Raw genomic sequence first — 55,524 nt, forward strand, 5'->3', positions numbered from 1 at the left:
GTAGCCATCCCCCATTGAATCAGGAGCACCTTATGCGCAAAGCCTCTGTCCTTGTGTTTGCCCTTGCCACTTTGTTCTCTGGCATCACTTGGGCTTCATCCGATCAGTCCTGCACTGCGGTCGCCACGGAGAAAAAGCTTGCCGGCGCGGCAAAGACCGCTTTCCTCAAAAAGTGTGAAAAAGACGCCAAAGCGGCCTGTGAGGTGACTGCCGCCGACAAGAAGCTGGCGGGCGCTGCCAAGTCCAGCTTCACCAAGAAATGCGTCAAAGACGCTGTGGGCAGCTGACTGTCTGCCCCTGAGCCGCTTCGCCTGGCTGGCTGAGGCTCGGCCTTGGGGGGGCACAGCCCGCAGGTGGCGTGCCACTGCAAGATGGACATCAACGCGCAGGGCTTGGGGACGCAACCCAGCCCAGCCTGAATCAACGCTGGCCGCCCGCAGCCCACCATGGTTTGTGGGCGGTCTCCATCAACATCATGTCTTCGGCTGAACTGCAGCCTTGCCAGAGCGCATGGGGGCGGCGGAGAACATGCTGCGATAGTCCCTTGGCGCCAGTCCCAGTCTGGCGCGAAAGTGATGCCGCAGGACCTGCACGCTGCCAAACCCCACCCGGGCGGCGATGTCCTCGACCGGCATTGCGCTGTTCTCGAGCAGGCGCTGGGCCTCTGCGACCCGCTCGGCGATCAGCCATTGCCCCGGCGGGACACCCGTGGCCTCGATGAAGCGACGCAGAAAGGTCCGGGGGCTCATGAGCACGCTCTGGGCCATGCGCTCCACCGTCCAGTCGCTGTGCAGCTCCGTCCGCATGCGCTCCAGCACGTCCGAGAGCCGATGCAGGCGGTCCGGCTGCACCGGCCGCTCGATGAACTGGGCCTGGCCACCGCTGCGATGGGGCGGCATCACCAAGCGCCGGGCCACGCTGTTCGCGGCCTTGACGCCAAAATCCTTGCGCACCAGGTGCAGCATCAGGTCGATGCCGGCAGCGCTGCCGGCGGATGTCAGGATGCGGTCTTCCTCGGCATACAGCACATCGGCATCGACCTGGATCGCCGGATGCCGCTGGCGCAGTGCCTCAGCGTAGCGCCAGTGCGTGGCGGCACGCCGCCCGTCCAGCAGCCCTGTGGCAGCCAGCACGAAGGCCCCGGAGCAGATCGACGCGAGGCGGGCGCCGCGCTCCCAGGCCTGGCGCAGGCGTTGCGCCAGTGCCTCGGGGACCGGTACATGCGCACCTTTCCAGCCGGCCACCACAATCAGATCGGCCTGCTCCAGCAAATCGGCGGGACCATCGGCCATGACGCGCAGGCCACCATGGGCGCGCAGCCAGCCGGGTTCCACCGCGGCACTGGCAAAGCGGTACCAGTGGGGGCCCATTTCCGGTCGCGACAGGCCAAAAATCTCGGCCACGATGGAGAACTCAAAGGTACACAGGCCATCGTAGATCGGCGCCACCACCAGGGGACCGGAGGTGGTGGAAGGGATTGGCGTAATTTGGTCGATGGATGTCATTGGTGCCAATTGTGAGGCTGCGCAAGCACCGACAAGATCAGCGGCATTGCCCACCACACCATCTGAATTGCCATGACTTCCCCTCGCACCCATGTGACCGCGATTCCTGCCGCACCCGCTGCCGACGCCGAGGCGCATTTTGCCGCCGCATTCCGTTTCGAAACGGATTGCTGGGATGTGCATGATGGGCTCTCCAAGGGCCCGGATTTCGTGCTGCTCGACGTGCGCTCGCCGCAGTTGTTCGCTCAGGGCCATGTGCCAGGTGCCATCAACCTGCCACACGGCAAGATCGTTGCCAGCAAGCTGACCGCTTGGCCGGCGGACACGCTGTTTGTGACCTACTGCGCCGGGCCGCATTGCAATGGCGCAGCACGCGGGGCGCTGCGTCTGGCGAGGCTGGGTCGGCCCGTGAAACTGATGGCCGGCGGTGTGACCGGCTGGCTGGATGAGGGCTTTGAGCTGCACAGAACCAGTGTGCAGGCGGCCCATGCCTGCAGTGTGCCTGTGCAAGACGGAAGCGACGGAGCCTAGACGCTGGCCACAGGACCTCATGCCCAGTGCCTTGCAGTCGCCTGCAGCCCATGTGTTGCCGGCGCCAACATCCGCCATAGGCGCTGCCAAACAGCCTTGTCCTTGCCACAGGCAAGCACCAGTGGCGGCTGGGGGCGTGTGCTTGGCTGCACTGCGGTGGTGGCCACCGTGCCAGAAGGCACGGCAGAGCAGTGTCCGGACCACAGGACCGCTACCGGTCAACACCCGGCGAGTGTCACTGCGGCGGCCCAGGAGACCACGGGGCCAGCTCCATCCGGTCGCGACCCTTGCGCTTGGATGCGTAGAGGGCGTCGTCCGCCCGCTTGAGCCAGTGCGACAGTTCCGTGTCGGGCTGGTCGAACATGGTGGCACCAATGCTCAGGGCCACGGGCTCGGGCGTCGTGAACAGCGTGCGTGCTTGCTGCGCGAACGCCTCGCGCAGTGTCTCGCACAGCGCCTGCACAGCGGCGCTGGAGGTGTTGGGCAGCAGGATCACGAATTCGTCCCCGCCCAGCCGCGCGGCCAGCGCGCCGTCGGGCAGGGTGCTGCGCAGGAGGTCGGCGAAGGTCACCAGCAGGCGATCGCCGGCATCGTGGCCGTGCAGGTCGTTGACCTGCTTGAAGTGGTCGATGTCGATCAGCAGCAGGGCGCCGGGGCTGGCCGGCGAGGCCTGCTGCAGTAGCGGCGGTGCGCGCAGATAGAGTGCACGGCGGTTGTCCAGGGCGGTCAGCGGGTCGCGGGCGGCGATCTGCGCGATGCGTTCCTCGCGGCGGTGGCGCTCTGTGCCGGTCATGGACATGGCCAACAGCATGATCGCCATCACGCCTTCGACCAGCGAGACCAGGATCACCGTGCCGCGGAAACTGGCCAGGTTGATGAAGGCGTCCGGCACCAGGGTCGAGCTGGCCTTGGCAAGGTAGAACAGACCATGCACGAGCAGCACGAAGCGCAACTGCGCCGCGCCCACGCTCAAGGTCAAGGCGCCGCCCTGCGGGCGCAGCAGCAGGCCGGCACGCAAGCTGATGACGGCGATCAGCAGCGACTGGATGCCCAGCATTGCCTTGGACCACCAGGGGCCGCCGGGCGGTGCCAGCATGGCCAGCCAGACGGCGACCAGCAGCCACCAGGCGCGCGGCAACCGGGTGCGCGTGAATGCGGCGACACCGGACAGGAACATCCAGTGGGCCACGATCAGCATCCCGTTCGGAAACCAGATGCCGAACAGCACATAGCCACGCGAGCGCAGCAGGGCCAGCACGCAGCCCACGGCAATGATGGCGAAGCCCGTGCTCCACAGCAGCAGCGAGCGTTCGCGCACGCTGCGCCATTCGGCGGCCAGGTACAGCGCAGAGGCTGCGGCCATGGCCGAGGTGAGGACGAGCAGGGTGAAGGGATCGAGGGCCATGGACGATGGATGTATCAGCGCGGGTGGGCCCGGCGGCGCGCGCGCGGCGCGATTGTCGCAGGGTGCAGATGTCCCGGTTGCCGTTGGGGGCCTGTGCCGGGCTTGCGTGCATGCCCCAGGGCACGGGACAGCAAACGCAGCGCTGCAGCACCCCAGCTTCGCGCGAGCGAATCCAGGCAGCGCCGAGATCGTTTGAGATCAAAATGGCCTCTAGCCTTCATGCAGTAAGCGCATCAAGCTACCAAGTTGATAGCGTGTAAGGGTTGCCGTAAGCTCAGCACCATGCATACATGCTCGATAGGTCCTTTTTCCGTCTCAGCCGTAGGGCTGGGGTGCATGAATTTCTGCCATGGCTACGGCAGCGGGGCCACGCCCCAGCAGGCACAGGCCGTACTGCACGCGGCGCTGGAGGCCGGGGTGACGCTGTTTGACACGGCGGCCCTGTATGGCTTCGGGGCCAGCGAATCGCTGGTGGGGCCAATCCTGCAGCCCCACCGTGACCACATCGTGTTGGCCAGCAAGGGGGGGATGGCCGGGGTGTGCGGTGCGGATGGCGTGCTGCGCCGCGTGATCGATGGCAGCCCCCAGGCGCTGCGCCAAAACTGTGAGGACAGCCTGCGCCGCCTGGGCACAGATGTGATCGACCTGTACTACCTGCACCGCTGGGACCCGCGCGTGCCGATCGAGGAGTCGGTGGGGGCGATGGCGCGCCTGGTGCAAGAGGGCAAGGTGCGGGCCCTGGGCCTGTCCGAGGTGGGGGTGGACACCCTGCGCCGCGCCCACCGCGAGCACCCGATTGCGGCCTTGCAAAGCGAGTATTCGCTGTGGACGCGCAATGCCGAATTGGGCACCCTGGCGGCCTGCCGCGAGCTGGGCATTGCCTATGTGGCCTTCAGCCCCCTGGGGCGTGGTTTTCTGCCCGGGCAGCTGCAGGACGTGACGCAGCTGCTGCCCAGCGACATGCGCAGCAGCATGCCGCGCTTTGCGCCCGAGACCTATGCGCGCAATCTGCAGCTGCTGGCCCCCATGCAGGTGCTGGCCGCCCAGGCGGGCTGCAGCCTGGCCGAACTGGCCATCGCCTGGGTGCTGCACCAGGGCGAGCACGTGGTGGCCCTGCCCGGCACCACCCGTGTGGACCATCTGCTGGAAGACGTGCGGGGCGGCAGCATCCAACTCAGCCCCACGGTGCTGGCCGGGCTGGATGCCCTGTTCCAGCCCCAGGCGATTGCCGGTGACCGCTATGGCCTGCAGGCCCAGCGCGAGGTGGACACCGAGAAATACGCCTTCGAGCAGACCGGCCGCTGAGCGGGCTGTGGGCCGCCAAGGTATGCCGTGGGCGCATAGCTGCTAGCACGTCCACCGCCACCAGGGCGGCGCAGGGCGCTGGCACACTGGCTTGCATAACTATCCGAGGAGATCACTATGCAAGGCCGTCGCCCATCGGGCTGGGGGGCACGCTGGACGCGTGCGTGGATGAGTCTGGTGCTGGCGTTGCTGCCCGCCGTGGCGCCGCAGGCCCAGCCTCTGTCGGGCAAGCCGCTGCGCATCGTCGTGCCGTTTGGCGCAGGGGGCGTGGCCGATGTGACCTCGCGCGTGGTGGCGCAGCAGCTGTCCACCCAGCTGGGGCAGGCGGTGACCATTGAGAACAAGCCCAGCGCCGGAGGCATTGTGGCGGCGGACACGGTGGTCAAGTCTGCGCCCGACGGCCACACCCTGTTTCTGCTGTCCAACGGCAGCGCGGTCACGGTGAACCTGTTTCGGCAGCTGCCGTTCGACCTGGTGCAGGACCTGACGCCCATCTCCACCCTGGGTTACTTCGACATCGGTGTGATCACCGATGGTCGGGCCCGTTTCCAGAGCCTGAACGAGGTGGTGGCCTATGCCAAGGCGCACCCGGGGCAGCTCAACATCGGCAGCATCAATGTGGGCAGCACCCAGCACCTGGCGGCCGAGCTGTTCAAGTCGGCGGCCGGCATCGACGCGCAGATCGTGCCCTTCAATGGCACGCCCGCGGTGGTGACGGCGCTGCGCGGCCGGCAGATCGATGTGGCGGTGGAAATCCTGGCGCCCCTGACGGGGCAGATCCAGTCCCAGGCCGTCAAGTTGCTGGCGGTGGCGGGCGCGCAGCGCTCGGCCCTGCTGCCCGCAGTGCCCACGGCGCAGGAGGCCGGGGTGCCGGGCTTTGTCGCTGCCTCCTGGAATGCGCTGGCTGTGCCGTCGCGCACGCCACCTGCCGTGGTCCAGCGCCTGCACCAGGAAATTGCTGCCGCCGTGCGCCACCCGGACGTGGTGCAGAAGCTGCGTGCGCTCCACGTGCAGGCCCAGGACAGCACGCCCGCACAGACGGCGCAGCTGCTGCAGTCCGAAATCCAGCGTTGGGGCGTGGTGATCGAAAAGGCCCATATCCTCAAGCAGTGAGCGCGCAGTTTGCTATGAAAAACGAGGTCGCCTGTCCCCTGGCGTGTCTGGCGGAAGATGGGTGTTGGGCGGCGCTGAGCAGGGGCATGACCCAACCCCCGCAGGGCAGGCGCCGGACCGGGCGTGCAGCCGCAGGTTGTGCCAGGGCAGCTGCCGTGTGACAGCGCGCCAACGCGGCGTATCCGGCGGCGTGGGGGGCGTGTCCGCTGCGCTCAATACAGCTTGCGCTTGCCCGGCTGCAGCAACACCACCAGGGCGCCGGCACCGCCCTCGGCCGGGCGGGCCTGCACAAAGGCCAGCACTTCCTTTTTCTGCACCAGCCAGCGCTGGACCTTGGATTTGAGCACCGGCGTCTTGCCGGGCGAACCCAGGCCCTTGCCGTGCACCACGCGCACGCAGCGCAGGCCGGTGCGGTGGGCCAGGCGGATGAACTGGCCCAGTGCCTCGCGTGCCTCGTCGGAGCGCAGGCCATGCAGGTCCAGCTGGCGCTGGATGCTCCAGTGCCCGGCGCGCAGCTTGTGTGTCACGTCCAGGCCGATGCCGGGGCGGCGAAAGCTGAGCTGGTCGTCCACGTCCAGCAGGGTGCTGACGTCGAACTCGTCGCTCATGGCCTCGTGCAGCACCCGCTCTTCATCCAGCTCATGCTGCAGGCGGCGCGGCGTGGGCGGGGCCTGCTCGAACGCAAAGCGGTCGGTGTGCGGCAGCGGCGTGACGGCCCCCACGAAGTGGGTGAACAGGTTGCGCTCGCGCTCGGCGGCGGCTTCGGCCTGGCGGCGCGCCAGTTCGGCGGCTTCCTGGCGCTCGCGCTGCAGCTTCAGCTCGCGCGAGATGCCGCCCAGCGCGTGCAGGCCGTGGTGGCGGAAGGCCTGGCTCATAGCTGCCCCGCCTCGGCCATGGAGTGATTGGCGCCCTGCGCCACGATGATGTGGTCCAGCACGCGCACATCCAGCAGGCCCAGGGCCTGCTTCAGGGTGGCGGTCAGCGCGTGGTCGGCCGGGCTGGGCAGCACGCTGCCGCTGGGGTGGTTGTGCGTTAGGATCACGCTGGCAGCGTGGTGGTGCAAGGCGCGCAAGGCCACCTCGCGGGGGTAGACCGAAGTCTGGCTCAGCGTGCCCCGGAACATTTCTTCCATGGCAATCAATCGGTTCTGGCTGTCCAGGAACAGCACGGCAAAAATCTCGTGGGGGCGGTGGCCCAGGTGCATTTGCAGGTAGTGCTTCACGGCCCCGGGGTGGTCGAAGACCTCGCGCTCGCGCAATTGCTGGGCCGTGGCGCGTTTGGCCAATTCCATCACTGCCAGCATTTCCGCACGCTTGGCAGGGCCGAGCCCCTTGACGCTGTGCAGCGCCTGGTCGTCGGTGTTGAGCAGCCCGGCCAGCCCGCCGAAGCGGTCCAGCAGGCCCTGGGCCATCTGCAGCACGCTGCAGCCGGCCAGGCCTGTGCGCAGCAGGATGGCCAGCAGCTCGGCGTCGGACAGGGCGCTGGCGCCCCGTGCCAGCAGCTTTTCGCGGGGCAGGGTGTCGGTCGGCAGGTCTTTGAAGGCCATGGTCCTGGGGCTGAAAGTGGGATAAACAGACGCCAAGGGCGCAGGGGCATGCCCGGCTTTCTACAATGGCGGCCAGTTTATCGGGACTTCCATGACCAATTCCGCGCCTTCGACCACGACTTCTGTGCCCACCGTACAAGCGGGCTCCTTCCTGACGCTGCACTACCGTCTGGCCGGCCCGGCCGGTGATGTGATCAACACCTTCCTGGAAAAGCCCGGCACGCTGTCGCTGGGCACGGGCGAGCTGTCGCCGGCCATCGAGGAGCAACTGATCGGTCTGCCCGAAGGCACGCACACCACGTTCGAGCTGCCCGCTGGCGTGGCCTTTGGCGAGCGCAACCCCGACATGCTGCAGTGGGTGGCGCGCAAGCTGCTGAACGAGCTGGGCGATCCGCACGAGCAGTACGCCGCGGGCGACGTGGTGCAGTTCCCCACGCCCGACGGGCTGGGCAGCTACGCCGGCTCGGTGGTGCAGGTGCGCGAGGACGGTGCCGTGCTGTTCGACTTCAGCCACCCGCTGGCGGGCCAGCCCGTGACCTTCGAAGTGCAGATCATCGGGGTGCTCTGAGGTGGTCGACGCCAAGGAAATCCTGCTGGCCGAGCCCCGGGGCTTTTGCGCCGGCGTGGACCGCGCCATCGAGATCGTCGAGCGGGCGCTGCAGAAGTTCGGCCGCCCGATCTATGTGCGCCACGAGATCGTGCACAACACTTTCGTGGTCAACGACCTGAAGGACAAGGGCGCAATCTTCATCGAAGAGCTGTCGGACGTGCCCCCGGGCGCCACCCTGGTGTTCAGTGCCCACGGCGTGAGCAAGGCGGTGCAGGAAGAAGCCCAGGCGCGCGGCTTCAGCATCTTCGATGCGACCTGTCCGCTGGTGACCAAGGTGCACGTCGAGGTCGCCAAGCTGGCCAAGGAGGGCTATGAGTTCCTCATGATCGGCCACAAGGGCCACCCCGAGGTGGAAGGTACCATGGGCCAGCTGTCCGAAGGCATCCACCTGGTGGAAGACGAAGCCGATGTGGCCAAGGTCCAGCCCAGGCAGACCGAGCTGCTGGCCGTGGTGACGCAGACCACGCTGAGCGTGGACGATGCCGCCGGCATCAAGGCCGCCATCAAGGCGCGCTTTCCGCATGTGCGCGAGCCCAAGCAGCAGGACATCTGCTACGCCACGCAGAACCGCCAGGATGCGGTCAAGGTGCTGGCGCCGCAGGTGGACGTGGTGATCGTGGTGGGCAGCCCCACCAGCTCCAACAGCAACCGCCTGCGCGAGCTGGCACAGCGCCTGGGCACGCCCGCCTACATGGTGGACAATGCGGATGAGCTGCAGCAGGCGTGGTTCGAATCGGCCAGCCGCGTGGGCCTGACGGCCGGGGCCTCTGCCCCCGAGGTGCTGGTCAACGGCGTCATCGCCCGCATCAAGGCGCTGGGCGCGGTCTCCGTGCGCAAGATGGACGGCGTGGAGGAAACCATGAAGTTCCCGCTGCCCAAGGGCCTGAAGATGATCGATCCAGCCACGGGCCTTGAGATCGAGGTGCGCAAGGCGCCCGAAACCGGCGCCTGAGGCACCTGGGTTTTACGCACAGGTAACTCCTGTAAAAAGAGCGCCTGGCGCTGGTATTGCAAGCACTTCAGCCTGTTTTGATGCTGAAGACCGCGAACAACCAGCGCCAGGCGCTCTTTTTATCTGCGTTGCGTGCCCGCGGCGCTCAGCCCCACAGGTCCAGCGGTGGATCGCTGGCCACGGCCCGCAGGATGTCGGTGCGGCTGATGAAGCCGCTCAGGTGGCCCAGGTTGTCGGTCACGGGCAGGCCGGGCAGGTCGGTGTCCAGCAGCACATGGGCCACGCGGCGCAGGTCGGTGTCCTCGGCCACGGCGGGCACGGGCGACAGCATGGCCTCGGTGACCGGGCGCTTGGCCAGGGCGATGGCATCGCGCAGTGCGCCGGGCTCGGGCAGCAGCGCCAGCGGTGCCATGTCCGCGCGCAGCAGCAGGCCCACCACGCGCTGCTGGGCATCCAGCACCGGGGCCTGGGCAATCTTCTTGCTGGCCAGCACCTGCCAGGCCTGTTCCACCGTCAGCTCGGGCGTCACGGTGACCGCGCCGCGCGTCATCACGTCGCGCACCAGGTACAGGCGCTTGCGCTCTTCCTTGGGGCCTTGCTCGGTGCCCAGGTAGGCCGACACGGCCCCCTGGGCGCGGACCGTCAGGTGGTGCAGCAGGTCCGGGTTGCGTGCCTGGGCTTCCTGCGACTCGATCCCGCTGCTGCTGGCGCGCAGGCCGCTGGGGCGTTGCACACCGCGCACGGCTGCAATCTGGCTGAGGCGATCGGGCCCTCCCTGGTACATGGAGCCATGGATGCCGAAAACATAAAACATCTGCCAATCTCCTTGGATGTGTGCGTGGGCCTTTCCTCTCTATCGGCACACCAGCCTGCAACTGAACAGCAACTGCCGCACAATGGCGGATGCACTGCGGCGCTGGCGTCCCGATCCGGCCCGCCCCACTAAAATTGCCACCATGCTAGACATTCTTCTTCTCCGTAAAGACCTCGACTCCGCGATTGCGCGCCTGGAAACCCGTAAGAAGCCGCAAGCCTTCCTGAATGTGGAAGCCTTCCAGGCTCTGGAGTCCGAGCGCAAGACCTTGCAAACCCGCACGGAGGAGCTGCAGGCCCAGCGCAACCAGCTGTCCAAGCAGATCGGCATGCTGATGGGCAAGGGCGACAAGGACGGCGCCGAAGCCGCCAAGGCCCAGGTGGCCGCCTCCAAGACCGAGCTGGAGCAATCCGACGCACGCCTGGAACAGATCAAGACCGAGCTGGAAACCATGCTCCAGGCCGTGCCCAACCTGCCGCACGAGAGCGTGCCGGTGGGCGCTGGCGAGGAAGACAACGTGGTCGTGCGCACCTGGGGCACCCCCAAGGCCTTCGACTTCGAGGTCAAGGACCACGTGGACGTGGGCACGCCCCTGGGCCTGGACTTTGACATGGGCGTGAAGCTGTCGGGCTCGCGCTTCACCGTCATGAAGGGCGGCATCGCCCGCCTGCACCGTGCGCTGGCGCAGTTCATGCTGGACGTGCAGACCGGCGAGCACGGCTACACCGAGTGCTACGTGCCCTACGCCGTCAACGCCGATTCGCTGCGTGGCACCGGCCAGTTGCCCAAGTTCGAAGGCGACCTGTTCGCCGCCAAGAAGGGCGGCCAGGAGGGTGAGCCCGTGCCGGACAACCAGGCGCTGTATCTGATCCCCACCTCGGAAGTGCCCCTGACCAACTTCCTGCGCGACGTGGTCGTGCAGGAGGCGGAGCTGCCCATCAAGCTGACGGCGCACACCCCGTGCTTCCGCTCGGAAGCCGGCAGCTACGGCCGTGACACGCGCGGCATGATCCGCCAGCACCAGTTCGACAAGGTCGAGATGGTGCAGATCGTGCACCCCGAAAAGAGCTACGAAGTGCTGGAAGAGATGACCGGCCACGCCGAGGCCATCCTGCAGAAGCTGGGCCTGCCGTACCGCGTGATGAGCCTGTGCACTGGCGACATGGGTTTTGGCGCCACCAAGACCTATGACCTGGAAGTGTGGCTGCCCGGCCAGGGCAAGTACCGTGAGATCAGCTCGATCTCCAACTGCGAGGCCTTCCAGGCCCGCCGCATGCAGGCGCGCTTCAAGAACGCCAAGGGCAAGAACGAGCTGGTGCACACGCTCAATGGCTCCGGCCTGGCCGTGGGACGCTGCCTGGTCGCCGTGCTGGAGAACTACCAGCAGGCCGATGGCTCGGTGGTCATCCCCGAGGTGCTGCGCCCCTACATGGGTGGCCTGGAACGCCTGCAGGCCTAAAAAACTCCGGGTTTGCCGGTAGCGGTCAAAAACGCTGCTACAATAGCAGCTTCGACACGCAGGAGAGGTGGCAGAGTGGTCGAATGTACCTGACTCGAAATCAGGCGTAGCAGCAATGCTACCGTGGGTTCGAATCCCACCCTCTCCGCCAATGCGGCTGTAGCTCAGCTGGATAGAGTACTTGGCTACGAACCAAGGGGTCGTGGGTTCGATTCCTGCCAGCCGCACCAGATTGAAGCCCTAGAACGCAAGTTCTAGGGCTTTTCTCTTTTTATGAAAGCCTTGCTTTTTGATTGAGCAACAGCAAGGTCTGCACCCAAGCAATTGGATGCAGTCAGCAGCTTCGGTTGTTGATGGCTTAGCGGCTGTAGCTCAGCTGGATAGAGTACTTGGCTACGAACCAAGGGGTCGTGGGTTCGATTCCTGCCAGCCGCACCAGATTCAAGCCTCAGAGATGCATATCTCTGAGGCTTTTGTCTTTCTGGGTGTCTCCGGGGTTGATGTGGGGGATGAAAAGATTTTTTCATCGTTTTGAGAATTAAGGGTAATTGCTAGGCTTATAATAGATGGCTTAGCGGCTGTAGCTCAGCTGGATAGAGTACTTGGCTACGAACCAAGGGGTCGTGGGTTCGATTCCTGCCAGCCGCACCAATTGGAAGTCCTGATACCGCAAGGTGTCAGGACTTTTTGGTTTGTGCCCTGCATCCCGCCGGGGCGCCACGGGTTTTGTGTGAAGATGCGGCCCATGAACAAGGCTTTCACCAAGGAAACCGATGGGCAGGACGACGACGATGACCTGCCCAGCCTGCCCGCCATTCCCAAGGGCAGCAAGAACTACATGACGCCCCGTGGCTACCAGACGCTCAAGGCCGAGCTGCTGGAGCTGATCGACAACGAGCGTCCCAAGATCGTGGAGACCGTGCACTGGGCGGCCAGCAATGGCGACCGCTCGGAAAACGGCGACTACCTGTACGGCAAGAAGCGCCTGCGCGAGATCGATCGCCGCATCCGCTTTCTGACCAAGCGGCTGGAAGCGGCCGAGGTGGTCGACCCGTCGGTACACCACGGCAGCGAGCAGGTGTTCTTCGGCGCGCGCGTGACCTATGCCGATGACGAAGGCGTGGAGCGCACCATCACCATCATGGGCATCGATGAGGCCGACAGTGCCCAGGGGCAGGTGAGCTGGATTGCACCGGTGTCACGGGCACTGCTGAAGGCCAAAATCGGCGACGAGGTGCCGCTGCCCACCCCGGCCGGCGTGCGCATGCTGGAGGTGCTGGACGTGGAGTACCCGCCGCCAGCCGCCTGAGCGGGATATGCCGCTCAGGCGGCAGTTTGGCGAGAACGGGCGCCTTGGCAGCTTATTCCTGAACCTGAACCTGCACCTTGTGTGCACGTGTCTGTGCTGGCGCGCGCTGCCTCGGCGGCAGGCGCAGGAAGCAGTGCAGGGGCCTGGTCTGGCGGATTGGGCAAGCTCAGGAAAAAAGGAGCTGTCTACGCGCGTCTACGTTGCATTTCAGGATCAAAACCACCTGAAACGTCCGCATCACCTGCGCGTGCAGCTCTTGTTTTGATCAAGATGCATAAAAAATGCGGCCCCAAGGGCCGCATGCGGTCACCAGCGTGCGCGGCTTTATTCCAGCGGCAGGATGCGGGCGGCGCGCACCACGGTGGGCACGCGGCGCAGGCTGCGCAGCGCGGCCTCCACCTGCTGCTGGTCGTGCACGGAGACGATGAAGCGCAGCTCGGTGGTCTGCATGGCGGCTTCGTCGTCCATCTCCAGGCGGCGGATGTCGACGTTGGCGTTGCTCAGTTCGGTGGCCACGCGGGCCAGCACGCCCTTCTGGTTGTGGATGGTGACGCGGATGCCGCTGTCATACAGCTTTTGCCGGCTTTCTTCGGCCCATTCCACGGGCACGAAGCGTTCGCTGTCGGTGTGCTGCAGGCGCTTGGCATTGACGCACTGGGCGTTGTGCACGTGCAGGCCGTCGCCACGGCCCAGATAGGCCACGACCGGATCGCCGGGCACGGGCCGGCAGCAGCTGGCATAGCGCACGGAGCTGTTGCTGTTGCCGTCCAGTGCCACCGTGCTGTGGCTGCGCAGGCTCTGGCTGCCGAAGCGTTCCTGTGTCAGCAGCAGGGCGTCGGGGCGCTGGCCCTGGCTGGACAGCTCGGCCATGAAGTGGCGTGCCACCCAGCCGGCTGCCTGGCGGCCCATGCCGATGTCGGTGAGCAGGTCTTCGCGGCTGGGGCTGTTGGCCTTGAGCAGCACGGCCGTCCACAGCGCCTTGTTGGCCTCGTCGTCACCGGGCACGGTGGCAATGCCTTCTTCGCGCAGGGCCTGGGCCAGCAGGGTCTCGCCCAGCACCATGGACTCGCTGTGCGCCGCGGTCTTGAGGTAGTTACGGATCTTGGAGCGGGCGCGGCCGGTCTTCACAAAGCCCAGCCACGCCGGGTTGGGGTTGGCGCTGTCGTCGGTGATGATCTGCACCACGTCGCCGCTCTTGAGCTCGGAGCGCAGCGAGGCGGGCTCGCCGTTGATCAGGGCGGAGACGGTGTGGTGGCCGATGTTGCTGTGGATGGCGTAGGCGAAGTCCACCACCGTGGCGCCCCGCGGCATGGCCATGATTTTGCTCTTGGGGGTGAAGACGTAGATGGAGTCCGGGAACAGGTCCACCTTGACGTTGTCCCAGAACTCCGTGGCGTCGTTGGTCTCGGTCTGGATGTCCAGCAGCGACTGCAGCCACTTGGTGTTCAGCACCTCCTGCTTGCCCTGCGACTTGTACAGCCAGTGGGCGGCAATGCCGGCCTCGGCCACGATGTGCATGGGCTCGGTGCGGATCTGGAACTCGATGTTCACGCCCGAGGGGCCGACCAGCATGGTGTGTAGCGACTGGTAGCCATTGGCCTTGGCAATCGCAATGTGGTCCTTGAACTTGCCCGGCACGGGCTTGTACATCTGGTGCAGGATGCCCAGCGCCGTGTAGCAGTCGGTCACCGTGGGCACGATGATGCGAAAGCCGTAGATGTCGGTCACCTGCGCAAAGGTCAGGTGGTGGCGCAGCATCTTCTGGTAGAGCGAGTACAGCGTGCTTTCCCGGCCGGCCAGGCGGGCGGGCAGGTTGACGCGGTCGAACTCGGCGGCAATCTCGTTTTGCACGCGCAGCACCAGGTCGTGGCGGCGGGCGCGCGACTTGGTGATAGCCTTTTCCAGCGTCTCGTAGCGCCAGGGACGCTGGTAGCGGAAGGACAGGTCCTGCAGCTCGCGGTAGGTCTGGTTCAGCCCCAGGCGGTGGGCAATCGGGGCGTAGATCTCCAGGGTCTCGGAGGCGATGCGGTTCCACTTGCTGCGCGGCATGTCGCCCATGGTGCGCATGTTGTGGGTGCGGTCGGCCAGCTTGATCAGGATGACGCGCACGTCCTTGGCCATGGCCAGCAGCATCTTGCGGAAGGACTCGGCCTGGTTCTCTTCGCGCGTGTTGAAGTGCAGCTTGTCCAGCTTGGTCAGGCCGTCCACCAGATCGGCCACCACGGGGCCGAAGCGCTCGTCCAGATCCTGCTTGGTGATGCCGCAGTCTTCCATGGCATCGTGCAGCAGCGCGGCCATCAGCGCCGGGGCATCCAGCTTCCAGTGCGCGCAAATGGTGGCGACGGCAATTGGGTGGGTGATGTAGGGGTCGCCGCTGCTGCGCCACTGGTTGGTGTGGGCCTTGTCGGCGTAGCGCCAGGATTGGCGCACCAGTTCAATGTCAGCGGGCGGCAGATAGGACAGATAGTCCAGCATGCGCTCGAAATGCGCAGCAGAAACGCGGGCCGCAACTTCCAGACGTGCATCAAGTGACACGTCGGGCGAGGTTCGGGGGATGTCGTCTGTTTTGGAATTGAAAGCCGCGTTCATGCCCTAAATGTATCGCGGGAAAGCGGGGATAGACATAGTAAAAAAAAAGCACCGCGATACGGTGCTTTTATTGTCTGCCGATTTGCACAGACTTGAAAACAGCGAACAGGCTTAACCTGGCACTTTTTTCAGCATTTCCAGGCCCACCTTGCCTTCTGCGATTTCACGCAGGGCGGTCACGCCGGGCTTGTTCTGGCATTCCACCTTGGGGGTGTGGCCTTGGCTCAGCATGCGGGCGCGGTAGGTCGCGGCCAGCACAAGCTGGAAGCGGTTGGGGATTTGCTCCAGGCAATCTTCAACGGTGATGCGTGCCATCAGGGTACTCCGGGGGAATTCAGGATAGGTTGAGCGAATCAAACACGTCGCCACGCAGGCGGCGTTGCGACACGTACTTCAGGCGCTGGGCGTGAATGATCGCTTTCAGGTCAAAGAGCGCGCTCTCGAACAACTCGTTGATTATAACGAAGTCGAATTTTCCGACCTGGGCCATCTCTTCTTCCGCATTCTTCATGCGCAGTTCGATGACTTCCGGGGCGTCTTCGCCACGGTTTTCCAGGCGCGAGCGCAGCTCTTCCCAGCTGGGGGGCAGGATGAAGATCAGCACCGCCTGGGGAAAGGACTCGCGCACTTGCAGGGCGCCCTGGTAGTCGATCTCCAGCAGCACGTCCTCGCCATTGGCCAGGCGGTCCTGGATGCCTTTTTTCGAGGTGCCATAGCGCTTGCCATGCACGTTCGCCCATTCGACGAAGGCATTGTTGGCAACCATGGCGTCGAACTCCTGCTCGGAGGCAAAGAAGTACTCGCGGCCATGCTTTTCCTGTCCGCGCGGCGCACGTGTGGTGTGCGACACGGACGGGTAGACGCGCGCATCGAACGAGCGCAATGCCTTGACCAGGCTGGATTTACCGGCTCCGCTGGGAGCTGCGACGACAAAGAGGTTTCCGGGGTGTTCCATAAACAGCGGTGGTGCTTGTGGCGACCTTGCAAAAAGGGCGCTTGCGCGCCCTGAGGTTTTTAACGGTGGTTATTCAATGTTTTGGACTTGCTCGCGCATCTGCTCGATCAGCACCTTCATGTCCACGCTGATGCGTGTCAGGTCCAGGGCGGCCGACTTGGAGCCCAGGGTGTTGGCTTCGCGGTGCATTTCCTGGATCAGGAAGTCCAGGCGCTTGCCGATTTCGCCGCCCTTTTTCAGCAGGCGCTCGACTTCGTCCAGGTGCGAGTCCAGGCGGGTGATCTCTTCGGCCACATCGATGCGGATGGCAAAGGCCGTGGCTTCGGACAGGGCACGCTCGCGTGCGGCTTCGGGGGCCACCTGGCCTTCGGTCAGGCCCATGGCTTCCTGCCAGCGGTCCAGGAAACGCTGGCGTTGCTGCTCGACCAGCTGCGGCACCAGGGGGCCGGCCTGGCTGGCCAGTGTGCGCAGTTGCTGCACGCGGTCCTGCAGCATCTCGGCCAGGCGCTCGCCTTCGCGGGCGCGGGCTTCGACCAGGGCCTGCACGGCGCTGTCGGCCACCTGCGGCACGATGTCCTGCCAGTCCACGCAGACGGCGTTGCCGCTGCCGGCCAGGCGCAGCGCATCGGCCACGGACAGGCCCTTGGCGTCGGGCAGCCAGGCCTGCACCAGGTCCTGCACGCTTTGCATGCGCTGCAGCAGGGCGGGCGTGGGCTGGGGCAGCGAGGCGGAGGTGTCCACATCGATGGCGGCGCGCACTTCCACCTTGCCGCGCTTGAGGCGCTGGGTCAGCAGGGTGCGCAGGGCGGGTTCCTGGCTGCGCAGCTCATCGGGCAGGCGGAAGGTCAGATCCAGAAAGCGGCTGTTGACGGCGCGGATTTCAAGCCCCAGACGCACATTGGGCGCAGAGGTGTTGTCCTCGATGGACGCCGGCGTGTGCTGGACGCTGGCGTATCCGGTCATGCTGTAAACTGCCATTGGACGTTTCTTTTGGTTGCTTGCAATCCCCTGATTATCCGGTTTCCGCTCCGACCTTGAGGTTTACCTGAACAAAATGTCTTCCCGGATCAAGCCAGCGCCCTTGCCACCCGATACCGTGATTGGCGACTACCGCGTGGTGCGCAAGGTGGCCTCGGGGGGCTTCGGGGTGGTCTATCTGGCACAGGACCGGCAGGGGCAGGACGTGGCCATCAAGGAATATTTGCCTGCGGTCCTGGCCATGCGCGCGCCGGGCGAGCTGGTGCCCAAGGTGGCGCAGGACAAGCTGTCGCTGTACCGGCTGGGCCTGAAAAGTTTCTTTGAAGAAGGCCGCGCGCTGACGCAAATCTCCCACGCCTCGGTGGTGAGCGTGCTCAACTTCTTCCGCGAGAACGAAACCGTCTACATGGTCATGAACTTCCTGCGTGGCGCCTCGTTGCAGGAATACATCGTGACGGCGCGGGCCCAGCAGCACGCCAAGGTGCTGCGCGAATCGTCCATCCGCTCGCTGTTTGACGAGGTGCTGCGCGGTCTGCGCATCGTGCACCAGCACAAGATGCTGCACCTGGACATCAAACCGGCCAATATCTTTGTCACCGACGATGACCGCGCGGTGATGATCGACTTCGGCGCGGCCCGCGAGGTACTGAACAAAGAGGGCAACTTCATCCGCCCGATGTACACCCCCGGCTTCGCGGCCCCCGAGATGTACCGGCGCAACGGCAGCATGGGCCCGTGGACGGACATTTACGCCATCGGCGCCTGCATGTTCGCCTGCATGACCGGCCAGCCGCCGGCCGATGTGCCCAGCCGCCGCGAGAAGGACCGCCTGCTGGTGGCCCTGGCGCGCTTGCGCGGTGTGTACTCCGACAACCTGCTGGAGCTGGTGCAGTGGGCCATGGCCCTGGACCCGCTGGACCGGCCGCAGTCGGTATTTGCATTCCACAAGGCCCTGAGCCAAGACACCGAACGCCGTTACACCCCGCTGAGCGTGTCGGAAAAGGTGCGGCTGCAACTGGACTCGCTGATCGGCGAGGGGCGCAAGACACAGTCGCCGGGTGAAACCTCGGTCCGCATCAAGGCACCATGAAATTCTCCGTCTTCCAGCTCAGCCGCCGCGGCGGGCGCGCCGTCAACGAAGACCGCATGGGCTACTGCTACACGCGCGATGCGGCGCTGTTCCTGCTGGCCGACGGCATGGGTGGCCATGCCGAGGGCGAGGTGGCCGCGCAGCTGGCCCTACAGAGCATTGCGGCGCAGTTCCAGCGCGAGGCCACGCCGGCGCTGGCCGATCCCACGGACTTCCTGAACCGTGCCGTCATCACGGCGCACCAGCACATCCAGCGCTATGCCAAGCTCAAGAAGATGGCGGACTCGCCGCGCACCACGGTGGTGGCAGCGGTGGTGCAGGGGGGGCAGGCGACCTGGCTGCACTGCGGTGACTCACGCCTGTACTGGGTGCGCGATGGCAAGCTGCTGGCGCGCACGCGCGACCACTCGTACCTGGAGATGGAGCGCGGCGCGGCCACGCCGCTGCTGCTGGCGCACCGGCTGCTGAATCGCAACGTGCTGTTCACCTGCCTGGGGGCCTCCGGCATGCCCATCTTCGATGTCAGCGGCCCGCACCCGCTGCGCAGCGGCGACCGGCTGCTGCTGTGCTCCGACGGCCTGTGGGGCGTGCTCAAAGAGCCGGCCCTGCTACACGGCCTGTCGATCCTGCCGGTGGACCACGCCATCCCGGCGCTGGTGGATTCGGCCTTGCAGATTGCCGGCAACAAGAGCGACAACGTCACGGCCCTGGCCATGGAGTGGGAAGTGCCCGAGGACGTGCACAGCCAGCACGGGGTGGAGACCGATACCGCCACGACCACGCAGTGGTTCGCCTCCACCATCCAGTCCTCGCACGAGCTGGACACGCTGGACGATCCCCTGGACGAGGACGAGATTGAGCGTAACATCGCCGAGATCAACGCCGCTATCCGCCGCTCGGCCGCGCGCAAGTCCTGAGCCGGCCTGACCACTCCAGTGGCCCACATGGGCTTGCAGTTTGTCGCACACTGGGCGCTGGCCGTCCCTGAGCGGACGCGCCGGCCTTGTCATTAACATCAAAATAGATAGCTATGGGCGCTTACCATGTCTGCGTGAGTGCCTGATTAGACCCATGAAAATTGTTCTCGCCTCCAACAGCCGCGGCAAGCTGGCCGAATTGCAGTCCATGTTCGCCCCGCTGGGCGTGGAGCTGATCTGCCAGGGCGATCTGTTTGAGGGCGAAGCCCCTGAGCCCTTTGGCACCTTTGTGGAAAACGCTCTGAGCAAGGCGCGCTTTGCTGCCGAGCGCACCGGCCTGCCGGCGATTGCCGACGATGCTGGCCTGTGCGTGGACGCCTTCGACGGCCAGCCCGGCGTGGACACGGCCTACTACTGCACGCACTACGGCTACGAGAAAAGCGACGCCAACAATGTCACCTGCCTGCTGGAAAACCTGGCGCCGCACGCCAACCGCCAGGCCGCCATGGTCAGCACCCTGGTGGGCGTGCGCCACCCCAAGGACCCCGAACCGCTTATCGCCGTGGGCCGCGTGCACGTGGAGATTGCCACCGCGCGCCGCGGCAGCAGCGGCTTCGGCTTTGACCCGGTGCTGATCATTCCCGAGATCGGCAAGACCTTTGCCGAGATGGCGCCCGAGTTCAAGAACGACCACAGCCACCGCGGCCGCAGCACGCGCGCCATGATGGAGTTGCTGCGCACCACATGGCTGGCCACGGCCTGAGGCAGAGGCAGCCTCCACCTGCGGGCGTGGGGGCTGTGCCGCCACAGCGGGTGGCCTGCCGCGCAGGCCTGAGTACCGATTGACGTTTGAATGCGATGAATATTCCTATTAATCCGGCAGAGACCGCGACCCTGGGCCAGCCGCCCAAGGACGTGCAGCACTACATGCGCGCCGGCACGCTGGGCCTGCCGGCGCTGCCGCCGCTGTCGCTGTACATCCACCTGCCCTGGTGTTTGAAGAAGTGCCCGTACTGCGACTTCAACTCGCACGAGCAGCGCAGCCAGGCCGACGGTGGTGTGCCGGAGCAGCGCTACATCGACGCCCTGATGGCCGATCTGGAGGCCAGCCTGCCCCTGATCTGGGGGCGCACCGTGCACAGCGTGTTCATCGGGGGCGGCACGCCCAGCCTGTTCAGCCCGGACAGCATCGACCGCCTGATCAGCGGCCTGCGCGCGCGCCTGCGCATGGAGCCGGACTGCGAAATCACCATGGAGGCCAACCCCGGCACCTTCGAGAAGGAACGCTTTCGCGCCTACCGGCATGCCGGGGTGACGCGCCTGTCGATCGGCGTGCAAAGCTTTGACGACCGCTTCCTGCAGGCCCTGGGCCGGGTGCACGACGGCGCCCAGGCGCGTGCGGCGGTGCAGGAGGCGGCCGAGGCTTTCGAGACCTTCAACCTCGACATCATGTACGCCCTGCCGGGGCAGACCGAGGCCGACCTGGTGCGCGACCTGGAGACGGCGCTGGGCTTCCACCCCCCGCACATCTCCATCTACCACTTGACCATCGAGCCCAACACCTACTTCGCCAAGTTCCCGCCCGTGGTGCCCGAGGAGGACACGGCCTACGACATGCTGGATCGCATCACCGCCATGACCGGTGCGGTCGGCATGCAGCGCTACGAGATCTCGGCCTATGCGCGCGAAGGCCACCAGTGCTTCCACAACACCAACTACTGGCAGTTCGGCGACTACCTGGGCATTGGCGCGGGAGCGCACGGCAAGCTCAGCTTTGCGCACCGCGTGGTGCGCCAGGTGAAGCTGCGCGATCCGCAGCGCTACATGGACGCCGCCCTGGCCGGGCGTGCCCTGGCCAGCGATGAGGATGTGCGCCGCAAGGACCTGCCGTTCGAGTACATGCTGAACGCGCTGCGCCTGCGCGGTGGCTTTGCCATCCAGGACTACCTGGACCGCACCGGCCTGCCCATCAGCACCATCAGCGCGGCCCTGGACGAGGCCGAGCGCAAGGGGCTGGTGCTGCGCCAGCACGGGCGCGTGACCCCGACGGAGCGCGGCTTTGATTTCCTCAGCGATCTGCAGGCGCTGTTCCTGGGCGATGCCTGAGCGACTGGGTGCCCGGGGCCTTGCGGTCCGGGTCTGTGCAACTCCCAAAAAGAAAGCACCTCGCGCAGGTGCTTGCTGGTTTTCAGGTCGTTAGGTGCTGAAAGCAGCCGTGCCTGCTGCGTGACCTGCTATCAAAAGCGTCAGCCGCAGCGTGCCGCGACAATGCGACCGGTGGCGTCCACTTCCAGGTTCAGGCGCTCGGCGTTGAACTCCATGGTCACGGCCTGGCCGGGGCGCAGCACGCGCACCATGTAGGCGCCGGCCTTTTTGCGCGCCTCGGACACGTTGTGCTCGGTGTTGGTCTTGCCCACGGCCCATTGCGCCTTGTCCGGGTTGCAGTTCTGCACGGTGCGGGGGGGCTGCTGGGGGTCGGCCCCACCGGCGCGGGGCGGCGTCAGCGTACAGCCAGCGGCCAGGGCGACCACCGCGGTCATGACCAGTGCGTGCAATCCAACGTGCATGGGACGGGCTCCTTCTTGAACATGCTGGGACCATACCAGTCCACGTCGGCCATTTTGCGCTTCATGTGTGACGGTTTGTGTCGATCTGCAAGCCGGTGTGGCGGGCCTGGCCACCATGGCCCCGCCACGGTAAAGCGCGCCTAGCCGCGCGGATGCTGGAACACGGTGGCATTGATGCGCAGCTGCTTTGCCTTGGCGGCGGCCTGCTCGGCCTGCTGGCGCGTGTCGAACGGACCGATGCGCAGGCGCGTGAGATCGCCCTTGCTGCTGCTGACGGTCTGGCGCAGGGCATTCAGCTTGGCGCCCTGCAATTGCTGGACGGCCTTGTCGACATTCGCGGCCTGGGCGTAGACACCGGCGTTCAGGTAGAACTTGCCGGGTACCAGGCGCCCGTTGGTGGCGGCGGGCGCTGGCTTGGGTTCGGGGGCGCTCTTGGGGACCTTGTCGGCTTTTTCGGCCTTGGCGGTCTTGCTGCCCTTGTCGGTTTTTTCGGCTTTGTCGGGCTTGGCCGGTGCGGGGGCCTTGGCGGCTGGCGCGGGCGGTGTCACGGCCTTCTTGGCCGGGGCTGGCGGTGGCGCCGCCGGGGGCGATGCCGCGGCCAGGGCTGGTGCCGGCACAGGCACAGCGGCCGGTGCTGCTGCAGGGGCTGGCGTTGGGGCTGGCGCTGGCGCTGGCGCAATCGCCGGTGCCGGCTCGGCGACCAGGGCAGTTGGGGGGGCGGCTTCGGGCGTGGCGGGCACGGTCTGGGCCAGTGTGACGAGGGACAGCGCGGGCGCGGTGTCGGCGGGAGGGGCGGCCGCGGGTGTGGGGGTGAAGGCCACAGGCTGCGCCGGTGCCAGGCTGGACACCTGGGGAATGACGAGGTCGGGCGGGCCGGACGGGGCCGGCGCCTCGCTCGGTCCACCTTGCTTGACCTGGTGCAGCACCAGGCCGGTCAGGGCGGCCAGCAGCAGGGCTTGGATGGCGGCGATGGTGTGCAGGCGGTCCTTGGTCACGGCCTGCTTCGCCAGCTGCGCGCGCGCCTGTGACAGCGAGCTGGCGCGGGTCAGCGTCTGCAGCGTGTGCTGGCGCACATGCTGGTAGTACAAGGCGTTGCCCAGGGTGCCCGGCACCACACACAGCAGCATGCCGACCAGCAGGCACAGGGCCAGCTCCAGCGGCAGTGGCAGCCGCCCGTGCACGCCGCCCCACCACACCAGCAGCAGCGCGGCCAGCAGGCACAGGTACAGGGCGGCCGGGCGCCACAGCTTGCGCAGCACCAGCCAGGCCAGCGTGCAGAAGGCGGCGCCGTGGTTCCAGGTGGGAATGGCCTTGCCCAGGGCCTCGAAACGGTTGAAGTGCTGCTGGTAGTAGGCTGCGTTGACGGGGCCGACGCTCAGCCGGTACAGGTCGGGCATGATGCCCATGTCCCCGGAGGAGGGGGCAGGTGTGAAGGCGTTGGAGCGGGAAGGCGTCGCAGGCATGCGGGCGATTGTGGCATGGCCGGTGTGCGGCCCTGAATTGTCAAACAATGTTTGTCACACCCGGCCCACACGGCGGGCACAGGTAGTCGCGCCTTGCCTTTTGGGCGCACACCCTTGCGTGGGCTTTTACACTGGCGGCTTTGTTTTCGCGGCGCGGCCCCTGCTTGGGGGCCGTGCCCACCGTGGCGGCTGTACAGGCCGCCGTGCTACCGAGTCAGTGAGTCATGCAACCACAACACGAATGGCAGTTTTTCCGGGCGGGCGGGGTGGACCAGGTCACCATCCGCACCGGTGCAGATATCGCAAACATTGGACAACTGGATCAGAAGCTGTGGGTGGCCCTGGCCTGCCCCACACGCGGCATTGAATTCGACAGCGCCACGCTGGACATGATCGACCTGGATGCCGACGGTCGCATCCGCGCGCCGGAACTGGTGCAGGCCTGCGAATGGGCGGTCTCCATGGTCCAGGACCCGGAGGTGCTGACCACCGGGTCGGACGTGCTGCAGCTGTCGTCGCTGCGCGGGGATTCCGACGAGGCGCGGGCCCTGCTGGATGAAGCCCGGCGCATCCTGGCGCTGCAAGGGCGCAGCGGCACCGACAGCGTCTCGCTGGCCGAGGTGCAGCAGCGGCTGACGACGCTCAACAGCATGCCCTTCAACGGCGACGGCATCCTGAACCCCGTGACCCTGGCTGATCACCCCGCGCTGGCCGCCCTGGTGGAGCGCATCATGGCCGCCTATGGCAGCGCCCAGGGGTGTGACGGCCAGCCGGGCCTGGGCCGCGCGCAGCTGGACAACTTCTTCACCGACGTGCAGGCGATTGCCGACTGGCATGCGCGCGCCCAGTCCAACACCTGTGCCCTGCCCACGCAGGAGCAGGCCATGGCCGCCGCGCAGGCGCTGAATGCCGTGCAGGCCAAGGTCGAGGACTTTTTTGCGCGCACGCGCCTGGCGGCTTTCGACGCCAGCGCCCTGGTGCCGCTGAGCCCGTCCGTCGAAGGCTACGCCGCCCTGGGCAAGCAGCTGCTGAGCCAGGAGGATGCTGCGATTGCCGCCCTGCCCGTGGCCACCGTGGTGGCCGGGGGCGAGCTGCCGCTGACGCAGGGCATCAACCCCGCCTGGGCCGAGGCGATGGCCACCCTGCGCACCACGGCCGTCGAGCCGCTGCTGGGCCCGCTGGACAGCCTGAGCGCCGCGCAGTGGGCGCAGCTCAAGGCGCAGCTGGCGCCGTGCCAGGCCTGGCTGGCGGACTACCCGGCGACCCCGCTGGGTACGGTGGCGCAGGCCGAGGCACTGGCGCTGCTGGACAGCGGCATGCAGCAGCAGTTGCAGGATTTCATCCAGCACGATGAGGACGAAAAGCAGCACAGCGTGCACGCGATCGCGCTGGAGAAGCTGATCCGCTACCAGCGCGACCTGCTGGCGCTGCTGAACAACTTCGTGGCGTTCTCGCAGTTCTACAGCCGCCAGGGCGCGGCCTTTCAGGCCGGCACCCTGTTCCTGGACGGCCGCAGCTGCGACCTGACGGTGGATGTGGCCAACCCCGCTGCGCACGCCACGCTGGCCGGCATGGCCAAGGTATTCCTGGCGTATTGCGAGTGCCAGCGCAATGGCCAGAAGCGCCACATCGTGGCCGCCTTCACGGCCGGGGATGTGGACTTCCTGTTCGTCGGGCGCAACGGCATCTTCTACGACCGTGCCGGCCAGGACTGGGATGCCACCATCACCAAGCTGATCGAGAACCCCACCAGCATCGGCCAGGCCTTCTTCTCGCCCTACAAGAAGTTTGTGCGCATGGTCGAGGAGCAGGTGGCCAAGCGCGCCGCCGCCAAGGATGCCTCGGTCACCGCCAGCCTGGACGCCCAGGCCAGCAAGCTGGTCGACGTGAGCAAGAGCGCAGCCGCCGCACCGGCCCCCGCTGCCGCGGCGGGCAAGAAGACCGACGTCGGCACGGTGGCCGCCATCGGTGTGGCGCTGGGCTCCATCAGCACGGTGCTGGTCGGCATCTTCGGCAAGTTCGTGGAGCTGGGGCCCTGGATCCCCGTGGCCTTGCTGGGCATCATCCTGGCCATCTCCGGCCCCAGCATGCTGATTGCCTGGCTGAAGCTGCGCGAGCGCAGCCTGGGCCCCATCCTGGACGCCAGCGGCTGGGCCATCAATGGCCGCATGAAGATCAACCTGCAGCTGGGCAACTCGCTGTCGCAGGCGGCCAAGGTGCCGCTGAGCGCCAAGCGCATCACCCACGACCCGTTTGCCGACAAGCACACCGCCCGCTGGGTCTGGGGCGTGGTGGCCGTGCTGGTGCTGGCCGCGCTGGCCTGGCGTTGCGGCTGGCTGGACCGCGTGCTGCCCCAGCCCTGGCAGTACGACGCGGTGATGGCCGAGGTGGCACCGCCGTCGGCGGCCACGCCTGCATCCGCTCCTTCGCCTGCGCCTTGAGCGGCGTCCTAAAGCCCCCCACAAGCCAGCAGCCTGCTGGCTTTTTTCATAGCGGCAGGCGCACGATGGATAAGGGCTAGAGGCCGTTTTGGCCTGAAATTGCGGGAGGCCGGCCCGTGCCGGTCTCCGCAACGGTCGATCGTGCCGGCACGGTGCGCCCCGAGCACGCAGTCCCCAAAGGCCTGGGTGCGCCGCGGCAGGCGCTTGCCATGCCAGTGTCGCCAGCGGCCGCAGCGCGGGTTATGGGAGGGGGGCGGCGGGCTTACCAGCCCTTGGCGGCCAGCGCCTTGGCGATTTTGTTGCGCGGCACGGTGGGCTTGGGCACCTTGAAGTCGAACCAGTTGCGCACATCCTCTTCCACGCCGATGCCGTGCATGAAGTTGTAGATGGCTTTCTTCAGCCCCACGCCCAGGGCGTCGTGGTCCACGCCGGTGGGGTCGATGAAGGGGATGTCGTTGCGCGCAAACGTGGCGGGCGGCAGCGCGGGCAGGGTCACGCCGTAGGCTTGCGGGTTCTGGCCCACGGGCGAGTGGATGGTGCAGGCAAAGCGGTGAAAGAATCCGCTCTGGATGCAGCCGTTCTCGAACAGCTGGCGCACATACTCCAGCGCATCCACCGTGTCCTGCACCGTCTGCGTGGGAAAGCCGTACATCAGGTAGGCGTGCACCAGGATGCCGGCGTCGGTCAGCGCCTTGGTCACGCGCGCCACCTGTTCCACGCTGACACCCTTTTTCATCAGGTCCAGCAGGCGGTCCGAGGCCACTTCCAGCCCGCCGGAGACGGCGATGCAGCCGCTGTCGGCCATCAGCTGGGCCAGCTCGGGGTTGAAGGTTTTCTCGAAGCGGATGTTGCCCCACCAGCTGATGTCGGTGCCGCGCGCGATCAGCTCCTGGGACAGGGCCTTGAGCGCCTTGGGCGGCGCGGCCTCGTCCACGAAGTGAAAGCCGGTCTGGCCGGTCTCGGCCACGATGGCGTCGATGCGGTTGGCCAGCTCGGTGGCGCTGGCGCCTTCGTAGCGGCCGATGTAGTCCAGGCCCACGTCGCAGAAGCTGCACTTCTTCCAGTAGCAGCCGTGGGCAATCGTCAGCTTGTTCCAGCGGCCGTCGCTCCACATGCGGTGCATGGGGTTGAGCATGTCCAGCAGCGACAGGTAGTCGTGGATGGGCAGGCCGTCCCAGGTGGGCGTGCCCACCTCGGCAAAGGCGATGTCGGCTTCCATCAGGTTGATGTACTGCACCGCGCCTTCGTCGTTGCGCACGAAGGTGCGCACCAGGCGCGAGCGGCCACGCTCGCCGCGCAGGTGTTCCAGCAGCGCCAGCAGCGGGCGTTCGCCCGCGTCCAGCGTGATGAAGTCGAAGTAGTCGAACACGCGCGGCTCGGCCAGCGTGCGCAACTCGGTGTTCACAAAGCCGCCGCCCAGCACCAACGTGATGTGGGGGAATTCGGCCTTGATGGTCTGGGCGATGCGGAAGGCCGCGTAGACCGAACCCGGGAAGGGCGTGGACAGCAGCACCACCGTGGGCCGGTGGCGCCAGACGGCCTTGCGCGTCAGCTCGGCCAGCGCGTCATCGACCAGGGTGGGGGCGGCGGCCAGGGCCTCGGCCAGCGGATCGAAGGTGGGCTGGTTGCCCGACAGCGACTCGGCATAGCGCACAAATTCAAAGCGCGGGTCGGCCGCGTCGCGGATCACGTCGGCCAGGTCGTTCAGGTACAGCGTGGCGTAGTGCTTGGCACGGTCCTGCTGGCCCAGGGCGCCGAAGGCCCAGCCCACGGGGTCGCCCGAGCCATCGTCCATGTAGTGCTCCAGCGCATCGAAGCGCGGGCCCTCGGGCAGCCAGGCGCGGCTGACGATGCGGTGGCTCAGCGTGCTGTCCTTGCCCTGCAGGAAGGCGATGACGCGGTTCACCGTGGCCAGGTACTGGTCGCGCTGGCCCATGAAGCTTTGCACGGCGGGGCTGAACAGGCGGCCCGGGTCGGCGTCGTACTGCGCCTGCACCAGGTCGATGATCTGCGACAGGCCGTCGCGCGACAGCAGCTTGAGCACCAGGGCCAGGGCCAGGTCTTCCTGCACCGCATCCACCCCGCGCGAACGCAGAAAGCCCGTCAGATAGGGCGCAGAAGGGTAGGGCGTGTTGAGCTGCGTCATCGGCGGGATGAGCGACAGCACGCGGGTGTCAGGAGCAGTCATGAAGGTTTAGCAGGCCGGCGGGGCGGCACGCAGGGCCGCACAACAAAAGCCCGGCTGGGCAGCAGGGCGGGGCGATATTGTCGCTGGCTTGGCGAAAAAGCGCCGGCACCAGGTTTCTGGCGGCCCGGCCCCAGGGCCTGCGCGGGCCCAAAAAAAAGCCACCCGCAGGTGGCTGTCAAGGAAGGAGGCGGGGGTGTGCCTCAGTTGGCAGAGAGCTTGCGCTCTTTCACCACGCGGCCCCACTGCTCATATTCTTTTTTCATGAACGCCGCCAGTTCCTGGCGCGTGGTGGGCTGCGGGGTCAGACCATGGTCGTTCAAGGCCTTTTTCACGCCTTCGTCGTTCAGGGCCTTGACGATTTCCACGTTCCAGCGGTCCAGGATGGCCGTGGGGGTTTTGCTGGGGGCCACGAAGGCGTACCAGTTCAGGGCCTCAAAGCCGGGGTAGCCGGCTTCGGCCACGGTGGGAATGTCCGGCATGTAGGCCGGGCGTGTCAGGCCGGTGGTGGCCAGGGGGATCAGCTTGCCGGCCTGCACGTGTGGCAGGGCGGTGGGGGGCGCGGCGAAGTAGCTGGTCACGCGTTCGCCCAGCAGGTCCTGCAGGGCCGGGGCGCCGCCCTTGTAGGGTACGTGCACCATTTCCACGCCGGCGCGCTGGTTGAACAGCTCACCCGCCAGGTGCGAGGCCGAGCCGGCGCCGGTGGAGGCGTAGTCCACCTTGCCGGGCGACTTCTTGGCCAGCGCCACGAACTCCTGCAGGTTCTTCACCCCTGCGCCCTTGTGCACCACCAGCACGTTCGGGAAGTTGACGCCCCCGGACAGCGGCGCCAGGTCCTTGAACGGGTCGTAGGTCAGCTTCATCAGGTGCGGGGCGATGGTCAGCGGGCCGACCGAGCCGAACAGGATCACCGATCCGTCGGTGGCGGCATTCGCCACCTGGCCGTGGGCGATGTTGCCGCCCGCGCCGCCCTTGTTCTCCACCACCACGGACTGGCCGATGTTCTCGCTCAGCTTCTTGGCGATCAGGCGCGCGGCGGCGTCGGCCGCGCCACCGGCGGCAAAGCCCACCACCATGGTCACGGGTTTCTTGGGCGGGAAATCCTGGGCCAGGGCCGGCAGACCGCCCAGCAAGCCGGCGCTGAGCAGCGCGGCCGAGGATTGGATGAGGGTGCGTCGTTGCATGGGGTATCTCCTGAATGGGGTGTTATCTTTTTGGTGTGGGGGAGTTCAGCGCCGCGGGGCTTGTGGCCCCGCACGCCTCAATCGGCCCCCAGGCCGATGGGGTTGGGTTGGCGTTTTTCGGTGGCATGGCGCAGCAAGGCCGCGGTGCGGAACACGCCATGGGCAAACTTGCCGTAGGGCAGGGTGGCGAACAAGGCCATCACCGCGCCCAGGTGCAGGCACAGCAGCAGGGCCAGGGCGGGGGTGGCCCGGGCCCACCACAGCGCCAGGCCGCTGGTGGCCACCAGGAACAGCAGGGCGATGAAGCCCAGGTCCATGGGTTTTTGCTGGGCATCGCCATGCAGCGGGTGGCGGCGGCGGTTCAGGCGCCACAGGCCGGCCGTGCCCAGGGCCAGCATCACGCCGCCCGTGCTACCCAGCAGCTTGGGCAGGCTGGGCAGGTCGTAGGGCGCGGCCCAGCCCAGCAGGTAGTGGTAGAGCGTGGCCACGCCGGTGGCGGCAAAGCACAGCAGGAAGCCGTAGAAGGTCAGGTGGTGGCAGCGGCGGCGCTGCAGGGTGTAGGCATCGTCCTCGTTGTGGCAGCCATCGCCGTGACCGCCATCCAGGTACTTCAGGCGCAGCACGTCGCCGGTGGCTTCGGCGGCTGCGGGCCGGCTGACGTCGGCGCCGCTGGTGGCGGGTTTGATGTCCTTCCAGAAGCGGCGCACGCCCATGGACAGCGCCAGCACCACGAACAGGAACACCGGCGCGAACAGGCTCACCAGCAGGTTGTGCGGGAACAGGTTGTAGAAATTGGCGCCCAGGTCGGCCCCCCACAGCGCGCCCAGGCCGCCACCTTGCAGCATGGCGCCCAGCACCAGGAACAGGCTCAGCGCGGCCACCAGGGCCAGCGACAGCGTCAGGCCGTTGCGCTGGTACAGCTGGCCCAGCGCCGGGGGCCAGGCGTAGTCGGCATAGGTCTGGCCACGCACCTCGGCCATGGCCTTGGGGATGTTGATGCCGAACTCGTGCGGCGGGGCGTACTGGCAGGCGTGCAGGCAGGCGCCGCAGTTGTGGCACAGGTTGGCCAGGTAGTTCACATCGGCCTTGCCAAACTCCAGGCGGCGTGTCATGGCTGGGAACACGGCGCAAAAGCCCTCGCAGTAGCGGCAGGCGTTGCAGATCTGCATGACGCGGGCTACTTCGTCTTCGGCCGCGCTCAGGGGCAGGATGGGAATGACCTTGCCGCTGTGGCCAGAGGCCAGGGCCTGGGCTTCCTGGCCCAGCGTTTCAAAGGATTGCATGCTCATGGTGGCTTACACCTCGTCTTTCACGGCGCCGTGTTCGGCGCCTTTACCCGCAGCGGCCAGCGCCGCGTTGCGTCCGGCGATGCGGCCAAAGGCCGTGCCGATGGACATGCCCACGCCCGCGGTGTAGCCCTTGCCCAGCACGTTGCCGGCCATCATTTCGCCGGCCACAAACAGGTTGTGGCTGGGCTGGCCCGCAAAGCGCACGGCGGCGGAGTCATCGGTCTCAAGACCCAGGTAGGTGAAGGTCACGCCGGGGCGCAGGGCGTAGCCGTAGAACGGGCCGGTGTCGATGGGGCGGGCCCAGTGCGTCTTGGCGGGGGTCACGCCTTCGGTGTGGCAGTCATCCAGCGCCGTGTGGTCGAACTGGCCCACCTGGCAGGCGCTGTTGTAGGCGTTGAGCGTGCGCATGAAGGTGTCCACGTTCAGGCCCAGCTTTTGCGCCAGCTCGGGCAGGCTGTCAGCCTTGACGCCGGGGAATACGGGCGGCATGAAGCGCCCGATGGCCTTGCTGTCGATGATGGAGTAGGCAATCTGTCCGGGCTGCTGGGCCACCAGGCGACCCCAGATGGCGTAGCGCTTGGGCCAGAAGTCCTCGCCCTCGTCGTAGAAGCGCTCGGCCTCGCGGTTGACCACCACGCCCAGGGACACGCAGTCGATGCGGGTGCAGATGCCGCCGTCGTACAGCGGCGCGCGCGCGTCGATGGCCACCATGTGGGCCTGGGTGGGGTCGCCAATGCCGTCGACCTGGTGGTCCTCCAGCAGGTGCTTGAGCAGCACCCCCTTGTTGAAGGCGGTGCCACGGATGATGAAGTTGTCGGCCGGCCATTCGCCGCGCGCGTTCTGGCCCCAAGCCTCGCGCAGCCATTCGCGGTTCGATTCGAAGCCGCCGGCGGCCAGCACGCAGCTGCGGGCGGTGATGCGCTGGCCGTTCACATAGGCTGCTTTGAAGATGCCGTGGTCGATGTCGATGCGATCCACCGGCGACTCGTAGCGAATCTCCACACCCAGTGCCTCGGCACTGCGGTAGTAGGCGTTGACCAGTGCCTTGCCGCCGCCCATGAAGAAGGCATTGGTGCGGGCCACGTGCAGCGCACCCGACAGTGGGGGTTGAAAGTGCACGCCGTGCTGGCGCATCCAGTGGCGGCAGGTGGAGGAGGCACGGATCACCATGCGCGCCAGGTGCTCGTTGGTGATGCCCCCTGTCACCTTCAGCAGGTCTTGCCAGTATTCCTCTTCGGGGTAGGCCTCGACCAGCACATCCTGCGGCGCATCGTGCATGCAGCGCAGGTTGCGGGTGTGGGCGGAGTTGCCGCCGCGCCAGGCGCGCGGTGCGGACTCCAGCAGCAGCACGCGGGCACCTGCTTCGCGCGCCATTAGCGCGGCGCACAGGGCGGCATTGCCACCACCGATGACCAGAACATCGGTGTCCATGAATCTCTCTCCTTGCAGTCTCACTCGTGGGGAAGATCGACTGTAGGGAGCGCGCCCGGCCCTGGGCAGGGGGTCCAGGGAATGGGGGTATCAGTTTTTGTGATGGCTCAGCGTGGCGCCGGCCCAGGCGCCACTGGTCACCAGGTGCTCGGCGCAATCGCGCAGCACCACGCGGGCGGCCAGTGCGGCGGGCGACAGCTCATCCTCCGACAGACCGCACAGCATGGCCGGGCGGCGCACCTGGCCGTCCACGATCTCCGACCACAGGAATTCGCCCTGCGTGGCGTGGTGCAGCTTGACGGCCGACCAGGGCTGTACCGTGGCGCCCATGCCGGCCATCACGGCCTCCATCAGCAGCGGCAGGCCGTCAATCTCCAGCGCCATGTTCAAGGGCAGGCCCGCATGCGCGAAGGCGGTGACGATGGCATTGCGCAGCCCGTGGCTGCCCGAGGGCAGGATCAGCGGCACGCCGCCCATCTGCGCCATGGTGGTGGTGGCCGTGTGCGGGCACACCGGGCGGCGCTTGGACTGGATCAGGTAGAGTTTCTCCTCCAGCAGCGGCTGCACGCTCCAGCGGCGGGCGCCCTGTGCATCGAACAGGATGGCCAGATCCAGCTGGCGCGCATTCAGCAGGCTGGTCAGGTGGCCCGACAGCGCCGACACCATGTGCAGGCGCACCTCGGGGTAGCGCTGGCGCAGGGCCTGCATCAGCGGCAGGCCCAGCACCGAGGCAATCGTCGGTGACAGCCCGATGCTCACGGCCCCCGACAGCCGCGCCTGTTGCGCCGCGTGGATGGCCTGCTCGGCATGCCGCAGCGTCAGCTGGGCCTCGTGGAAAAAGGCCAGCCCGGCCTCGGTCGGGACCGTGCCCTTGCTGGAGCGCTGCAGCAGGCGGGTGCTGAGTTCGCTCTCCAGGCGGCTGATTTGCTGGCTCAGGGCGGACTGCACCATGTCCAGGTCCATGGCGGCGCGGCTCATGGAGCCCAGTTCCACCACACGCACGAAGTAGCGCAGTTGGCGCAGTTCCATATGTGGCTCACAGTGAAGACAGAAAACGGGGGCGCGATGCCCCCGCACCAGCCGGCATGGTAGCGGCCCCGCAGGGGCGACGCCGTGCACGGCCCGCATGGCGTGGCATTGCACTTGCTTATCTGCGGGCATGTCTGACCTGATCCTGACCCCCGAACCCCTGACGCCTGCGCGCTTTGCCCCTTTTGGCCAAGTGGTGGCCGTGCAGGGGCAATCGCCCGCGCTGCCCGCCTGGCCCATCAACGGTGGCAACGCCGTGCGGCATGAACTGCTGGCCGACCTGCAGCTGACGGCCGAGGGCGGCGTGCCCATGCTGGCGCTGTTCAGCGCCCAGGCGCGGCGGTTTCCGCTGGACGTGACCGAGCTGGAGCGCCATGCCCTGGGCAGCCAGACCTTTGTGCCACTGGGCACGCAGCGCTTTGTGGTCGTGGTGGCCCGCCCCGGGCCGGCCCCCCAGGCGGATGATCTGCAGGCCTTTATCACCGACGGCCGCCAGGGTGTGGTGCTGGCACCGGGGACCTGGCACCACACCCTGCTGGCGGTGGAGGGCGGAGATTTTGTGGTGGTGGAGCGGCGCGCGGCGGCGGTGGATTGCGAGGTCTGCTGCCTGGACCCAGGCGTGCAACTGCGACTCTAGCGCCCCGGCTCCCATGAAAAAGCGCCCGCAGGGGGCGCTGGTGGGGGCGGCGGTGCCTAGGGCTTGAAGTCCAAACCCTGCTGCACGGCATCGCGCATGCGCTGGTCACGCTCGTCGCCGTGCATGGGCTTGCGGTTGCGGTCCTCGATCTGGGCGCCCGACTCACCAAACACCGGCGGGGGCGAGCGCGTGATCTCGCCTTTGGGCAGGTAGGAGGGCTGGGCCAGGAAGTACAGCAGCAACGCGGCGCAGGTGGCGGCGGCGATCCAGCGGTTTTTGCGCTTCCAGCTCAGACCGAAGCCGATGGCGGCGATCAAAAAGGGCAGGAGGTTGAGCAGCAGGATCATTTGGCGATGCTCACCATGGGCACGCTGTCGCCCAGGGTGGTGGTGGGCAGCTGGCCGTTCCACTTCTCGATCCAGGCGCGGTCATTTTCCAGCTTGCGCAACTGCAGCACGCGGGCATCGACGGACTGGGCCAGCACCGATTGCGACATGGCTTCGGTTTCGGCCTTTTCCTTGTCGATGGCGCGCTGCAGCCGGGCTTCCTGCAGTTCACGCTCCAGCTGGGCCTTGGAAATCGTCAACTGGGCCTCTTCCTTCTGGATGGCTTCCCGGCGCTCGGCCGCTGACTCCTGCGCGTCGGTGATGATCTTGGGGTATTTCAGGTTGGTGATGCCGACAAAGCGCACCGAGAACGGCGTCAGCGACTCGATGGCCTTGCCCAGCTGCAGGCGCAGGTCGGCGTTGATCTTTTCATTGCTGGAGGCGATCTCGCTGATCGAGAGCTTGCTCAGGTACTCGCGCACCTCGGCCTGGATGATCTGGCTGGCATAGGTGCGGTACACCTGCTCGTTGGCAATCGTCGAGACATGCTCCGACATCTCGGTGGGGGCGATCGCATTGAACAGCTCCGCCGTCTTCTTGGGGTTGATGCTCAGCGTCGCGCGGATGGTCACTTCCAGGTTTAGCTTGTCTTCGGGGATGAAGATGCTCATGGCCTCCTGGTAGGCCTTGTCGGAGACATCCAGCAGCACCAGGCGGTCGCAGTAGGCCCAGCACTTGCCCAGCGGCCTGTGGGCGCAGCGCACGCCGGTGCCAGCCCATGACGAAACAGCCCATGACGCCACAGCCCCGCGGCCATGGCCTGCGGGGCTGTGGTGCAGGGCGGGGCCTCAGGCTGTGGCGGCCAGCTGCTGCGCCATGGCGATCAGGCTGCGGTCGCTGCCGGCGGGGCCCAGCAGCGACAGGCCCAGTGGCGCCCCCTGGCGCCCGGCCAGGGGCAGCGAGATCTGCGGAAAGCCCGACAGCCCGGCGATGCACAGCATCTGCACGGCCTGGTTGCGGTAGTGCTCCAGCGCGGCCTCGTCGGTGCTGCGCAGCGGGGCGATGTCGGGCATGGAGGGCATGACCAGCACGCCGTCGTGGCCCAGCAACTGGCGCAGGTGGGCGCTGAAGCGGGTGCGGAAGGCCTGGGCCTGTTCGACCTGGGCGTCGGTGACATCCCGGGACCAGGCAAAGCGTTCCTTCACACCGGGGCCCAGCACGGGGGCGTAGCGTTCGATGAAGGCGCCGTCGGTCATCCAGGCTTCGCGGCCCTGGAGGTAGCGGAAGCTCCAGTACATGGCCTCGAAACTGTCCAGCGCCACGCTGGTGGGCGCGGCTTCGCCGTACACGGCCTGGACCTGGGCCCGCGCGCCGTCCCAGGCGGGCCGCACGTCGGCGGCGATCAGGCCCCAGACGTCGGTGGGAGCCAGCAGGCGCGGCCGGGCGGGCAGCGGGGCGGGGTCGGCACCCAGCAGCACGTCGCCGACGCGGGCGAAGGTGGTGGCGTCGCGGGCGAACCAGCCGCAGGTGTCATAGCTGTGGCACAGCGCCAGGGCCGATTGCAGGCTGACGCGGCCGTGCGTGGGGCGGATGCCGTACAGGCCGCAGTGGCTGGCGGGCGCGCGCACCGAGCCACCGGTGTCGGTGCCCAGGGCAAAGTCGCACAGCCGGCTGGACACGGCCGAGGCCGAACCCGAGGACGAGCCGCCGGTGATGCGCTCCGGCGCCGCGCCGTTGAGCGGTGCGCCGAAGTGGGCGTTGTTGCCATTCATGGAAAAGGCCAGTTCGTCGGTGACGGTCTTGCCGGCGAAGGCGGCACCGGCGTCCAGCAGCTTTTGCACGGTGGGCGCGGTGTGGGTCTTGGTGCCCGACAGGGCCAGCACCAGCGGGTTGCCGCCGCCCGTGGGGTAGCCGGCCACGTCGAACAGGTCCTTGACGCCGAAGTACAGGCCGCTGAGCGGGCCGGTGCTGGCGTGGGGCACGGGCACGTCGGGATAGGGCACGAAGGCGTGGGCAGGATCGTTCAAGGGCATGGCAGGCTTTCCAGAGGACAGGGATACAGACAACGAGCGCGTGAAAACAGGAGCGCATGGCGCGCGCCCATTCGGCATTTCTAGGCGAAAAGGCTTGGAAAGTGCCGTTGGATGAGCGCCAGCTGCTCTTTTTTTATGCAGGGGCGCCACGCAGGCGTTCAGGCCGCCAGCGGTTGCGCAGCGGGCCGCGCGGCTTCGTCGGTGCGCACGCAGCGCGCCAGGTGGCCGGGGGCGATCTCCCGCGCGGCGGGCACGGCCTGCAGGCAGGCGTCGGTGGCCCAACGGCAGCGTGGGGCAAAGGCGCAGCCGGGGGGGATGGCGGTCAGGTCGGGTGGCGCACCGGGGATGGTCTGCAGCGGCTGGCCGCGCTCCATGGCGCCGTGCGAGCGGCTTTGCAGCAGGGCCATGGTGTAGGGGTGGCGCGGGTGGCGGATCAGCTGCTCGGCCGTGCCTTCCTCGACGATGCGCCCGGCGTACATCACGGCGATGCGGTCGGCCACCTCCACGGCGGCGCCGATGTCGTGCGTGACGAAGATGATGCCCAGGCCCAGGTCGCGCTGCAGCTCGCGCAGCAGCAGCAGGATCTGGATCTGCACCGTGGCGTCCAGTGCGGTGGTGGGCTCGTCGGCCAGCAGCACCTGCGGGTTGCAGGCCAGGGCCAGGGCGATCATGGCGCGCTGGCGCATGCCGCCCGACATTTCGTGCGGATAGGCCTTGAGGCGCTGCGCCGGGCTGGGGATGCTGACGCGCTCGAACAGCTGCAGCGCGCGCGCTTCGGCCTCGGCCTTGCTGGTCTGGGGTTCGTGGCGGCGGATGGCCTCGACGATCTGCGCGCCCACGGGGTAGACGGGGTCCAGGGCCAGCAGCGGGTCCTGGAAGATCATGGCGCAGGTCTTGCCGCGAAAGCCGGGCAGCTCGCGCTCGCGCAGGGCCAGCACATCGTGGCCGGCGACCTGCACCTGGCCTTGCATGGTGGTCTTGCGCTCGGGGTGCAGGCGCAGCAGGGTGCGCAGGGTGACGCTTTTGCCTGAGCCGGACTCGCCGATCAGCGCCACGGCTTCGCCCGGGCGCACGGACAGGCTCACGCCGCTGACGGCCTGCACCGGTTTCTTGCCGCCGGTGAACTGGATGTTCAGGTCTTCGATCTGTACCAAGGGGGTCATGGTCGTCTCCGGGGGTCAAGCCGCCAGGGCGGGCTGATCGGCCGTGGCCAGGGGGTGGCCACTGCTGAATTCGTGCACCAGGCAGCGCGCGTGGTGGTGCAGCTGCACGTCCGAAATCGTGGGCACGCGCTCGGCGCACACCGCGGCGGCCTGCGGGCAGCGCGGGTGAAAGCGGCAGCCCGTGGGCGGGTTGATGGGGTTGGGCGGGTCGCCCGCCAGCGGCGCGCGCTGGGTGCGGTGGGCGGGGTCCATGGACGGCACGGACGACAGCAGCGCCTTGGTGTAGGGGTGGGCGGGCTGGGCGAACAGGCTGTCCGAAGGCCCGATCTCTGCCACCTGGCCCAGGTACATCACCATCACCCGGTCGCTGATGTAGTGCACCACGCCCAGGTCGTGGCTGATGAAGACATAAGTCAGGCCGAACTCGCGCTTGAGGTCAGACAGCAGGTTCAGCACCTGGGCCTCGACCGACTTGTCCAGGGCAGAGACGGCCTCGTCCAGGATCACCATGCGCGGCTGCAGCGCCAGGGCGCGGGCGATGTTGATGCGCTGGCGCTGGCCGCCGGACAGCTCGTGCGGGTAGCGTTCGGCGAAGCGGCTGGGGGCCAGGCCCACGCGGTCCATCAGGTGGTGGGTGCGGGCGATGGCTTCCTTTTTGGATACGCCGTGCACCTGGGGGCCGAAGGCGATGGAGTCCTCGATGGTCAGGCGCGGGTTCAGCGAGGCATAGCTGTCCTGGAACACCATCTGCACCTGGCGGCGGAATTCCTTGAGCGGCAGGTCGCGCGAACCCACGCTGCGGCCGTCGAAGATCAGCTCGCCTGCCGTGGGGTCCATCAGGTGCATCAGCAGGCGGGCCGTGGTGGATTTGCCGCAGCCGGATTCGCCGACCACGCCCAGGGTTTCGCCCTTGAGCACTTCGAAGTCCACGCCATCGACGGCGCGCACGGTGGCGCCGTTCTTCAGCGGAAAGTGCTTGGTCAGCCCACGGATGGTGAGCAGCGGCTGGGCGGGGCCGCCCACGTCGGGAAGGGTGGTGTGCAAGCGCATGGTTTACCCCTTGTTGTCCATGGCCGAACGCAGGCCGTCCGACAGCAGGTTGAACGAGATCGAGGTGATGAAGATCATCACGCCGGGCAGGGCGGCCACCCAGGGCTGGGTGTAGATGGCGGTGCGCAGGGTGTTGAGCATCAGGCCCCATTCCGGCTCGGGTGGCTTGACGCCCAGGCCCAGGAAGGACAGGCCCGAGGCCAGGATCATGGACACCGCGATCAGGCTGGTGGCGTAGACAAAGATGGGCCCCAGCACATTGCCCAGCACGTGCACGCGCACGATGGTGAAGGCGCTGGCGCCGGTGGCACGCGCCGCTTCCACATAGTCGCGGTTGCGCGCCTGGGCGGTCACGCTTTCGGCCACGCGGGCGATCTGCGGGATGAAGACAATGGTCAGCGACACCAGGGAGTTGACGATGCCCGCGCCCAGGGCGCCCGACAGGGCGATGGCCAGCAGCACCGAGGGGAAGGCGTAGAACACGTCGATGGTGCGCATGATCACGGTGTTGGTGCGCCCGCCGGCGTAGCCGGCCAGGATGCCGATGCCGGTGCCGATCACAAAGGCCATTAGCACGGGCGTGATGCCCATGAACAGCGACAACCGCGCGCCCACCATCAGGCGCGACAGCAGGTCGCGCCCCAGCTCGTCGCTGCCCAGGGGCAGGCTTTCGGTGCCGATGGGTTTGAGGCGCTTGATGATGGACGTGGCATAGGGGTCGGCCGGGGCCAGCCAGGGGGCCAGCAGGGCCATCAGAATCAGCAGGGCCACCACGGCGGCGGCGCCCATGGCCACGGGGTCGCGCGCCAGGCGCTGCAGCACCGAGGCCCAGTAGCCGCGCGAACGGTGCTCCGGCAGCGGCTGGACCGCGGCGGCCGCATCGGGGGAGAGGGACAGGCTGGACATGGAGAGGGGCTCCTTCAAGGGTCAGCGCGCAATGCGGGGGTCAAGCAGGGTCTGCACCACGTCGACCAGCAGGTTGAGCAGCACGAAGAACACCGCCAGCACGAGGATGGAACCCTGCAGCAGGGGCAGGTCGCGCTGGAAGATGGCCTGGTTCAGCAGGAAGCCGGTGCCGGGCCAGGAGAACACGGTCTCGATCAGGATGGAGCCGCCCAGCAGGTAGCCCAGTTGCAGGCCCATCACGGCCAGGGCCGTGGGCGCGGCGTTCTTCAGCACGTGGCGGAAGATGCCCAGGTGGGTCAGGCCCTTGGCCTTGAGGCCGACGATGAACTCCTGGTCCAGCAGCTCGGCCACCAGGGCGCGCACCGTGCGCGCGATGATGCCCATGGGGATGACCGACATGGTGATGGCCGGCAGGATCATGAACTGCACGTGCTCCCAGTCCCAGACCCAGTCGCCCGAGCCACCAGGCCCTGCGCCCGTGGCGGGCAGCCACATCAGCTGGGACGAGAAGATGATGACCATCACCATGCCCAGCCAGTAGTGGGGCACGCTGACGCCCAGCACCGACAGCACGGAGCACAGGCGGTCCATCACGGAGTTGCGGAAGTAGCCCGCCACAAAGCCGAACAGGCTGCCCAGCACAAAGCCGATCAGCGTGGCCACCACGGCCAGGCGCAGGGTGTTGACCACGGCGGTCATCACCTCGGTGGCGACGGGGCGGCTGGTGGCGATGGACTGGCCCAGGTCACCCTGCAGCGCGCGCCAGACCCAGCGCAGGAACTGTTCGGGCAGGGGCTGGTTGAAGCCATACAGCTCGCGCATCTGCGCCTGCAGTTCGGCCGAGGCGTCGGCCGGCAGGATGGACACCAGGGGATCGCCCGGCGCGATGTGGACCAGGGCAAAGCACAGCAGGGCCACGCCCAGCATGATGGGCAGGGTGTAGAGAACGCGTCGCAACAGGTAGTTCAGCATGGGGTGTGGCGTGGTGGGGGTTCAGGAAGGTCCACGTCCGTGCGCAGGGCGCAACGCGGGGCGGACCGGGCCGGACCTGGGGTCCGGCCCGGCGGCGGCTTACTTCAAGGTCATGGTGGCGATGTCGATGAACCAACTTTGCGGCTGGACCACGTTGCCCACCTTGGCCGACATGGCGCGCGGGCCCACGTCGTGCGCCACGAACAGGAAGGGCGACTCATCCACGACCAGGGTGTGCAGCTCGGCCAAGGCCTTGTCACGTTCCTTGGCGTCGAAGGTGGTGCGCGCCTTGTCCACTACGGCATCCACCTTGGGGTTGCTGTAGAAGCCCCAGTTGTTGGACAGCGGCGGGAAGGACTTGGTGCTGACGAAGCGCACCATGGCAAAGAACGGGTCCATGGTGGCGGCCGTCACGTTGGTGGCGCTGGCCTTGTTGGCGCCGGGGTCCTTGGCGCCCAGGCGCCAGCCCGAGAACAGGGTGTTCCACTCGACCACGTCGAACTGCACATCGAAGTGGCATTGCTTGAGGGTTTCCTGGATGAACTCGTTCATCGGCAGCGGCTGCATCTGGCCCGAGCCGGAGGCCGAGGTCTGGATCTTGACCTTCAGCGGCTTGGCGGCCGTGTGCCCGGCCTGCTCCATCAGGGCCTTGCCGGCGGCCACGTCGTACTTGATCTGGAAGCTGGGGTTGCCGCGCCAGGGGTGGCCGGGTTCGAAGATGCCGGTGGCCGGCTCCATCATGCCGCCCAGCAGCTGCTTCATGCTGGCGCGGTCCACGCACAGGTTGGCGGCGTGGCGCACGCGCTTGTCCAGCCAGGGCGAGCCTTCGACGAAGGAGAACTGCCAGGGCCAGATGTGGGGCTGCAGGTTGGAGTAGACCTTGAAACCGCGGCCCTTGAGGGCGTCCAGCGCGTCGGGCGCGGGGGCTTCGATCCAGTCCACCTGGCCGCTCATCAGCGCGGCGGTGCGCGAGTTGGCCTCTGGCAGGGGCAGCAGCACCACGCGGTCGATGGTGGGGGTGCGCTTGGGGTCCCAATAGGCGCTGTTCTTCACCATTTCAAAGCGCTCGCGCGCCACAAAGCGTGCGGCCTTGAACGGGCCGGAGCCGGCCGGGTCGGCGGCAAACGCGGTCCACGCGGCCTTGCTGCGTTCGGCCTTGCCGCTCACCGTGGCGGGCACGGCCGCCAGCTTCTTGGCCCAGTGTGCGGGCGAGGCCATGAACAGGTTGGTCAGGTTGATGGGCAGGAAGGCATCGGGCTCGGAGGTGGTCAGCTCCACCGTCAGGTCGTCGATCTTCTTGGCCGAGCGCAGCGTGGGCATGCGCGAGGCGGTCACCCCCACTTGGGCGGGGTCGTACTGTTCGGCCTCCTTGTCCAGCACCTTGCCCACGTTCCAGACCACGGCGTCGGCGTTGAAGGCGCTGCCGTCGTGGAACTTCACGCCGGGGCGCAGCTTGAACACCCACTTGGTCTTGTCCTTGTCGTTCACCGCCCAGGACAGGGCCAGGCCGGGGATCAGTTCGCTGGGCTTGTCGGCCTTGCTCAGGTCCCAGTGGGTCAGTGCGTCGTACAGCGGAATGCCGGTGAAGCGGTTGCCTTCAAAGCCCTGGTCCGGCTGGCCCGAGGTGCGGGGGATGTCGCCAGCGGTCATGGCGATGCGCAACACCTTGTCCTGCGCCATGGCGCTGCTGGCGCCACCGGCCAGGGTCATGGCCACAGCCAGCGTCAGCCCGTGGAGTGCCGGGCGGGAAACAGAGAAAGCAGAAGACTTGCGCATGGGAGACCTTTCCATCGGAGGGTTGGGGTAAGCCTCGCAATGCAAGCGCCGTGCCATATCGTGAATATCGTTTATCGATACGCGTTACTGCGTGTTCGATGTGAATTGGCATGTTTTGTGCGATTTAAGTGGCTCTCATTCCTTTGTCTCTTGCCGGGAGCCTGCCCATGAACCCCTCCGCCGCGCAGCTGCGCATCGATGACCAACGCCTGTGGCAGTCCCTGATGGACCTGGCCGCCATCGGCGCCACTCCCAAGGGCGGTGTCTGCCGCATTGCCCTGACACCCGAAGACCAGCAGGGCCGCGACCTGGTGGTGCAGTGGTTCCGGCAGGCCGGGCTGAGTGTGCGCGTGGACGAGGTCGGCAATGTCTTTGGCCGCCGTGCGGGGACCGACCCGCAGGCCCGCGCCGTGGCCACGGGCAGCCACATCGACACCCAGCCCACGGGCGGCAAGTTCGATGGCAACTATGGCGTGATGGCCGGCCTGGAGGTGGTGCGCACCTTGAACGCCCACGGCATCCAGACCCGCGCACCGATCGAGGTGGCGTTCTGGACCAACGAGGAGGGCACGCGCTTCACCCCGGTGATGATGGGCTCTGGTGCATTTGCAGGCGTTTTTGGTGCAAAAGACATGCACTTGCAACAAGATGGCGCAGGCATCAGCGTGGGCGAAGCCTTGCAGCGCATTGGCTACCTGGGCGATGTGGCCTGCGGCGCGGTGCCCGGCGGTGCCTTTGCCGCCTACTTCGAGGCCCACATCGAGCAAGGCCCGGTGCTGGAGGCCTATGACAAGCCCATCGGCATTGTCAGCGGCGCCCTGGGCCAGCAGTGGTACGACGTGACCGTGACCGGCATGGACGCCCATGCCGGCCCCACGCCCATGGAGCTGCGCCACGACGCCCTGCTGGCGGCGGCGCGCATGGTGGAGGCGGTCAACCGCATCGCCCTGGACGAGGCCCCGCACGGCCGTGGCACCGTGGGCCATGTGCAGGTGCTGCCCAATTCGCGCAACGTGATCCCGGGGCAGGTCAAGTTCACCGTGGATTTCCGCAACCTGTCGCAAGCCGGGCTGGACCGCATGGACGCAGCCATGCGCCAGGGGTTTGCGGCGCTGGCCGCACAGTGCCAGTGCACGGTGGAGATGGCGCAGGTGGTGAAGTTCGAGCCCTGCGTGTTCGCCCCCGACTGCGTGGCCAGCGTGCGCCAGGCGGCCACGCAGCTGGGCTATGCCCACATGGAGGTGGTCAGCGGGGCCGGGCACGACGCGGTCTACGTCAACCAGGTGGCGCCGACGGCCATGATCTTCGTGCCCTGCAAGGACGGCATCAGCCACAACGAGATCGAGGATGCCCAGCCCGCACACCTGGCCGCCGGCTGCAACGTGCTGTTGCACGCCATGCTGGCGCGGGCCGGCGTGGCGTGAAGCCGCGTTGCCCCCCTGGCACCGGGCTTGCATGCCCGGCCGGCACCTGCCTGGCAGGTGCACCCCCAGGAGTTGACATGCCGGCCACCCACCACGTCCTCATCATCAACCCGAACACCTCGCGCAGCGTGACCGAGCGCCTGCTGTCCCAGCTGTCGCCGGGCCTGCCCGAGGTGCAGCTGCACGGCGCCACGGCCCTGTTCGGGGCGACGTACATCGCCGACGAATACAGCTATTGCGTGGCCGGCCACGCGGTGCTGGATGCCTGGGAGCGCGCCCAGCCGCTGGCGCCGCCAGGCGGCTACCACGCCGTGCTGGTGGGCTGTTTCGGGGACCCGGGCCTGCCGGCCCTGGACGAGGTGGCGGGCATCCCGGTGCTGGGGCTGGCGCAGGCCGCGGTGCAGGCCCTGGCGCGCCAGGGCTGGCAGCGCGTGGCCGTGGTCACCGGCGGCGAGAAATGGCAGCCCATGCTGGAGCGCTGGAGCCGCGCGGCCGGCCATGACGGCCCCGGCGCCGCGCTGCAGATCGTGCAGGTACGCACCCTGGCAGCCACCGGCCTGCAGATGATGCAGTCGCCGGACCGCACGGCCCAGGCACTGGCCCAGGCCAGCGCCGAGAGCCTGCAGGGCACGGACGCGCAGGCCGTGCTGCTGGGCGGCGCCGGCCTGGCGGGCATGGGCGAGCGCGTGCGCGCCATCACCGGCCTGCCGGTGTGGGACTGTGTGGAGGCCGCCCAGCAATCCCTGCAGCACACGCTGGCCACAGCGAACTGGCGCGCGGCCGTGGCCTGATCCGCCTACAGCGGCGCCAGCCGCGAAATGGCGCGTGCGCACTCCACCACCAGCGGGGCCAGCCGGGCCTGGGCGTCGTCCATGCGCCAGCGGCTGGTGGGCGGGGCGACGTGGACGGCGCCCACCACCTGGCCGCGCAGGTTCAGCACCGGGGCGGCGATGCCCATGTCGCCCAGGAACAGCTCTTCGCAGTTGGTGGCATAGCCCGTGTCGCGGCAGCGCTGCAGGCGAGCCAGGATATCGCCCACCTGGGTCAGGGTGGCGCGGGTGCGCGCGGGGCGGGGCATGCGCTCCAGCCAGGGCTGCGCCTGCGCGTCGGGCCATTGGCTCAGGTAGGCGCGGCCGCAGCTGCTGGCGTACATCGGCACCTGGGTGCCCACGGGCGTCAGCACGGGGATGTGCTGGGTGGTCAGCACCTGGGCCAGGTACACCATGTGGTCCCCGTTGGGCTCGGTCAGCGTGGCGGTCTCGCCGCTGTCGCGCGCCAGCTGGGCCAGGTAGCTGTGGGCCGCGGCAATCAGCGGGTGGGCTTCGAGGTAGTTGAAGCCCAGCTCCACCACGCGCGGCAGCAGGCCAAAGCGCTGGGTGCTGGGGTGCTTGCCGATGTAGCCCAGCCGCTGCAGGGTGTGGACCGAGCGCTGGGCCGAGGCCTTGGTCATGCCGGTGCGCGCGGCGATGTCCCCCAGGGTGAGGCTGCGGTGGCCGGCCTGGAAGGCGCACAGCACCTGCAGGCCCTTGGCCAGCGACTGGTTGAACAAGGCATCCGGTGTGGCAGTGGGTTCGGGTGGCAACATGGGCGCACGCAGGGTGGAGTGACCCAGGCACCAGCAAGAAACAAACCAGATCGGCCGCGCCTGTGCTATTTAAAAAAGGAGCGGCCAGCGCTGGTTTTGCAAGAACTTCAAGCTGATTGAAGCCTGAAGTCCTTGTTTCCTCAGCGCCAACCGCTCCTGTTTTGTCAGCGGCTGCTGGGGAAGCTGAACACCGCGCCTTCGCGCACGCCGGCGCTGGGCCAGCGCTGGGTGATGGTCTTGCGCTTGGTGTAAAAGCGCACGGCATCGGGGCCGTAGGCGTGCAGGTCGCCGAACAGGCTGCGCTTCCAGCCGCCGAACGAGTGGTAGGCCACGGGCACGGGCAGGGGCACGTTCACGCCCACCATGCCCACCTGGATGTGGTCGGTGAAGTAGCGCGCGGCCTCGCCGTCGCGCGTGAAGATGCAGGTGCCGTTGCCGTACTCGTGGTCGTTGATCAGCTGCATGGCTTCCTGCAGCGTCTTCACGCGCACCACGCCCAGCACGGGGCCAAAGATTTCTTCCTGGTAGATCTTCATGCCGGGCTTCACGTGGTCGAACAGGCAGGCGCCCAGGAAGTAGCCTTCCTCGTGACCTTCCACCTTCACGCCGCGGCCGTCCACCACCAGCGTGGCGCCTTCGGCCACGCCGCTGTCCACATAGGCCTTGACCTTCTCGAAGTGCGGCTGGGTCACCAGTGGGCCCATGTCGTTGCCGTTGTCCGTGCCGGGGCCGACCTTCATCTTGGCGATCTCGGTCTTCAGCCCGGCAATCACCGCGTCACCCACGGCGTCGCCCACGGCCACCAGCAGCGGGATGGCCATGCAGCGCTCGCCGCACGAGCCGTACGCCGCGCCCATCAGCGCGCTGACGGCGTTGTCTACATCGGCGTCGGGCATCAGCACGGCGTGGTTCTTGGCGCCGCCCAGGGCCTGCACGCGCTTGCCATGCTTGCAGCCTTCGGCGTAGATGTATTCCGCAATCGGCGTGGAGCCGACAAAGCTCACGGCCTTGACGCGTGCGTCGCGCAGCAGCGTGTCCACGGCGGTCTTGTCGCCGTTGACCACGTTGAGCACACCGGGGGGCAGGCCGGCTTCCAGCGCCAGCTGGGCGATGAACAGGGTGGACGAGGGATCGCGCTCCGAGGGCTTGAGCACAAAGGTGTTGCCACAGGCCACGGCCATGGGCCACATCCACAGCGGCACCATGGCCGGGAAGTTGAACGGCGTGATGCCGGCGGTGACCCCCAGGGCCTGGAATTCGCTCCAGCTGTCGATGCCGGGACCCACGTTGCGGCTGTGCTCGCCCTTGAGCAGCTCGGGCGCGTAGCTGGCGTATTCCACGTTCTCGATGCCGCGCTGCAGCTCGCCGTGGGCATCGGCCAGCACCTTGCCGTGCTCGGCGGTGATCATCGCGGCGATCTTGTCGGCGTGCTCTTCGAGCAGCTGCTTGAACCTGGACATCACGCGCGCGCGCTTGAGCGGTGGCGTGGCGCGCCAGGCGGGGAAGGCCGCCTCGGCCGAGGCGATGGCAGCCTCGACCGTGGCTTGGGATGCCAGGGCCACGCTGGTGGTCGATTGGCCGGTGGCGGGGTTGAACACCGGCTGCGTGCGCTCGGTGTCGGCCACGATCTGGCCGTCGATCAGGTGGCCGATGGTCGAGGTGATGGAGGAATCCTTGTGCATGGGGTGGTGCTCCAAAAAGGCTGCAGCGCAGATGGATGGTGCGCCAGCAGCTATGGTTTCAGGGGAGTGGGCCAGTATCCGCAGCGCGCCGGCTGCAGGCCAGCGCCTGCGGGACAGTGGCGTGGGCCCCAGCCTGCGGGTTTACGCGGTGGCGTTCAGCGTCTCGCCCAGGGCGTTGACCAGGCTGTCGATTTCCGCGGGTGTGCTGATGAAGGGCGGTGCCAGTTGGATGGTGTCGGCGCCGTAGCGCACGTAAAAGCCCTTGTCCCACATCGCCATGGCGATCTCGTAGGGGCGCTTGGCGGGCTCGCCCGGCAGCGCGGCGATGCTGAAGCCAGCGGCCAGACCGAAGTTGCGGATGTCGGCCACGTGCTGGCAGCCGCGCAGGCTGTGCACGGCCTGCTCGAAATGCGGGGCCAGGGCGCGCACGCGGCCCGGCGCGTCCTCGCGCTCCAGCAGGTCCAGCGCGGCCAGGCCAGCGGCGCAGGCCACGGGGTGGGCCGAGTAGGTGTAGCCGTGGGCAAACTCCAGCATGTACTCGGGGCCGCCAGCGGCCATGAAGGTGTCGTAGATCTCCTTGCGCACCACGCAGCCGCCCAGGGGCTGGGCGCCGTTGGTGACCTGCTTGGCGAAGTTCAGGATGTCGGGCGTGACGCCAAAGACCTCCGAGCCCGTCCAGCCGCCGCAGCGGCCAAAGCCGGTGATGACCTCGTCAAAGATCAGCAGGATGTGGTGCTGGGTGCAGATCTCGCGCAGGCGCTGCAGATAGCCGGCCGGCGGAATCACCACGCCGGCCGAGCCGGAAAACGGCTCGACGATCACGGCGGCAATGGTGCTGGCGTCGTGCAGGGCAATCACGTCCAGTAGGCGGTCGGCCAGCGCGCGGCCGTCGAGGTCGGGCATGCCCCGGCAGAACGAGCCGGCCGGGGGCTGGGTGTGGGGCAGGTGGTCGGCTTCAATCCCCTGGCCGAACAGCTTGCGGTTGCCGGCCAGACCACCGACCGAGATACCGCCGTAGTTCACGCCGTGGTAGCCCTTTTCGCGGCCGATCAGGCGGGTCTTGCCGGCCTGGCCCTTGGTGCGCCAGTAGGCGCGGGCCATCTTCAGCGAGGTGTCGGCGGCCTCGGAGCCCGAGCCGGTGAAGAACACGTGGTCCAGGCCGGCCGGCGTCAGCTCCACCAGCTTGTTGGCCAGGGCGAACGAGGCCGGGTGGCCAAACTGGAAGGCGGGCGCATAGTCCAGCTGCAGGGCGGCCTGGCCCACGGCCTGGGCGATCTCCTGGCGGCCATGGCCCAGGCCCGTACACCACAGGCCCGACAGGCCATCAAAAATCTTGCGGCCGGCGCTGTCGTGCAGGTAGGCGCCCTGGGCGCCGACGATCATGCGCGGCTGGGCCTTGAAGTTGCGGTTGCCGGTGAAGGGCATCCAGTGCGCTTCCAGCCAGGCGGCGTCCTGGCGGGTGGCGGTCGTGGCAGATGGGGCGGTGTCGGTGAAGTCCATGGCAATTTCCTCGGGCAAACGCTGTGCTGGAGGCCATTGTTGGAGGTGGCGACGTTTTCTTGAATAGTCGTACATCCATGTTTACTTGCGAAATATTGCAAGTAATGCGTGCATGTGTACTGTGACGGCCGTGCTCTGCGGCAACCCACCTCAACATCGGGTGCGCAGGGCGGCGGCCCCCCCGCACCGGAGGTGCAGGCCCCGCGCGGCGGTACGCGGTCGCCGCCGCGCCTAGCGGCGCTGCTCCAGGGCCAGGCGCACGGCCAGACCGGCCAGCACCGTGCCCATCACCCATTTCTGGGCCCGCAGCCAGTGCGGGTTGCCCTGGAACCAGCGGGCGATGTGCGCGGCGAACAGCGTGATCAGCAGGTTGACGCTGAAGCTGGTGGTGATCTGGACCATGCCCAGCGTCATGCTCTGCCAGAACACCGAGCCGTGCGCGGCGCTGACGAACTGCGGAAAGATGGACAGGTAGAACATCGCCACCTTGGGGTTGAGGATGCTGGTGAGCAGGCCCATGGCAAACAGCCTGCGCGGCGATTCGGCCGGCAGGGGCAGGGTTGGGTCGAAAGGCGAGGCTCCACCGGGCCGGACGGCTTGCCAGGCCATCCACAGCAGGTAGGCGGCGCCGGCCCATTTCAGCACTTCAAACGCCAGCGGCACGGCCATGAACAGCGCGGTGATGCCCAGGCTGGCGGCCAGCATGTGCACAAAAAAGCCCAGCACCACGCCGGCCAGCGAAATGACGCCGGCGGCGCGCCCCTGGCAGAGGGAGCGTGAGATCAGGTACAGCATGTTGGGCCCCGGGGTCAGGACCAGCAGCAGGGAGGCGCCGGCGAACACCAGCAGATCGTGGACGGGCATCATGGTGGGCCGCAACGCGCAAGACAGGGCGTTCGATTACACCAGGGGGCCGGGCCGCCTGGCAAGCCACCGTGCGACCAGCCGTGGTCCGCTGGGGTGCAGCCATGGCGACCTGCGGCCCACCGCTAGGCAGCTGGTGCAAAACTTGCTCTAATCCCAGCCATGACGCCACGGCCTGCTCCCATTTCTGCATCGGACCTCCAACCCGCCAGTGCTTCGGCGGACGGAGGCATTCCGGCGCCGCTGGGCCGCTCGCGGGCGGTGCTGGGCCAGCTCAGCGACATGGACCTGCGCCTGCTGCGCATCTTCAAGAGCGTGGTGGAGTGTGGCGGTATGTCGGCCGCCGAGCTGGAGCTGAACATCAGCGCCTCCACGCTGAGTCGCCACATGAAGGACCTGGAAGAGCGCCTGGGCCTGGTGCTGTGCCGCCGTGGGCGCGCCGGCTTCGCCCTCACGCCCGAGGGCGCTCAGGTCTACGAGGCCACCTTGCAGCTGCTGGGCGGGGTGGGCCTGTTTCGCAGCCGTATCCATGCCATCCATGACCGCATGGGAGGCAGCCTGGAAATCGCGGTGTTCGACAAGACCGTGACCAACCCGCAGGCGCACATCGATCGGGCCCTCCAGGCCTTTCACCAGCAGGCGCCGGACGTGGAGATCCAGCTGCATGTGACCCACATGCACGAGATCGAGCGGGGCCTGATGGACGGACGCTTCCAGGTGGGCGTGATCCCTGCACACCGCAGCTCGGGCAGTCTGGTGTACCGCGACCTGTTTGCCGAGCACATGCTGCTGTACTGCGGCCCCGGCCACCCCCTGTACGGCGCGGACCACAGCCAGCTGGACTGGCCGCACCTGCAGGCACATGCGTTCGCGGGGTTGGGCTACCACTCGCCCAACATGGAACTGGCCCACCGCGTGGGCCTGCGCCGCAGGGCCACCGGCTTTGACCAGGAGGCGATTGCCACCCTGGTGCAGACCGGCTGCTACCTGGGCTTCCTGCCCGACCACTACGGGCGTCTGCTGCAGACCACCGGCCGGTTGCAGGCGATTGCGCCCGAGCGCTTTCACTACGACTGCCAGTTCGTCGCGATGTGGCGCCTGTCGCCGGCCCCCAGCCGTGCGGCGCAGGTCTTCATCGATTGCCTGGCGCAGGCGCACGCAGGCTAGGCACCGGGTGTTGCCGGCATGGCCGGGGCACCGTTCACGATCAGCACCGGCAGTGTGGCGCGGCGCAAGACCTGGTCGGCCACGGAGCCCAGCAGCACCGATTCGGCCGCCGTCAGCCCGTGCGAGCCGACGGCAATGCCCAGGCTGCCCAGCCTGTGCGCCAGGCCCACGATCTCGTCAGCGGCCTCTCCCATGAGGACATGCAGGTTCCACGGGATGGACGCCATCTCCAGCAGGCGGCGCGCGGGGGCCGTGGTGGCCCAGCCGCCGCGTGCCAGTTCGGTTTCTGCGGCTTCCTTGCTCAGCCAGGACTGCACGTGCACCAGATCGATGCCGCTCCCCTGGCCCAGGGCCACCAGATGGGCCGCCGCCTGCACGGCATGCAAGGCACAGGCCGAGCCATCGACCGCCACCAGCCAGCGCGCACTGCCGGCCTGCTGGCCTTCTGCCGTGCCCAGCCATGCCACGGCGTCGATCCGGCCCAGGTCATCACGCTGGATCTGGTCGGGAGTGGGGATGCGGTCGTGATCGTGGGCCGTGGACGGGGTCATAGCGCACTCCGGGTTTTACGGTGGGAGAGGTGCATGCTCAGCAGCACCGAGGTCAGAACGATGGACCCGACGATCACCAGCGACCACTGCACCGGCATGTGGAACCAGGGCATGGCCAGCATCTTGCCGCCGATATAGATCAGCACCAGGGCCAGGCCGTACTTGAGCAGGTGGAAGCGCTCGGCCATGTCGGCCAGCAGGAAGTACAGCGCCCGCAGACCCATGATGGCAAAAATGTTGGACGTGAACACGATGAAGGGGTCGGTGGTCACGGCGAAGATGGCCGGGATGCTGTCAACGGCAAACACCAAGTCGCTGGCTTCGATCATCATCAGCACCAGGAACATCGGCGTTGCGTAGCGCAGGCCGTCGATGCGCACGAAGAAGGCCTGCCCATGAAAACCGGGCGTGATGCGCATGTGGCCACGCAGCCAGCGCAGCAAGGGGTTCTTTTCCAGGTCCGGTTTCTGGTCGGCCATGACCAGCATCTTGACCCCGGTGACCACCAGCAGCAGGCCGAACACGTAGAGCACCCAGGCAAACTGCGACACCAGCCAGATACCGCCCAGGATCATGACCGCCCGCATCGCGATGGCGCCTAGCACGCCATACAGCAGCACGCGGCGCTGCAGCTCGGGCGGCACGGCGAAGTAGTTGAAGATCATCACGAAGACAAACATGTTGTCGACCGACAGGGCCTGCTCGATGAGGTAGCCGGTGAAGAACTCCAGCGCCTTGCGGTTGGCGATCTCGCGGCCGGCCGTGCCATCCAGGTACCACCACCACAGGGCGCCGAAGGTGATGGCCAGGGCCATCCAGGTGGCGGTCCAGCAGGCCGCTTCCCGCGCCGAGACGCGGTGCGCCTTGTTGCCACCCAGCACGAACAGGTCCAGCAGCAGCATGGCCAGCACGAAGGCGATGAATCCGGCCCACATCGGGCCGGTGGCCAGGGATTCGATGTTGCTCATGGGCAGGCTCCCGACAGGGTGTTGGACGTTGGCAGCACCGGCATGGCGCGGCGGGTGTCAGCCGCCGCGGTGGATGGGCTCAGTTCGCGGCCATCCACAAGGCCAGTAGGCCCGCCCCCGTACCGACACCGGCCGGAATGCCCACGCGCTCCAGCCGCGAGGCCGCTTCGCCTGCGATCACCTCCACGGGCACGCTGGTGCGCTCCAGCACCTGGTTGGTGACTGAGTTCTCGACCAGCCGGACCAGGGAACTCTTGCGCGCTGTACCCATGACGATGGCATCGCACTGCAGCCGGCGTGCGGTCTCGACAATGCAGTCGACCCTGTCGCCCACTTCGCAATGCACGGTGTAGGCAATCTCGGCGCTGTCCAGCAACTGCCGCGCCGGCGCCAGTGCCTGCCGGGCCTGTTCCTGGTGGAACTCCATCCGGCCTTCATCGCTGCTGTGGTCGCTGATGAATTTCGAGAAGGGAGGCTGCACGTTGAGCAGATGGATGTCGAGTTCGCGGTGCTTGCTGCATTCGCTGATGACGTGGCGTACCGCGCATTGCGAACTGGCGGAACCATCCGATGGGACCAGGACTTTCAACATGGCGCGTCTCCTTGAAATGGGGCGGTCTGTCAGGAACATCGCGTGCAGGTCCGGTGGTGGTCCAAGGGCTGTGCCGTGGGAAGGTCACCGGTCTTGCACAGAATGCAGCCCCACGATAGCGGGGCACCGGATTTGTAAAAGCAGATAATTGGGAAACCTCAGTTCTGGAAAACCGAACCATGGGCACAGGCTTCAGTTACCGGCATCTGTACTATTTCTGGGTGGTCGCCAAGGAGGGAGGCATGGCCCGCGCCGCAGCCCGCCTGGGCATGGCCGTGCAGACCGTGAGCACCCAGGTGCGTGAGCTGGAGCGTTCGCTGGGCTATGCCTTGTTCAAGCCCGCCGGGCGGGGCGTGGCGCTGACGGAGGCCGGCATCGCCGCCATGCGCCAGGCCGAGCAGATTTTCCAGTTGGGGGAACAGCTGCCCGACGTCGTGCGTGACGCCGTGGGTTCGCCCTCGGTGCGGCTGGTGATCGGCATTTCCGATGAGCTGCCCAAGCTGGCGGTCCGCAGCCTGATACAGCCGGTGCTGCGCGAGCCCCACCTGCGGCTGCTGTGCCTCGTCGACGAGTTCGAGGACTTGCTGGGCGATCTGGCGCTGCACCGGCTGGACATCGTGCTGGCCGACCGTGCCGCGCCGCCCAATCCCAGCCTGAAGGTGTACAGCCACGCGCTGGGGGCCTCGGCCCTGGCCTGGTACGCGCCCGCCTCGCTGTATGCGACGGCGCGCCGGGGCTTTCCGGATTCTCTGGCGCGCGTGCCCGTGCTGCTGCCCACCACCCACGCGGCCGTGCGCGCCCGGCTGGACCAGTGGTTCGAGCGCCTGGGGATCAAGCCGCACGTGGTGGGTGAATTCGAGGACAGCGCCTTGCTCAAGACGTTTGGTGCCGCCGGCATGGGGGTCTTTCCGATGGCCGGCCTGGTGCACGACGAACTGGTGTCGCGCTACGGGGTGAAGCGCGTGGGCGCCTGCGAAGGCGTCGAGGAGTACTTCTTCGCGATCGGCGCCAACAAGAAGGTGCTGCACCCGTTGGTGCAAAGGCTGCTGCCCAACCAACGCTAGGAACACCTGGCACGGTGTGGGTGTGTTGCGAGACCGGCAGGGCAGTGCAGCGGGTGAGGGCTGGGTGCCCCAAAGAAAAAGCGCCGTAAAGGCGCTGGTTGATTGGCTATCTGGCGGAGGCTGTGAGATTCGGCGTCAGATGATAAAAGTTCTTAAAAATCAATAACTTATGACTTTTTAAAAACTGCGTGTGTACCACTCAAATGGACTTCTTAGTGTACCAGTACGAAGCACATTATTGATGCCGTTTGCCGTGTAGTTGTCGGCTTTGCAGTGCGATAGCCGTCTGAAGATTACGCAACATAAACACCTGCTTTTTTCCAAGTAGTCACTCACTAAAGATCTGTAGCAGGATGGCCTGTCTCCCGTAGAGTTCGAGAGACGTCATTGTGTGAGGCTGGCAACTATCTAGGAAAGCTTGGTCGATTCATGTAGGCAGTTGGGGCGGGCTATCTGGAAACGCTGGAGCGGCTACCACCGAAGGTCTTTGGTGGAGACCAAGATGAATTGCTTCAAGCGCCTGGGCGAGAAGGTGATGGCCAGGACGTTTGAACGCCAGGTGGCCGAGCTCAATATTCGAGCGTCAATCCTCAATCAATTTACCGCTCTGGGCACACCCCAGACGGTCGCTGCTGCGTAAATCCGTCTGAGGTTTGGGGTAGCTCGGCCTCAGGGTGATTTATGCAACAACGCCTGTCAGATATGACGGAGGCTGAGCTTGCGAGTGACTTGATGGGGAATGTTTGATAAACACTGAAAGGGGCTTTATGCCCCTTTTTTGTTTTTCGTTTGTTGAAACTAGGGGAGTAAGAGGACTTTTGCAAGGCACTGACTTCAAGTTTGTTCTGCCCTTATCTTTATTTTTATTGCGTCAAAATATTGACGCAATTTTTAAATCACGTCAAAATCCGCGTCATGAATAGCGTCAAACCACAGCAAGAGCTCGACTTGTTGATCAATGTCATTGAGCGTCACCCAGAAGGGGTGAACGCTGAAGAAGTGCTGCATGAGTCTGGGCTGGCCTTGCAACGCCGTAGCCTTCAGCGCAGACTGGCTGTACTGGTTGAACAAGGGCGCATTAGGGTGCAGGGGCAAGCGCGGGCCGTGCGCTACTTTCCTGTTCTGGAAGATGAAAGCCCAAGTGGCGTAGCTTCTGCAGGCACAGAGGCTGCGATCGAGCCATATGTTCCTGTCAGCGCTGAAGGCGAAGCCATCAAAGCGTATGTGCGTCAGCCTCGGCATTTACGCAAGCCTGTGGTCTATCGCACTGAGTTTTTGGAGCAATACCACCCCAACCACACCGCGTACCTGCCTTTGAAGCTGCGTGAACAGCTACATGCCCTGGGGCGCTCACCTGCCGAGCAAACACCTGCAGGCACCTTTGCGAGGGACATTCTCAATCGCTTGCTGATCGACCTTTCTTGGGCTTCTTCGCAACTCGAAGGCAACACCTACAGCCGTTTGGATACAGCACGGCTGATTGAGTTTGGCCAGGTGGCAGAGGGTAAGGATGCGTTTGAAACGCAGATGATCCTGAACCACAAGCAAGCGATTGAATTCTTGGTGCACTCACCTGAGCAGGCCGTGGTTTCGCAAGACACCATCGTGGCCTTGCATGCTTTGCTTTCCGATGGCTTGATGGCTGACCCTGCGATGTGTGGCCGCATTCGCAGCCGTGCAGTTGAAATTGGCGGCAGCGTGTACCTGCCGGTGGCTTTGCCGCAGCGCCTGGAAGAGCTGTTCGGCATCGTGGTGGGCATGGCCGCTGAAATCGAAGATCCCTTCGAGCAGGCATTCTTTTTGATGGTGCACTTGCCTTACTTGCAGCCTTTCGAGGATGTGAACAAGCGGGTGTCGCGCCTGGCTGCCAACATTCCGTTCATTCGCCACAACCTGTGCCCGCTGTCATTCATTGATGTGCCGCAGCAAGCGTACGTGGATGCCATGATCGGCGTGTACGAACTCAACCAGGTTGACTTGCTGCGGGATGTCTTTGTGTGGGCCTATGAGCGTTCCTGCCAGCAGTACGTGGCTGTGCAGCAAAGCCTGGTGCCACCCGACATCTTGCGCCTGCGCTACCGGCAAGTGCTTGGTGAAGTGATTGCAGCTGTTGTTCGCGGCGGCCTGCCCGTGAATGAGGCCAGCGTCCAAGCCATGCTGCCTGGAAGTGTGCAGCCTGAAGACCGCGAGCACTTCACACAACTCGTACTCAAGGAACTAGCTGGCTTGCATGCAGGGAACGCCGTTCGGTTTGGACTACGGCCGCTTGAAATGATCGATTGGAAGCAAGGACAAACTCGGTCTTAACAAGGTGTTTTTGAAACCGGAGGTAGCCCATCCATAGGCAGCCATGATCGACATGAGGGTGGACACGTCTATGTGTCTAGTGCGCCTTGACAACGTTTCTGTCTAGCACATACTTTGCAAAGATCTGCAAGAACTCCCAATCGTTTGTATAGATGAAGGAGCATGGAGAAGGTGCGATGAAAGCCTGGAGTGCTCCCCGTATTTGATGCTCGCTAATCGAACACTGTATGGACTCGCCGCGAAAGGGTAGATCCGCGCGTTCAAAGTGGGTGGTGTATGGCGATTTCGGA

The 55,524-nt window shown here is 66.6% G+C and carries 50 protein-coding genes, 4 tRNA genes and 1 pseudogene; 24 read left to right on the forward strand and 31 right to left on the reverse strand.

The features are described 5' to 3' along the window. Window positions 1-287: hypothetical protein (locus tag CA2_RS11780; RefSeq protein ID WP_439708934.1), on the forward strand; the 287-nt coding region annotated here is incomplete at its 5' end. Window positions 288-473: 186 nt separating this feature from the next. Here CA2_RS11780 and ftrA read toward each other — a convergent pair. Next, window positions 474-1,505 (reverse strand): transcriptional regulator FtrA, encoded by a 1,032-nt coding sequence (gene ftrA, locus CA2_RS11785; RefSeq protein WP_042417234.1) that lies wholly within the window; start codon window positions 1,503-1,505, stop codon window positions 474-476. 72 nt (window positions 1,506-1,577) lie between these two features. On the opposite strand from ftrA, the gene CA2_RS11790 reads away from it, so the two are divergent. After that, window positions 1,578-2,036 (forward strand): rhodanese-like domain-containing protein, encoded by a 459-nt coding sequence (locus tag CA2_RS11790; protein ID WP_042417237.1) that lies wholly within the window; start codon window positions 1,578-1,580, stop codon window positions 2,034-2,036. Between the two features lie 235 nt (window positions 2,037-2,271). Here CA2_RS11790 and CA2_RS11795 read toward each other — a convergent pair whose 3' ends face one another. Then, window positions 2,272-3,441 (reverse strand): GGDEF domain-containing protein, encoded by a 1,170-nt coding sequence (locus CA2_RS11795; RefSeq protein WP_042417240.1) that lies wholly within the window; start codon window positions 3,439-3,441, stop codon window positions 2,272-2,274. A 282-nt stretch (window positions 3,442-3,723) separates the two neighbouring features. Here CA2_RS11795 and CA2_RS11800 point away from each other — a divergent pair, with 282 nt between their 5' ends. Together CA2_RS11800 and CA2_RS11805 are read left to right on the forward strand one after the other, a co-directional pair. Further along, window positions 3,724-4,746, forward strand: a complete 1,023-nt coding sequence (locus tag CA2_RS11800) for an aldo/keto reductase (protein WP_042417243.1) — start codon at window positions 3,724-3,726, stop codon at window positions 4,744-4,746. Window positions 4,747-4,914: 168 nt separating this feature from the next. Further along, a complete protein-coding gene (locus CA2_RS11805; protein WP_245620948.1) occupies window positions 4,915-5,859 on the forward strand; it encodes a Bug family tripartite tricarboxylate transporter substrate binding protein in 945 nt (314 codons plus the stop codon). Window positions 5,860-6,071: 212 nt separating this feature from the next. On the opposite strand, the gene CA2_RS11810 is transcribed toward CA2_RS11805, so the two are convergent. Beyond that, on the reverse strand, window positions 6,072-6,734 hold the full coding sequence (locus tag CA2_RS11810; RefSeq protein WP_042417249.1) for a Smr/MutS family protein: 663 nt from the start codon (window positions 6,732-6,734) through the stop codon (window positions 6,072-6,074). After that, entirely contained in the window at window positions 6,731-7,405 is a 675-nt protein-coding gene (gene radC, locus CA2_RS11815; protein ID WP_042417251.1) for a RadC family protein, read from the reverse strand. Before radC ends, CA2_RS11810 begins: the two co-directional genes overlap by 4 nt. Window positions 7,406-7,496: 91 nt before the next feature. Between radC and CA2_RS11820 the strand changes: the two genes are divergently transcribed. Together CA2_RS11820 and ispH are read left to right on the forward strand one after the other, a co-directional pair. Then, a complete protein-coding gene (locus CA2_RS11820) occupies window positions 7,497-7,973 on the forward strand; it encodes an FKBP-type peptidyl-prolyl cis-trans isomerase (RefSeq protein ID WP_042417254.1) in 477 nt (158 codons plus the stop codon). A 1-nt stretch (window position 7,974) separates the two neighbouring features. Beyond that, window positions 7,975-8,967, forward strand: a complete 993-nt coding sequence (ispH, locus tag CA2_RS11825) for a 4-hydroxy-3-methylbut-2-enyl diphosphate reductase (protein WP_042417257.1) — start codon at window positions 7,975-7,977, stop codon at window positions 8,965-8,967. Between the two features lie 145 nt (window positions 8,968-9,112). On the opposite strand, the gene CA2_RS11830 is transcribed toward ispH, so the two are convergent. Next, the gene (locus CA2_RS11830; protein ID WP_042417261.1) at window positions 9,113-9,781 is read right to left on the reverse strand and encodes a CBS domain-containing protein; all 669 of its coding nucleotides are present in this window, start codon (window positions 9,779-9,781) and stop codon (window positions 9,113-9,115) included. 142 nt (window positions 9,782-9,923) lie between these two features. Here CA2_RS11830 and serS point away from each other — a divergent pair, with 142 nt between their 5' ends. From serS to greB, 6 genes are all read left to right on the forward strand, one after another. Then, the gene (gene serS / locus CA2_RS11835) at window positions 9,924-11,240 is read left to right on the forward strand and encodes a serine--tRNA ligase (RefSeq protein WP_042417373.1); all 1,317 of its coding nucleotides are present in this window, start codon (window positions 9,924-9,926) and stop codon (window positions 11,238-11,240) included. Window positions 11,241-11,301: 61 nt separating this feature from the next. After that, window positions 11,302-11,391: transfer RNA gene (locus tag CA2_RS11840), tRNA-Ser, on the forward strand. Between the two features lie 2 nt (window positions 11,392-11,393). Next, a tRNA-Arg gene (locus CA2_RS11845) sits at window positions 11,394-11,470 on the forward strand. A gap of 131 nt (window positions 11,471-11,601) precedes the next feature. Beyond that, window positions 11,602-11,678 (forward strand) — tRNA-Arg (locus CA2_RS11850). Window positions 11,679-11,814: 136 nt separating this feature from the next. Beyond that, window positions 11,815-11,891 (forward strand) — tRNA-Arg (locus tag CA2_RS11855). 94 nt (window positions 11,892-11,985) lie between these two features. Further along, a complete protein-coding gene (greB, locus tag CA2_RS11860) occupies window positions 11,986-12,549 on the forward strand; it encodes a transcription elongation factor GreB (protein ID WP_042417264.1) in 564 nt (187 codons plus the stop codon). A gap of 324 nt (window positions 12,550-12,873) precedes the next feature. On the opposite strand, the gene CA2_RS11865 is transcribed toward greB, so the two are convergent. The 4 genes from CA2_RS11865 to CA2_RS11880 all read right to left on the reverse strand — a co-directional run bounded on the left by CA2_RS11865 (window position 12,874) and on the right by CA2_RS11880 (window position 17,056). Continuing rightward, window positions 12,874-15,138, reverse strand: coding sequence for a RelA/SpoT family protein (locus CA2_RS11865; RefSeq protein ID WP_042417266.1), 2,265 nt, complete (start codon window positions 15,136-15,138; stop codon window positions 12,874-12,876). A 111-nt stretch (window positions 15,139-15,249) separates the two neighbouring features. After that, window positions 15,250-15,453: a DNA-directed RNA polymerase subunit omega gene (rpoZ, locus tag CA2_RS11870; RefSeq protein ID WP_042417268.1), complete on the reverse strand. Its 204-nt coding sequence runs from the start codon at window positions 15,451-15,453 to the stop codon at window positions 15,250-15,252. Between the two features lie 19 nt (window positions 15,454-15,472). Next, on the reverse strand, window positions 15,473-16,093 hold the full coding sequence (gmk, locus tag CA2_RS11875; protein WP_042417271.1) for a guanylate kinase: 621 nt from the start codon (window positions 16,091-16,093) through the stop codon (window positions 15,473-15,475). Window positions 16,094-16,162: 69 nt separating this feature from the next. Further along, entirely contained in the window at window positions 16,163-17,056 is an 894-nt protein-coding gene (locus CA2_RS11880) for a YicC/YloC family endoribonuclease (RefSeq protein WP_042417376.1), read from the reverse strand. Between the two features lie 91 nt (window positions 17,057-17,147). On the opposite strand from CA2_RS11880, the gene CA2_RS11885 reads away from it, so the two are divergent. The 4 genes from CA2_RS11885 to hemW all read left to right on the forward strand — a co-directional run bounded on the left by CA2_RS11885 (window position 17,148) and on the right by hemW (window position 21,184). Beyond that, the gene (locus CA2_RS11885) at window positions 17,148-18,161 is read left to right on the forward strand and encodes a serine/threonine protein kinase (RefSeq protein ID WP_042417274.1); all 1,014 of its coding nucleotides are present in this window, start codon (window positions 17,148-17,150) and stop codon (window positions 18,159-18,161) included. Beyond that, window positions 18,158-19,078: a PP2C family protein-serine/threonine phosphatase gene (locus CA2_RS11890; protein WP_042417277.1), complete on the forward strand. Its 921-nt coding sequence runs from the start codon at window positions 18,158-18,160 to the stop codon at window positions 19,076-19,078. Before CA2_RS11885 ends, CA2_RS11890 begins: the two co-directional genes overlap by 4 nt. Before the next feature lie 154 nt (window positions 19,079-19,232). Further along, a complete protein-coding gene (locus CA2_RS11895; protein WP_042417279.1) occupies window positions 19,233-19,841 on the forward strand; it encodes a non-canonical purine NTP pyrophosphatase in 609 nt (202 codons plus the stop codon). A 95-nt stretch (window positions 19,842-19,936) separates the two neighbouring features. Next, complete coding sequence (hemW, locus tag CA2_RS11900; protein WP_042417282.1) at window positions 19,937-21,184, forward strand: radical SAM family heme chaperone HemW; 1,248 nt, start codon at window positions 19,937-19,939, stop codon at window positions 21,182-21,184. A 140-nt stretch (window positions 21,185-21,324) separates the two neighbouring features. On the opposite strand, the gene CA2_RS11905 is transcribed toward hemW, so the two are convergent. Further along, window positions 21,325-21,645: an I78 family peptidase inhibitor gene (locus tag CA2_RS11905; RefSeq protein WP_042417380.1), complete on the reverse strand. Its 321-nt coding sequence runs from the start codon at window positions 21,643-21,645 to the stop codon at window positions 21,325-21,327. A 140-nt stretch (window positions 21,646-21,785) separates the two neighbouring features. Continuing rightward, window positions 21,786-23,108 carry an SPOR domain-containing protein gene (locus tag CA2_RS11910; protein ID WP_081888981.1) on the reverse strand — a complete coding sequence of 441 codons (1,323 nt, stop codon included), beginning with the start codon at window positions 23,106-23,108 and terminating at the stop codon, window positions 21,786-21,788. 224 nt (window positions 23,109-23,332) lie between these two features. Here CA2_RS11910 and CA2_RS11915 point away from each other — a divergent pair, with 224 nt between their 5' ends. Next, the gene (locus CA2_RS11915) at window positions 23,333-25,549 is read left to right on the forward strand and encodes a hypothetical protein (RefSeq protein ID WP_042417286.1); all 2,217 of its coding nucleotides are present in this window, start codon (window positions 23,333-23,335) and stop codon (window positions 25,547-25,549) included. Between the two features lie 262 nt (window positions 25,550-25,811). On the opposite strand, the gene CA2_RS11920 is transcribed toward CA2_RS11915, so the two are convergent. The 5 genes from CA2_RS11920 to CA2_RS11940 form a co-directional block, all read right to left on the reverse strand. Next, a complete protein-coding gene (locus tag CA2_RS11920; RefSeq protein WP_081888982.1) occupies window positions 25,812-27,737 on the reverse strand; it encodes a B12-binding domain-containing radical SAM protein in 1,926 nt (641 codons plus the stop codon). 200 nt (window positions 27,738-27,937) lie between these two features. Next, complete coding sequence (locus CA2_RS11925; RefSeq protein WP_042417292.1) at window positions 27,938-28,918, reverse strand: Bug family tripartite tricarboxylate transporter substrate binding protein; 981 nt, start codon at window positions 28,916-28,918, stop codon at window positions 27,938-27,940. 77 nt (window positions 28,919-28,995) lie between these two features. Next, the gene (gene tcuB / locus CA2_RS11930; protein ID WP_042417383.1) at window positions 28,996-30,201 is read right to left on the reverse strand and encodes a tricarballylate utilization 4Fe-4S protein TcuB; all 1,206 of its coding nucleotides are present in this window, start codon (window positions 30,199-30,201) and stop codon (window positions 28,996-28,998) included. A 12-nt stretch (window positions 30,202-30,213) separates the two neighbouring features. Further along, window positions 30,214-31,638, reverse strand: a complete 1,425-nt coding sequence (gene tcuA, locus CA2_RS11935; RefSeq protein ID WP_042417295.1) for an FAD-dependent tricarballylate dehydrogenase TcuA — start codon at window positions 31,636-31,638, stop codon at window positions 30,214-30,216. 90 nt (window positions 31,639-31,728) lie between these two features. Beyond that, window positions 31,729-32,667: a LysR family transcriptional regulator gene (locus tag CA2_RS11940; RefSeq protein ID WP_042417298.1), complete on the reverse strand. Its 939-nt coding sequence runs from the start codon at window positions 32,665-32,667 to the stop codon at window positions 31,729-31,731. 130 nt (window positions 32,668-32,797) lie between these two features. Between CA2_RS11940 and CA2_RS11945 the strand changes: the two genes are divergently transcribed. Beyond that, a complete protein-coding gene (locus CA2_RS11945) occupies window positions 32,798-33,304 on the forward strand; it encodes an ureidoglycolate lyase (RefSeq protein WP_042417301.1) in 507 nt (168 codons plus the stop codon). A 56-nt stretch (window positions 33,305-33,360) separates the two neighbouring features. Here the strand turns inward: CA2_RS11945 and CA2_RS11950 are convergent, their stop codons facing one another. The 8 genes from CA2_RS11950 to CA2_RS11985 all read right to left on the reverse strand — a co-directional run bounded on the left by CA2_RS11950 (window position 33,361) and on the right by CA2_RS11985 (window position 41,530). After that, window positions 33,361-33,651 carry a hypothetical protein gene (locus CA2_RS11950; protein WP_042417304.1) on the reverse strand — a complete coding sequence of 97 codons (291 nt, stop codon included), beginning with the start codon at window positions 33,649-33,651 and terminating at the stop codon, window positions 33,361-33,363. After that, window positions 33,648-34,394 (reverse strand): SPFH domain-containing protein, encoded by a 747-nt coding sequence (locus CA2_RS11955; protein WP_245620947.1) that lies wholly within the window; start codon window positions 34,392-34,394, stop codon window positions 33,648-33,650. Before CA2_RS11955 ends, CA2_RS11950 begins: the two co-directional genes overlap by 4 nt. A gap of 84 nt (window positions 34,395-34,478) precedes the next feature. Continuing rightward, window positions 34,479-35,663, reverse strand: coding sequence for an amidase (locus CA2_RS11960; protein ID WP_042417310.1), 1,185 nt, complete (start codon window positions 35,661-35,663; stop codon window positions 34,479-34,481). Between the two features lie 158 nt (window positions 35,664-35,821). Further along, window positions 35,822-36,826 carry an ABC transporter ATP-binding protein gene (locus tag CA2_RS11965; RefSeq protein ID WP_042417313.1) on the reverse strand — a complete coding sequence of 335 codons (1,005 nt, stop codon included), beginning with the start codon at window positions 36,824-36,826 and terminating at the stop codon, window positions 35,822-35,824. A 15-nt stretch (window positions 36,827-36,841) separates the two neighbouring features. Beyond that, a complete protein-coding gene (locus tag CA2_RS11970) occupies window positions 36,842-37,876 on the reverse strand; it encodes an ABC transporter ATP-binding protein (RefSeq protein WP_042417316.1) in 1,035 nt (344 codons plus the stop codon). Between the two features lie 3 nt (window positions 37,877-37,879). Beyond that, entirely contained in the window at window positions 37,880-38,782 is a 903-nt protein-coding gene (locus CA2_RS11975; RefSeq protein WP_042417319.1) for an ABC transporter permease, read from the reverse strand. A 21-nt stretch (window positions 38,783-38,803) separates the two neighbouring features. Then, on the reverse strand, window positions 38,804-39,754 hold the full coding sequence (locus CA2_RS11980) for an ABC transporter permease (protein WP_042417321.1): 951 nt from the start codon (window positions 39,752-39,754) through the stop codon (window positions 38,804-38,806). Between the two features lie 99 nt (window positions 39,755-39,853). Continuing rightward, window positions 39,854-41,530, reverse strand: coding sequence for an ABC transporter substrate-binding protein (locus tag CA2_RS11985; protein WP_042417325.1), 1,677 nt, complete (start codon window positions 41,528-41,530; stop codon window positions 39,854-39,856). Between the two features lie 167 nt (window positions 41,531-41,697). Between CA2_RS11985 and CA2_RS11990 the strand changes: the two genes are divergently transcribed. After that, on the forward strand, window positions 41,698-42,954 hold the full coding sequence (locus CA2_RS11990) for a Zn-dependent hydrolase (RefSeq protein WP_042417328.1): 1,257 nt from the start codon (window positions 41,698-41,700) through the stop codon (window positions 42,952-42,954). A 77-nt stretch (window positions 42,955-43,031) separates the two neighbouring features. Then, window positions 43,032-43,745, forward strand: coding sequence for an aspartate/glutamate racemase family protein (locus CA2_RS11995; protein WP_042417332.1), 714 nt, complete (start codon window positions 43,032-43,034; stop codon window positions 43,743-43,745). Window positions 43,746-43,750: 5 nt separating this feature from the next. Here the strand turns inward: CA2_RS11995 and CA2_RS12000 are convergent, their stop codons facing one another. From CA2_RS12000 to CA2_RS12015, 4 genes are all read right to left on the reverse strand, one after another. Beyond that, entirely contained in the window at window positions 43,751-44,539 is a 789-nt protein-coding gene (locus CA2_RS12000) for an IclR family transcriptional regulator (protein ID WP_042417334.1), read from the reverse strand. A gap of 164 nt (window positions 44,540-44,703) precedes the next feature. After that, entirely contained in the window at window positions 44,704-46,221 is a 1,518-nt protein-coding gene (locus CA2_RS12005; RefSeq protein WP_042417337.1) for a CoA-acylating methylmalonate-semialdehyde dehydrogenase, read from the reverse strand. 141 nt (window positions 46,222-46,362) lie between these two features. Next, window positions 46,363-47,721: an omega-aminotransferase AptA gene (gene aptA / locus CA2_RS12010; RefSeq protein WP_042417386.1), complete on the reverse strand. Its 1,359-nt coding sequence runs from the start codon at window positions 47,719-47,721 to the stop codon at window positions 46,363-46,365. 231 nt (window positions 47,722-47,952) lie between these two features. Further along, window positions 47,953-48,588 carry a LysE family translocator gene (locus CA2_RS12015; protein ID WP_042417340.1) on the reverse strand — a complete coding sequence of 212 codons (636 nt, stop codon included), beginning with the start codon at window positions 48,586-48,588 and terminating at the stop codon, window positions 47,953-47,955. Window positions 48,589-48,816: 228 nt separating this feature from the next. Here CA2_RS12015 and CA2_RS12020 point away from each other — a divergent pair, with 228 nt between their 5' ends. Next, on the forward strand, window positions 48,817-49,752 hold the full coding sequence (locus CA2_RS12020) for a LysR family transcriptional regulator (RefSeq protein ID WP_439708935.1): 936 nt from the start codon (window positions 48,817-48,819) through the stop codon (window positions 49,750-49,752). Here the strand turns inward: CA2_RS12020 and CA2_RS12025 are convergent. The 3 genes from CA2_RS12025 to CA2_RS12035 all read right to left on the reverse strand — a co-directional run bounded on the left by CA2_RS12025 (window position 49,749) and on the right by CA2_RS12035 (window position 51,863). Further along, window positions 49,749-50,303, reverse strand: a complete 555-nt coding sequence (locus CA2_RS12025) for a universal stress protein (RefSeq protein ID WP_042417346.1) — start codon at window positions 50,301-50,303, stop codon at window positions 49,749-49,751. The two genes, CA2_RS12020 and CA2_RS12025, sit on opposite strands and share 4 nt — an antisense overlap. After that, the gene (locus CA2_RS12030) at window positions 50,300-51,271 is read right to left on the reverse strand and encodes a TerC family protein (protein WP_042417348.1); all 972 of its coding nucleotides are present in this window, start codon (window positions 51,269-51,271) and stop codon (window positions 50,300-50,302) included. The genes CA2_RS12025 and CA2_RS12030 overlap by 4 nt, the downstream gene beginning before the upstream one ends. A gap of 79 nt (window positions 51,272-51,350) precedes the next feature. Next, the gene (locus CA2_RS12035; RefSeq protein ID WP_042417350.1) at window positions 51,351-51,863 is read right to left on the reverse strand and encodes a universal stress protein; all 513 of its coding nucleotides are present in this window, start codon (window positions 51,861-51,863) and stop codon (window positions 51,351-51,353) included. A gap of 179 nt (window positions 51,864-52,042) precedes the next feature. Between CA2_RS12035 and CA2_RS12040 the strand changes: the two genes are divergently transcribed. The 3 genes and pseudogenes from CA2_RS12040 to CA2_RS12050 all read left to right on the forward strand — a co-directional run bounded on the left by CA2_RS12040 (window position 52,043) and on the right by CA2_RS12050 (window position 55,234). Then, window positions 52,043-52,927, forward strand: coding sequence for a LysR family transcriptional regulator (locus CA2_RS12040; protein WP_042417352.1), 885 nt, complete (start codon window positions 52,043-52,045; stop codon window positions 52,925-52,927). Between the two features lie 427 nt (window positions 52,928-53,354). Then, a pseudogene (locus CA2_RS12045) lies at window positions 53,355-53,567 on the forward strand (IS5/IS1182 family transposase); the annotation flags it as partial. A 275-nt stretch (window positions 53,568-53,842) separates the two neighbouring features. Next, window positions 53,843-55,234 (forward strand): Fic family protein, encoded by a 1,392-nt coding sequence (locus CA2_RS12050; protein ID WP_042417358.1) that lies wholly within the window; start codon window positions 53,843-53,845, stop codon window positions 55,232-55,234. The last annotated feature ends 290 nt before the right edge of the window (window positions 55,235-55,524 follow it).

This window comes from Comamonas aquatica NBRC 14918 (genome assembly GCF_000739875.1).
In the GTDB taxonomy this organism is placed as follows: Bacteria; Pseudomonadota; Gammaproteobacteria; order Burkholderiales; family Burkholderiaceae_C; genus Comamonas; species Comamonas aquatica.

What these genes read in the sequence shown, in the direction of transcription:
- CA2_RS11820 (WP_042417254.1), top strand. Translation starts at nt 7,497, where the DNA reads ATGACCAATTCCGCGCCTTCGACCACGACTTCTGTGCCCACCGTACAA.
- CA2_RS11810 (WP_042417249.1), bottom strand. Translation starts at nt 6,734, where the DNA reads ATGAGCCAGGCCTTCCGCCACCACGGCCTGCACGCGCTGGGCGGCATC.
- CA2_RS11895 (WP_042417279.1), top strand. Translation starts at nt 19,233, where the DNA reads ATGAAAATTGTTCTCGCCTCCAACAGCCGCGGCAAGCTGGCCGAATTG.
- CA2_RS11800 (WP_042417243.1), top strand. Translation starts at nt 3,724, where the DNA reads ATGCATACATGCTCGATAGGTCCTTTTTCCGTCTCAGCCGTAGGGCTG.
- greB (WP_042417264.1), top strand. Translation starts at nt 11,986, where the DNA reads ATGAACAAGGCTTTCACCAAGGAAACCGATGGGCAGGACGACGACGAT.
- tcuA (WP_042417295.1), bottom strand. Translation starts at nt 31,638, where the DNA reads ATGGACACCGATGTTCTGGTCATCGGTGGTGGCAATGCCGCCCTGTGC.
- tcuB (WP_042417383.1), bottom strand. Translation starts at nt 30,201, where the DNA reads ATGCAATCCTTTGAAACGCTGGGCCAGGAAGCCCAGGCCCTGGCCTCT.
- CA2_RS11960 (WP_042417310.1), bottom strand. Translation starts at nt 35,663, where the DNA reads ATGCCCTTGAACGATCCTGCCCACGCCTTCGTGCCCTATCCCGACGTG.
- CA2_RS11805 (WP_245620948.1), top strand. Translation starts at nt 4,915, where the DNA reads ATGAGTCTGGTGCTGGCGTTGCTGCCCGCCGTGGCGCCGCAGGCCCAG.
- CA2_RS12025 (WP_042417346.1), bottom strand. Translation starts at nt 50,303, where the DNA reads ATGACCCCGTCCACGGCCCACGATCACGACCGCATCCCCACTCCCGAC.
- CA2_RS11940 (WP_042417298.1), bottom strand. Translation starts at nt 32,667, where the DNA reads ATGGAACTGCGCCAACTGCGCTACTTCGTGCGTGTGGTGGAACTGGGC.
- CA2_RS12040 (WP_042417352.1), top strand. Translation starts at nt 52,043, where the DNA reads ATGGGCACAGGCTTCAGTTACCGGCATCTGTACTATTTCTGGGTGGTC.
- CA2_RS11790 (WP_042417237.1), top strand. Translation starts at nt 1,578, where the DNA reads ATGACTTCCCCTCGCACCCATGTGACCGCGATTCCTGCCGCACCCGCT.
- aptA (WP_042417386.1), bottom strand. Translation starts at nt 47,721, where the DNA reads ATGGACTTCACCGACACCGCCCCATCTGCCACGACCGCCACCCGCCAG.
- CA2_RS11890 (WP_042417277.1), top strand. Translation starts at nt 18,158, where the DNA reads ATGAAATTCTCCGTCTTCCAGCTCAGCCGCCGCGGCGGGCGCGCCGTC.
- CA2_RS11945 (WP_042417301.1), top strand. Translation starts at nt 32,798, where the DNA reads ATGTCTGACCTGATCCTGACCCCCGAACCCCTGACGCCTGCGCGCTTT.
- CA2_RS11915 (WP_042417286.1), top strand. Translation starts at nt 23,333, where the DNA reads ATGCAACCACAACACGAATGGCAGTTTTTCCGGGCGGGCGGGGTGGAC.
- CA2_RS11965 (WP_042417313.1), bottom strand. Translation starts at nt 36,826, where the DNA reads ATGACCCCCTTGGTACAGATCGAAGACCTGAACATCCAGTTCACCGGC.
- CA2_RS12035 (WP_042417350.1), bottom strand. Translation starts at nt 51,863, where the DNA reads ATGTTGAAAGTCCTGGTCCCATCGGATGGTTCCGCCAGTTCGCAATGC.
- CA2_RS11950 (WP_042417304.1), bottom strand. Translation starts at nt 33,651, where the DNA reads ATGATCCTGCTGCTCAACCTCCTGCCCTTTTTGATCGCCGCCATCGGC.
- CA2_RS11975 (WP_042417319.1), bottom strand. Translation starts at nt 38,782, where the DNA reads ATGTCCAGCCTGTCCCTCTCCCCCGATGCGGCCGCCGCGGTCCAGCCG.
- gmk (WP_042417271.1), bottom strand. Translation starts at nt 16,093, where the DNA reads ATGGAACACCCCGGAAACCTCTTTGTCGTCGCAGCTCCCAGCGGAGCC.
- CA2_RS12000 (WP_042417334.1), bottom strand. Translation starts at nt 44,539, where the DNA reads ATGTTGCCACCCGAACCCACTGCCACACCGGATGCCTTGTTCAACCAG.
- CA2_RS12005 (WP_042417337.1), bottom strand. Translation starts at nt 46,221, where the DNA reads ATGCACAAGGATTCCTCCATCACCTCGACCATCGGCCACCTGATCGAC.
- CA2_RS11990 (WP_042417328.1), top strand. Translation starts at nt 41,698, where the DNA reads ATGAACCCCTCCGCCGCGCAGCTGCGCATCGATGACCAACGCCTGTGG.
- CA2_RS11880 (WP_042417376.1), bottom strand. Translation starts at nt 17,056, where the DNA reads ATGACCGGATACGCCAGCGTCCAGCACACGCCGGCGTCCATCGAGGAC.
- CA2_RS11905 (WP_042417380.1), bottom strand. Translation starts at nt 21,645, where the DNA reads ATGCACGTTGGATTGCACGCACTGGTCATGACCGCGGTGGTCGCCCTG.
- CA2_RS11910 (WP_081888981.1), bottom strand. Translation starts at nt 23,108, where the DNA reads ATGCCTGCGACGCCTTCCCGCTCCAACGCCTTCACACCTGCCCCCTCC.
- CA2_RS11885 (WP_042417274.1), top strand. Translation starts at nt 17,148, where the DNA reads ATGTCTTCCCGGATCAAGCCAGCGCCCTTGCCACCCGATACCGTGATT.
- CA2_RS12050 (WP_042417358.1), top strand. Translation starts at nt 53,843, where the DNA reads ATGAATAGCGTCAAACCACAGCAAGAGCTCGACTTGTTGATCAATGTC.
- ftrA (WP_042417234.1), bottom strand. Translation starts at nt 1,505, where the DNA reads ATGACATCCATCGACCAAATTACGCCAATCCCTTCCACCACCTCCGGT.
- CA2_RS12030 (WP_042417348.1), bottom strand. Translation starts at nt 51,271, where the DNA reads ATGAGCAACATCGAATCCCTGGCCACCGGCCCGATGTGGGCCGGATTC.
- CA2_RS11985 (WP_042417325.1), bottom strand. Translation starts at nt 41,530, where the DNA reads ATGCGCAAGTCTTCTGCTTTCTCTGTTTCCCGCCCGGCACTCCACGGG.
- CA2_RS11920 (WP_081888982.1), bottom strand. Translation starts at nt 27,737, where the DNA reads ATGACTGCTCCTGACACCCGCGTGCTGTCGCTCATCCCGCCGATGACG.
- hemW (WP_042417282.1), top strand. Translation starts at nt 19,937, where the DNA reads ATGAATATTCCTATTAATCCGGCAGAGACCGCGACCCTGGGCCAGCCG.
- radC (WP_042417251.1), bottom strand. Translation starts at nt 7,405, where the DNA reads ATGGCCTTCAAAGACCTGCCGACCGACACCCTGCCCCGCGAAAAGCTG.
- CA2_RS12015 (WP_042417340.1), bottom strand. Translation starts at nt 48,588, where the DNA reads ATGATGCCCGTCCACGATCTGCTGGTGTTCGCCGGCGCCTCCCTGCTG.
- CA2_RS11980 (WP_042417321.1), bottom strand. Translation starts at nt 39,754, where the DNA reads ATGCTGAACTACCTGTTGCGACGCGTTCTCTACACCCTGCCCATCATG.
- CA2_RS11795 (WP_042417240.1), bottom strand. Translation starts at nt 3,441, where the DNA reads ATGGCCCTCGATCCCTTCACCCTGCTCGTCCTCACCTCGGCCATGGCC.
- CA2_RS11865 (WP_042417266.1), bottom strand. Translation starts at nt 15,138, where the DNA reads ATGAACGCGGCTTTCAATTCCAAAACAGACGACATCCCCCGAACCTCG.
- CA2_RS11970 (WP_042417316.1), bottom strand. Translation starts at nt 37,876, where the DNA reads ATGCGCTTGCACACCACCCTTCCCGACGTGGGCGGCCCCGCCCAGCCG.
- CA2_RS11995 (WP_042417332.1), top strand. Translation starts at nt 43,032, where the DNA reads ATGCCGGCCACCCACCACGTCCTCATCATCAACCCGAACACCTCGCGC.
- rpoZ (WP_042417268.1), bottom strand. Translation starts at nt 15,453, where the DNA reads ATGGCACGCATCACCGTTGAAGATTGCCTGGAGCAAATCCCCAACCGC.
- CA2_RS11830 (WP_042417261.1), bottom strand. Translation starts at nt 9,781, where the DNA reads ATGTTTTATGTTTTCGGCATCCATGGCTCCATGTACCAGGGAGGGCCC.
- CA2_RS11925 (WP_042417292.1), bottom strand. Translation starts at nt 28,918, where the DNA reads ATGCAACGACGCACCCTCATCCAATCCTCGGCCGCGCTGCTCAGCGCC.
- serS (WP_042417373.1), top strand. Translation starts at nt 9,924, where the DNA reads ATGCTAGACATTCTTCTTCTCCGTAAAGACCTCGACTCCGCGATTGCG.